Origin of the sequence: Chromobacterium indicum (assembly GCF_039708975.1) — a bacterium.
Classification (GTDB): Bacteria; Pseudomonadota; Gammaproteobacteria; order Burkholderiales; family Chromobacteriaceae; genus Chromobacterium; species Chromobacterium piscinae.
Genome location: NZ_JAYFSJ010000005.1, coordinates 1 through 55,961, shown reverse-complemented (window position 1 = coordinate 55,961; position 55,961 = coordinate 1). Strand labels below are relative to the sequence as shown.

The window sequence follows — 55,961 nt, the reverse complement described above, 5'->3', positions numbered from 1 at the left end:
GGTCAGCGCGCGGGTCCAGGCGTCGGCGAACAGCGCCTCGTCGGCCGCGCGCTGTTGGGCGGCGTAGTCGTAATCGGAAACGCTGGGATAGCGGCGGATCAGCGCGTCCACCCGCGCGGCGGCTTCGGCCAGGCGCGCTTCGGCCAAGTCGCCGCTGTGCAAGGCGGCGCGCAGCGCGTCGAAGCTGGCTTCCATCTCGTCGGCGAACTGCAGCACCAGCGCCAAATCCGCCCCGGCTTTCAGCGTTTGCACCGCGCCGGCCGGCTGGCCCCAGCGCTCGCGTATCGCTTTCATGTTCAGCGCGTCGGTGATGGCCACGCCGGGGTAGCCCAGCTCGCGCCGCAGCAGGCCGGTGAGGATGGCCGGCGACAGCGTGGCCGGCCATTCGGCGTCCAGCGCCGGAAAACGGATGTGGGCGCTCATCAGCGCCGGCGCGTGGGCGGACAGCGCCTTGAACGGCGCCAGCTCGTAGTCGCGCAGCTCGGCCTGCGGCTTGTCCACCACCGGCAGGTCGAGGTGGGAGTCGGTGTGGGTGTCGCCGTGGCCGGGGAAATGCTTGACGCAGCAGGCGACGCCCTCGGCCAGATGGCCCTCCATCCAGGCGCGGGCCAGGGCGGCGGCGCGCGCCGGATCGGCGCCGAACGAGCGCTCGCCTATCACCGGATTGGCCGGGTTGTTGTTCAGGTCCAGCACCGGAGCGAAGTTCCAGTTGACGCCCAGGCTCTTGATGCCGCGCGCCACCGCGCCGCCGACCTGGCGCGCCAGCGCCTCGTCGCCGACGGCGGCCAGCGCCATCGCCGCCGGGGCCTGCGGCAGGAAGCGGGTGCGCATCACCGCGCCGCCTTCCTGATCGAGGGCGATCAGCACCTCGTCGCCGAGCGCGCGTTTCAGGTCGGCCACCAGACGGCGGGTGGAGGCCGCGTCCGGCACGTTGCGGCGGAACAGGCAGACGGCGCGCACGCGCATTTTCCGCAGCCGCGCCGCTTCTTCATCGCTCAATGCCGGGCCTTCCACGTCCACCATCAGGCAGCGGCCGGCCAGCTGGTCCAGTGGTTCCTTGCTCAGGGTCATTTCACCGCTCCATCGAATCCGCGCAGGAAATAGCGCTGGGTGAACAGGAATACGATCAGGATGGGCAGCACGGTCAGCACCGCGCCGGCCGCCACCACCCGCGTTTTGAAGCTGAAGGCGCCGGCCAGGTACAGCACGCCGACCGACAGTGGAAACTTGTCCGGGCTGGACATCACGATGGACGGCCAGATGTACTGGTTCCACGCCGACACCGTGGTCAGGATGGTCAGCGCCGCCAGCGCCGGGCGCGCCAGCGGCAGCATGATGCGCCAGAAGATCTGCCACTCGGACGCGCCGTCGACGCGGGCGGCGTCGATCAGATCTTGCGGCACCGCCTCGAACGCCTGCTTCAAGAGGAAGATGCCCACCGCGCCGGCCAGCGTCGGCAGCACCACGCCGCTGTAGCTGTCGGTCAGCTGCAGCTTGGACACGGTGATGAAGTTGACCAGGAAGTTGACCTCGCTGGGCAGGATCATGGTGGCGAGGATGGCGCCGAACACCAGCCGGCGGCCGGGAAACTTCATGCGCGCCAGCGGGTAAGCGGCCAGCGCGCTGACCAGCAGCGTGCCGGCCACCGTCAGCGCGGCGATGGCGAAGGAGTTGCGGTAGAAGGCCAGGATGTCGATGCTGGACACCGCCTCGCGGAAATGGTCCAGCGTCGGCGCGGTGGGCAGCAGCGGCGGCGGGAAGGCGTATACCTCGCCGTCGCCGGACAGCGCCGTCACCAGCGTCCACCAGAACGGGTAGACGGTGATCAGAGCGATCGCCGACAGCGCCAGGTAATGGACGGCCCGCGCGGCCAGCCGGTCCGCCCGCGCGCGGACGGCGGGGGCGGCCAGGGTGGTGGAGTGGTTCATCGCGTCTCCTCAGCGGTCTCGTGGTTGCAGGTAGCGGAAGTTCAGCCAGGCCAACGCGATGCAGAATGCCGACATCACCAGGCTGGCGGCCAGCGCGCGGCCGAAATTGAGCGACTTGATGCCGAACTCGTAGGCGTAAAAGAGCGCGGTGTAGGTGGACTGCATCGGCCCGCCCTTGGTCAGGATCTGCACTTCCTCGAAGGCCTTCACCGCCGCCAGCACCGACATCACCGAGCACAGCAGGATGGTGGGGGCCAACAGCGGCACGGTGATGCGCCAGAAGCGCTGCCAGCGGCCGGCGCCGTCCAGCTGCGCCGCTTCGTAGACGTCGGCCGGGATCGCTTGCAGGCCGGCCAGGTACAGCACCATGTACCAGCCGATGCCGCGCCAGACGGTGATGAACATCACCGCGAACAGCGCGATGTGGTCGTCGGAGAGCCAGCCCACCGGATCATTGATCAGATGCAGCCAGCGCAGCGCGGCGTTGAGCACGCCGTCCTCGGTGTACATGAAGTTCCAGATGATGCCGATCACCGACACCGAGGTGACCACCGGCAGATAATAGGCGGCGCGGAACAGCTTGATGCCGGGCAGGTTGTTGTTGACCAGCACCGCCAGCAGCATCGCCAACAGCTGGATGAGAGGCACCACCAGCAGATACAGCGCCGAGTTCTTCAGCGCCGACAGGAACAGCTCGTCGCCGAACAGGTCGCGGAAATTGTCCAGGCCCACCCATTGCGGCGCGTCGATCAGGTTGTAGCGCGTGAAGGCGAGGAAGGAGCCGAAGCCCACCGGCCAGAACGAGAACGCGGCCAGCAGCAGCAATGCCGGCGCCAGGAACAGATAAGCCTGCAGCGTGGTCTTGCGGGGTTTGCGCATATGAAGTGCCACCGTGTCTGAAAGAGAGGCGGCCCGCCGCCGGCGAGGGCGGCGGGCGCGGACAAAGGCCGGTCTTACAGCTTGCCGTTCCAGTAGGCGGCGGCCTCGTCCAGCGCGGCTTTGGCGTCCTGGCGGCCGGTCACCGCCTTTTCCACCGCGGCGGACAGCCTGGCCGACAGCGTGTCGGCGTTCTTCACCGACAGGAACAAGGTGCGGGTCTTGTCCAGATTGGCGGCGGCGATGCCGACCGCGCGCTCGGCCGGACCGGCGTTGGCGGCCACTTTCTGGAAGTGCGGGTCTTGCGCCGCCTTGCGCGCGGTGGGCAGTGTGCCGGCCAGCTTGGCGAAGGCCAGCTGGTTGTCGGCGTTGGTCAGGTAGTTGCCGAACTTGCCGATCTCCGGCAGCAGCGCCTTGTCCACGTTGCGGGCCACGGCGAAGTTGAACATCCAGCCGCCGGCGGCGATGCCGGTGGGGCCCAGCGGCGCGGCGGCGACGCGGGTGTCGCGGTAGACCTTGGGCGCTTCGTCGCGGACGCGGGTCAACGCGGTGGGGCTGGATTCCAGCATCGCCATGCGGCCGCTGTTGTAGGCGGCCATCGCCACCTGGAAGTTGTCCTGGACGAACAGATTGTCCTTCATCAGCGCGCCGGCCTTGTAGGCTTCGGCCAGCTTCTTGACGAAGGCGACGTGGGCCGGGCTGTTGAACGCCGGCTTGCCGTCCTTGATCACATCGAGGCCGTTTTGCAGGAACAGGCCCTCGATCTTGGTCGGCCCCATCTTGGGCGCGAAGCCGGCGGCGCCGGTCTTGGCCTTGATGACCTTCGCGTACTGCAGCTCCTCATCGAAGGACTTGGGCGGCTTGTTCGGGTCCAGGCCGGCTTTCTTGAACAAGGCGGCGTTGTAGGCGATGACATCCGCGCCGTTGTAGTGCGGGAAGGCATAGGCCTTGCCGTTGAAGGTGACGTCCTTCAGCGCGCCGGCCACGTACTGATTCTTGTCGATCAGACCATCCAGCGGCTGGATCAGGCCTTCCTGCTGGTAGTCGTAGGCCCAGGGCACGTTCAGGTTGACCAGCGCCGGCGGTTTGCCGGCGCCGACGGCGGCGGTGAATTTGGCCTGGATCACATCCCAGGGATAATCGGTCCATTTCACTTCCACATTCGGATGCTGGGCGTTGTACTTGCCGACCAGCTCCTTGAAATAGCCGTCGAACTTGGGCGACAGGCTCATGGTCCACACTTCCAGCACCGGTTTGTCGGCGGCGTGGGCGAACAGGGGCGCGGCGGCGATCAGCAGCGACAGGCTCAGGGTTTTCAGTTTCATCGTGCGGTTTCTCCTTTTCGGCTTCGCTTATCGGAACCGATAGGCGAAGCGGCCGGCACTGGCATGCCGGCCACTGGTGGATCAGAAGGTCTTGCTGTAGGAGGCGATCACTTTCACGTCGTTGCGGTTGCTTTTGTCGCCGGTGAAGCCGTGGGTGCGCAGCTGCGCCGGGTAGACGCCTATGCTGGCGCCCTTGAGCGGCCCGCTTTGCACCGAGTAGGCCACGCTCAGATCCACCTCGTTGAAGTGGGTGTCGCCCAGATTGGGACGCGCGCTGTCGTATTGGTTTTTGACATTGCTGGCGTAATTGGCGGATGCGCCCATGGTCAAGCCGGGCACGCCCAGCTTGGCGAAGTCATAGCTGACGCCGATTTTGACCACTCGCATGCCATCCCAGACAAAGTCGTCGTCCTGGCCCCAGGTCTGGATGAAGTTGCGGTTGTCGGAGTTGCCCCACGGCGTCAGGCGGAAATTCAACTCGCCGGAGTCGGGCGCGTGGGTGGCGCCGTAACCGCCCATCAGCGTCCAGCCACCGGTGGCGTAGCTAAGGCTGCCGCTGGCATGCCATTCATTCTTGGGATTGGCGATGCCGGACAGCGCGGTCTGGTATTTGCCGGTGAAGTAGTAGCCGGTGGCGGTCAGCTTGTCGGCGCCCAGAGACCAGGTGTAAGACGCGGCGATCTGCGCGTTGCGGCGGTAGTCCTTGCCCTCGCCGAAACCGATGTCGACGAAGTAGTTGCTGGGCGCGTAGCGGAAGCCGATGCTATGGACGTAGTCCACTTTGCGGCCGTCATTATAGGGTGCCCGGTTCTGGTGCCACTGGTTGGTCATGTCGCGGAAACGGGTATCCCACTCATTGCGGAACTGGTCTGCCCAGCCATAGCCGACTTCGAAGTCGCCCAGCTTGTATTTTCCCTCCAGGCCGCGATAGGCATGCGATTGCAGGCCGCCGGACGTGCCCAGCGTGCCTATGCTGATCGGGGTGTAGCCTGCGCGGGCGGAAAAGCCTTGGCCATCGGCGCTCTGGCGGAATTTCAACGCGGCCTGGCTCAGCACCGCGCTGCTCTTGTCCTTGCCGCCGCCGTTTTCGTCCGGATCGCTGGTGTCGTTCAAGTCGTGGTACAGCACCTCCGACCAGCCCTGCCCTTTGGTGAGGCGGATGGCGGCATGGGCGGCGGCGTCGAAACCCAGATGGTCCCAGGCATAGCCGGATTTGAAATTCAATCCCAGGTTCAAGGCGTTGACATGGATGTCATGACGATTGCCCTTGCCGGGAGCGTCCCATTGGGCTTGCCGATCGCGCCCATAGTAGAGCGCGCTGAAGGTGGTTTCCGATTTGGTCAGCAGGTCATAGACGTCGCTTTCCGGAATGGCTTGCGCGGTGCCTTTCAGCGCGGGGCCGTCGCTGCCGGGAGGGACGGACGATTCTTCCGCCGCGAGGGCGTGGCCGGACAGCACGGCCATGATTGCCAGGAATAAGACGCGTTTCTTGTGCATGAGATTGCTCCAGGTCCGATTGCCGAATTCAGGGGTGGACGTCCTGGAGGCACGTTAGCTGGTCTTATATTGGTCTTCAATTGGTATGAGACAATTCTGGTTGAAATTGAATGTCATGGCGTTGCAATGTTGCCATGCAAGATAACAATCTTAATAAAAATCCAATTAATGATAATTATTGGCAACAAATAAAGGGTTAACTAGCAAATAATCGCAATTTAAGTCTGTTGTGTGATGAGTTTGGAATGAGTGATGATTGACTGTGAAAATAAACCAGTGAAATACCAATAATGGATGTTCTGAATAGAAACTCGATGTTCGAATTGCGGATGTTGCAACGCAGCATCCGCGCAAAGAAAGATGCCCGCGCGAAGCGGGCCAAAACGAGAGAGGAAGGTTCAAAGGGGAGGCAGGTCTCCCCGGAGGAAAGGTTTGACGGCTACTGGCCAGGCTCCTGATTCCGCATTGCGCCGATTTGTTGTAGTGCCCGCGCGGCGCGTCTTGCCTCAGACGCGCAACTGAATTCTGTTAGCCGCTCCGGGCAAGCACTCAAGCATTGCGGCGGAAACGGGCGCCTCGCGAGGCCTTGGGCAGGCTATCAGGCCTGCCAGGCGGTGGCGGTCAAGGATTGCGGCGTCTGGTCAGAGGTTGTCGGCTGGCCGCCGGCCGGCAGCTTGAAGCGGCTGATCGCCGCCTGCAGCGCGCCGGCCATCTGTTCCACCTGGCCGGCGGCCTCGGCGGTTTGCGTCGCGGCGGCGCTGGTTTCCTCCGACATCTGCGCCACTTGCTCGACATTGGCGGCGATGCTGGTGCCGGCCTGCTGCTGTTCGTTCAGCGAGATCGATATCGTCGACAAGGAGCCCTTCACCCGGTCGACATTGCCGGCGATGCCGGTGATCGCCTCGCGGGCGCTGCTGGCCTGGGCCAGCCCGGTTTCCATCTGGTCCACCGTGTGGTGGATGTTGTCGACCACGTGTTGGCTGCAGTCCAGCATCTCGCGGATGCTGCCGCTGATTTCTGTGGTGGACTGCGCGGTGCGTTCCGATAGCTTGCGCACCTCGTCGGCCACCACGGCGAAGCCGCGGCCCTGTTCGCCGGCGCGGGCGGCTTCGATCGCCGCGTTCAGCGCCAACAGATTGGTCTGTTCGGCCACGTCGCGGATCACCTGGATCACATTGGCGATATCTTGCGAGCGGCTGCCCATCAGGTCGGCCTGCTGCTGCGAGGAGCGCGCCTGCTCGGCGACGCGGCCTATCGTCTGCAGAGTTTGGTCGATGATGGTCTCGCCCTGATGGGCCAGCTCGCCGCTGGACACCGAATCCTTGGCCACGTCGGAGGCGGTGTCGTTGACTGAGCAGATGCTGACCGACAGCTGTTCCACCGACGCCGACATCGACGACGCGGCGCGGGTCTGCTCCTCGGCGCTGGTCGCAACCTGTTCCGATGCGGCGGCGAGCTCGGTCGCGCTATTGGACAGCCTGAGCGTGATGTCCTGCATATTGCGCACCAGCTGGATCAGCGCGCTCTGCATCCGCGCCATCGAGGCGACGACGCTGTGATGATCGTCCGGCTTCACCGTCAGCTTTTGGCCCAAGTCGCCTTCGGCGATGCGCTCGGCCAGCGCCACCACGTCGCGCGGTTCGCCGCCGAGTTCGGACAGCAGCCCGCGCACGATCACCCAGGCCAAGAGAAAGCCCACCACCACGCCGACGGCGATCAACGCGATGTTGGCGGCGTGGCTGAAGGCGGCGCGCTGCTGCGACTGGGCGAACTCTTCTGCCGCCACCCGCAGCTGAAGGTCCACCAGCGCGGCGATGCGCTGCGCCACCGGGTCCAGTGCCGGGTACATTTCGCGGTCCACGTAATGCTGCAGCGCGGCCGTGTCGCCGCTCTGCACGATCTGCCGCAGCTTGTCGACGCTGTGGTTGGCGTTGGCCATCGCCGCTTCGGCCTGGTCGGCCAGCCGTTTTTCCTCCGCTGTCAGATAGGTGGCGCGGTAATCGCCCCATTGCTGGCGGACATCGAGCTGCGCCTTGTTCAGATTGGCGAGGAAGCCGGCGGCATTTTGGCTCTGGTTGCGCAGCTTCTGCGCGTTGTCGACGATGCCCACCGCGTAGCCGTCGCCGACGGTTTTCAGCTGTTTCAGGCAGACCACGCGGTCGTTATAGGTGGTGGCGAAATCGCCGAGTATGCCTTCCTGGGTGTGCAGGCCGTACCAGCCGACCAGCAGCGGGATGGCCAGCAGCGCGCAAACCATGACGGACAGGCGCCGGGCGATGGTGAGGGAATTGAACATGAGGGACTCGCTGCTTTGGACGGGACTGCGCCCCGATACTCTTTGGAGTAGCAGCCGCCATGAAGGCAGGCAATCGGATACAGTATTTTAAGTAGTCGCACCTAGTACGGCCCGGCGCAATCACCGACTACCTATAAGCCCATGATTCCGTTATAATTCCGCCCCCACCCAATCACGCATCGTACCCATCGATCAGCCCGGAACCGCCATGAGCCTGCTGCCGCACCAAGTCGAACTGCTGTCGCCCGCCAAAACCGCCGAAATCGGCCGCGAAGCCATCCTGCATGGCGCCGACGCGGTATATATCGGCGGGCCGTCGTTCGGCGCGCGCCACAACGCCTGCAACAGCGTGGAGGACATCGCCGGGCTGACCGCCTTCGCCCACCGCTACCACGCCCGCATCTTCGCCACGCTCAACACCATCCTGCACGACGCCGAGCTGGAAGGCGCGCGCAAGCTGATCTGGCAGCTGTACGACGCCGGCGTGGACGCGCTGATCATCCAGGATATGGGCATCCTGCGGATGGACCTGCCGCCTATCCAGCTGCACGCGTCCACCCAGTGCGACATCCGCGACGCCGACAAGGCGCGCTTCCTGTCCGACGCCGGCTTCAGCCAGATCGTGCTGGCGCGCGAGCTGACCATTCCGCAGATCAGGAAGATCGCCGACCGGGTGGCCGATTCCGCCGCCATCGAGTACTTCATCCACGGCGCGCTGTGCGTGGCCTTCTCCGGCCAGTGCTACATCAGCCACGCCGACAACGGCCGCAGCGCCAACCGCGGCGACTGCTCGCAGGCCTGTAGGCTGCCGTACACGCTGACCGACGAAAAGGGCGGCGTGGTGGCCTTCGACAAGCATTTGCTGTCGATGAAGGACAACAACCAGAGCGCCAACCTGGAGGCGCTGCTGGACGCCGGCGTGCGGTCTTTAAAGATAGAAGGCCGCTACAAGGACGTGTCCTACGTCAAGAACATCACCGCCCATTACCGCCTGCTGCTGGACGAGATCTTCGAGCGCCGTCCGGAACTGGCGCCGGCCGCCAGCGGCACGAGCGAGGTTTTCTTCACGCCGGACCCGGACAAGACTTTCCATCGCGGCGCGACGGACTACTTCGCCACCGGCCGCAAGCAGGACATCGGCGCCTTCGATTCGCCGAAGTTCGTCGGCGTCGGCCTGGGCACGGTGCACAAGGTGGGCGACGGCTGGCTGGAAATCGCCACGACTGAACAGATGTCCAACGGCGACGGCATCAACTTCATGAAGAAGCGCGAAGTGGTGGGCATGCAGCTCAACACCGTCAAGCAGGTGGGCAAGGCCGAGGGCGGGCTGTTGGTGTGGCGCTGCGAGCCTAACGATCCGGCCGCGCTGCAAGGGTTGAAGCCCGGCGTCGACATCAGCCGCAACCGCGACCACGCCTGGGAGCTGGCGTTGCTGAAGAAATCGGCCGAGCGCCGGGTGGGCGTCTGGGCCGCGCTGTCGGAAACCGCCGACGGCCTGGAACTCAGCTACACCGACGCCGACGGCTGTACCGCCAGCGCCCGCGCCGAGCTGGCGCTGGAGCCGGCCAAGGACGCCGCCCGCGCCGAGCAGAGCCTGCGCGACGCCGCCGCCAAGCTCGGCAACACCATGTTCCAGGCGCACGACGTGGCGCTGAGTCTGTCCCAGCCGTGGTTCGTGCCGGCCTCGGTGATCAACGGCCTGCGCCGCGACGCCGTGGAAAAACTGGAAGCCGCGCGCGCCGCCGCCTGGGTCCGCCCCGAGCGCAAGGCCGCCGTCGAGCCGCCGGCAGTCTTCCCGCAGAAGGAGCTCAGCTATCTGGCCAACGTCTACAACGCGCTGGCCTGGGACTTCTACAAGCAGCACGGCGTGGAAGTGATCGAGCCGGCCTACGAGGCGCATCAGGAAGAGGGCGAGGTGTCGCTGATGATCACCAAGCACTGCCTGCGCTTCTCCTACAACCTGTGTCCGAAGCAGGCCAAGGGCGTGAAGGGCGTGATGGGCCAGGTGCGCGCCGATCCGATGATTCTGAAGTCCGGCGACGAAACCTACACGCTGAAGTTCGAATGCCGTCCTTGCGAGATGCACGTGATGGGCAAGATGAAGAAGCACATTCTCAAATCCCCGCCGCCGTCCGAGATACCAGCTTCGGCGCCGATGACCTTCTTCAGGCAGCGGCCGCAGTAAATAGCCAATCGCCGACGAGCAAGGGCAAGCCAAGATGGCTTGCCCTTATTATTTTCCGATGAATTGAATGACTTGTTTTCTTGTGATGGAGAGCGATTTCGTTCAAATTAAATGCCGTTTGAGTTGTATTGCTTGAAGTGAGTCTCGTCGGTATGAGGAGGGCAGAGTGGAAGTCAATTTGATTAAGGCGGAGCTGGCAGATGCGGAGATATTGCACCGGATGCAGGTCGAGGCATTCATGCCCTTGTTGCGGAAATACCAGGATCACGCGCTAAATCCGGCGATGGAGTCGTTGGATAGGCTGACTGAGAAAATACAACAGCCGAATTCCGCTTTCTATTTGATTCGGCGCGGCGGCCAGTCTGTCGGGGGTGTTCGCGTGGTGGACCTGGACGGTGGCTGCCAATGCCGAATCAGTCCTATTTTCATTCTTTCCGCATTCCAAAGGTTAGGCATTGCCCAGCAGGCCTTGCGCTTGCTTGAGCGATTGCATTGGCCGCAAGAGAGTTGGTGTCTGGACTCCATTTTGGAAGAAGTGGGTAATTGCCGTTTGTACGAGAAGCTGGGTTTTATCCGGGTGGGGCCAGCGAGGCGAGTGCAGCCGGGCATGCATTTGGTTTCATACCGGAAAGAGGTTGTCTCTTGCGCATAGTTTTGCTTTTCCGCGAAGCCTTTTCAGGATTGGAACCATTCCGCGACGTTAGATTGCCGATTGCCGCCGGTCAGGTTGAATAATGTTTATTCCCCGATGTTTGAGGCAATGTGGACCAGACGGAGGAAAATCAAAGGCATGACGTTGCGCTGGCGATGATGGTTCTGCAATCATGAGCCATTGAACGCAACCGGGGGCCTGGCGCATGCAAACGTATCGATTCAACGTCTACGGCCATATCGTGGTGGCGGAGCGGCATGGCTCCGGCTGGCGTGCCTTTCTGCCCGACAACGACGGCAAGCGCCGGCCCGCCGATTTCGTCATTCCGGACTGGGTGACGGAAGACGGCCTGGCCCAGTATCTGGAAGACCTGTTTCACGAGAACGCGACGCCGCGCAACGGCGATGTGAAGCAGCTGGATTGACGCTGGCGGCAGGGATCATGCCCTGCCGCCGTCTTGGCTTTTCCGCTTAATTTCTGCCCGTCATCACGCCGCCGTCCACGTCCAGCACCGTGCCGGTGATCCAGCCGGCCTTGTCCGACAACAGAAACTCGACCGCGTTGGCCACGTCGTCGGCGGTGCCGATGCGGCCCAGCGGGTGGAAGCCGTTGAAGCCGGCCAGCGTAGCCGCGATCTGGTCTTCGGCGATGAAGGATTTGTAGATGGAGGACAGCACCACCGCCGGCGCCACCGCGTTGACGCGGATGCCGTCGTCGGCCAGCTCCATCGCCATATGCTGGGTCAGCGCGTGCAGGCCGGCTTTTTGCATCGAGTACGCCGACGATGGCGTGGCCTTCACTGCCTGATGCGCCCACATCGAGCCGATGTTGACGATGGCGCCGGCGCCGTGGCGGCGCATATTGCGCGCCACCGCCTGGCTGATGAAGAAAAAGGCCTTGTTGATGTCCAGCTGGCGGTCGTAGTCCTGTTCGTTGTGTTCCAGAAAGCTCACCGGCTGGAAGTAGCCGGCGGCGTTGACCAGTTCGCCGATGGCGCGCGGCTCGGCGTCCAGCCTGGCGATGAAGGCGCGCACCTGTTCCGGTTGGTAGAGGTCCACCGCGGCGGTTTCCACCTTGCCGCCGGTGTCGGCTTCCAGTTCCGTCTTGACGGCGGCCAGGCGCAGGGTGTTTTGGGCCAGGATCAGCACCGTCCGGCCCTGGCGCAGCAGGCGGCGCGCGCTTTCCTTGCCCATGCCGCTGGAGCCGCCGACGATGATGGCGAGAGTGGGGGAATGTGTCATGCTTGCGTTCCGTGGGTAGAGGAGATGGCCGCAGCTTAAAAGCGCGGCAATTCCTTGAACAGCAGGCACAAATTGGTCAGCCACTTACTTTTTGGTACATCTCGATGAAGGCGCAGGAAAAAAAATTCTCCCGGAAATCGCCGCCGGAGCGCAGCGCGCGCATGGTGGAGAGCATCTACGGCTGCAAATGGTCGCTGACGGTCTACCAGCTGCTGGCGAGCGGCATCAATCGCCCTGGTGAAATGGTGCGCCAGGTGGAGGGTTTGAGCACCAAGGTGCTGAACGAATGCCTGCGCCGCAATATGGAGTTCGGCATCCTGGAGCGGGTGGCCTTCGACGAGTCGCCGCCCAGGGTGGAATATAGGGTCACGCCATTCGGCGGCAAGTTCGTGCGGGTGCTGGACGAGCTGGAAAAGCTGCAGCAGGAGCTGGAGCGAGAAGAGGGAGTTTGAGACGCGCCGTCCCGCCCGGCTTTGGCCACGCAGGACCACCAGAAAGGGAAAACGATGATCTATCCGATGTTCGCTTTGGTGCTGTTGACCTTTTTCGTCGGCGTCCGTCTCGGCGCCTGCCGCTTCGCCAACGCCCGCTCAGGGCGGGTGAAGGGCAGCTATTACCGGCTGATGCAGGGCGACGCGCCGCCGGACGGCGAGCTGAAGCTGGCGCGCAATTTCTCCAATCTGTTCGAGGCGCCGGTGCTGTTTTACGTGTTCGGCGCCATCGTCATCGCCAAGAATCTGGCCGGGCCCGTCCCGCTGGGACTGGCTTGGTGCTACGTGGCGGCGCGCGTCGCGCATTCCGCCATCCATCTTTCCTACAATCACCCGATACACCGTTTCCTGGCCTTCTTGGCATCCAACATCCTGCTGCTGGCGATGTGGGGCTGGCTGGCGCTTACGCTGTAAGTCTTACTGCCCGGCAATCTCGATAATCTGCGCTTCCAGCCAGTCGAGCCCGGGGTCGCCGGCGCTGGCGGCGTGGCGGATCAGCGAGACGGTGAACGGCGGCAGATCCAGCGGCGGCGGACTGGCGCGCAGGCCGTGGTTGGCCGCCCATTCGTCGGCCAGCGCTTCCGGCACGGTGGCCAGCAGGGGCAGGGCTTTCAGCAACGGCGGCAGCGAGGCGAAGCGGGAGGCGGTGTGGCTGACCAAGCGCGACAGGCCCCGCTCGGCCAGCGCCCGGTCCGCGGTGCCCTGGCGCGCGCCGCGGTAGCTGACCAGCGCGTGCTCGTGGGCGAGGTAGTCGTCCAGGCTCAGCGGCGCGGACAGCGGCAACTGCCTGGGATCGTAGACGACGGCGAAGCCCATCGAGCGCAGCGTCCTGGTCTGCTGCCAGGCGGGGCCGGGGACGAACACCGAGACGCCCAGCTCCATCCGGCCCTGCTCCAGCATCGCGCTGCCGGTGAACGGGTCGGTGGTTTCCAGCGCGACGCGCAGTTTGGGCGCCAGCGCGCGCAGCCGCGGCAGCAGCTTCGGGGCCAGCCAGATTTCCACCCAGTCGCTCATGCCCAGCGCGAATGCGCGCGTGGCGGAGGCCGGCTCGAACGCGGGTTCGGCGAACAACAGCGTTTGCAGCTGTTCCAGCAGCGGGGTCAGTTGGCTTTGCAAGGCCAGCGCGCGCGCGGTGGGCGCCATGCCCTGCGGCACCCGCACCAGCAGTTCGTCGTCGAACAGCTCGCGCAGCCGGGCCAGCGCGCCGCTGACCGCCGGCTGGCCCAGGTGCAGGCTGGCGGCGGCGCGCGACACGCTGCGCTCGCGCAGCAGCACGGCGAGCGTGACCAGCAGGTTCAGGTCCACGCCGCGGAAATCTTTTTCCCTGATACTCATCATCATTCCAATCGATTTGAATGGCATGGCCGGGCGCTTCATCATCGGGGCACTTGCACTTCAGCCCGGAAAGGAATACCCCATGCGCATCATCTCCGCACCATACCATGCCGCCGCCCGCGCCATCCGCCTGCTGCCGCTGGCCATCGCCCTGGCCGGCGCCGGCGCCGCGCCGACGCATGCCGCCGAGCTGTCCCCACCGCCGCAGGCGCGCGTCCAGGCGCCGGGATTCTACCGGATGATGCTGGGCGCTTTCGAAGTGACCGCGCTGTCCGACGGCACGGTGGCCGTTCCGCTGGACCAGTTGCTGCATAATCCGCCGGCCGACACTGCCCGCCGGCTGGCGCAGGCCCACCTGGGAACAAAGACGGAAACCTCGATCAACGCCTTCCTGATCCACACCGGCAGCCATCTGGCGCTGGTGGACACCGGAGCCGGCGACCTGTTCGGCCAGGCCGGTGGCCAGCTGTTGGACAGCATCCGCGCGGCCGGCTACCGGCCGGAGGATATCGATACGGTCTTATTGACCCACATCCACGCCGACCATTCCGGCGGCCTGACGCGGCAAGGCAAGCGGATGTTCCCCGCCGCCGACATCAGGGTGAGCCAGCGGGACGTGGATTTCTGGCTGAACCCGGCCAACGCCGCCAAGGTGGCCAAGGAAGAGCGCCACGCCTTCGCCGATTCCGAGGCGGCGCTGCGGCCGTACATCGAGGCTGGCCGGCTGAAGCCGTTCGACGGCGAGACGGAGCTGTTGCCCGGCATCCGCGCGGTGTCGGGCGCCGGCCATACCCCGGGCCATACGCTGTACCTGGTGGAGAGCGAGGGCAAGAAGCTGATGCTGTGGGGGGATCTGATCCACGCGCAGGACGTGCAGTTCGCCAAGCCCGGCGTGACCATACGCTTCGACGTGGATGCCAAGGCGGCCGCCAAGCAGCGGCTGGCGCGGATGGACGAAGCCGCGCGCGAAGGTTGGCTGGTGGGCGCCGCCCACATCCGCTTCCCGGGCCTGGGCTATGTCCGCCGCGACGGCGCCGGCTATGCCTGGCAGCCTGGGCCTTACAGCCTGTCGGGTTTGAAGCCGGCGATCGTGTCGGCGCGCTAGCCTTATTCCAGATCAATGCCGATGAAGATGGCGGGCCGCACAATCCAGACATGCGATCCTCTGTCCCCGGCACCGCCAAGAAGTTTCCCCTCCATCCCCGCCACCCCGAGCGCATCTGCTGGGGCTGCGACAAGTACTGTCCGGCCTCGGACATGGCTTGCGGCAACGGCAGCAGCCGCACCCAGCACCCGGCGGAGATTTTCGGCGACGACTGGTTCGAGCCGGATCCCAGCGCGGATGATGCCGGAGCTGGCGGGGAAGGATAGCGGGAGGACAATGAAAAACGGGACGCCAGGCGTCCCGTTTTCTTTGTAGCGGCGCGCTTAGCAGCGGCCTTTCTTCGCCTGGCCCGGAGGGCAGAAATTGCCGCGACCATGGTGATGATGACGGTGGTGGCGCTTGCGGTAGCTGCGCTCTTCGCGCGGCTCCGGCTTGCGGCCGTAGTCGTGGCCGATGGCCGCGCCGGCGCCGCCGCCCACCGCGCCGCCGATGATGGCGCCGTTGCGGCCGCCCACGGCCTCGCCGACCGCCGCGCCCGCCGCACCGCCCAACGCGCCGCCGACGATGGTGGACGTGTCTGCCTGAGCCGTCGCGGCCAATCCAGCCAAGCTCAGGGAAATGATGATAAATGCGCGCTTCATGCGGCTATCTCCGGTAAAAATTGATGGCTTGCAGCATACTGGTTTGAGAGGCGGCCAACTGTATCAGATTGTTATTGAATGTAAATTCTATGTTAATGACAGTTGTCGAATTGTTGCCGCATCGCGTTGACGCCGCGCCGCGCGCTGCCGAGAATGGGGTTTCTTACCTTTCCCGGGAGGGCTGCGATGGCCGATCTGGCTTCCTTGTGCCCCGGCGCGGCATGGCCGGACTACCAGGGCGGCGGGCTGCTCAATCTGATGCAGACGCTTAGCCTGGAGTTGGGCGGACCCGACTTGGGCCATGCGCCGCTGGCGTCCGGCGCGCTGGCCGGCATTGGCGGCCACCGCCATGTCTGCCTGATCCTGATCGACGGGCTGGGCGATGCTCAACTGCGGCGACTGGGGCCGAACAGCCGGCTGCGCGCATTGCAACGCGAGACGATCAGCAGCGTGTTTCCGCCGACCACCGCGGCGGCCGTCACCACGGTGCTGACCGGCCGCTCGCCGGCCGAGCACGGTCTGATAGGCTGGCACCAGCTGCATGGCGAGGAAATCATCGCGCCCTTGCCCCTGTACGCTCGCCATCCGGCCGACGCCGGCGGGCAGGAGTTGCGGCGCGCGGACACCCTGTACCGCGCGCGACCGCTGTTCGACCGCCTGGCGCGGCCGGCGTTCCTTTATCTGCCCGATTTCATCGCCTATTCCCCATATAGCCGCTGCCACGCCGGCGGCGCGGAGCGCGTCGCCTACCGCAGGGGAATGGCCGACGGCTTTGCCCGGCTGGCGCGGCGGCTGGCCGACCCGGCGCCGGCCTTCCACTACTTGTACCTGCCGCAGCTGGACACGCTGATGCATGAGCAGGGGCCGGATTCCGACGCGGCGCGGGCGCTGCTGGCGGAAATCGACGCCGCTTTCGCCGCGCTGCTGGGCGAGGCCGAAGGTTGCGGCGCGGCGGTGATCGCGATCGCCGATCACGGCTTCATCGCCGCGCCGGACGCGCAATGGCTGGACGTGGACGCCGACCCGGAACTGTACGGCCTGCTGGCGCGGCCGCTGTCCGGCGAGACGCGGCTGGCTTACTGCCATCTGAAGCCGGGTTGCGCCGCGCGTTTCATCGAATTGGCGCGGGAACGGCTGGGCCACGCCTGTTGGGCGGTGGAAAGCCGCGAGCTGCGGACGTCCGGCGCGTTCGGCCCGGGGCCGGCGCATCCGGACCTGGCTCGCCGCTGCGGCGATGTGGCGCTGATCGCCAAGCCCGGCTGGAATCTGCGCGACACGCTGCCGGGGGAGGAGACGCTGCGCCTCGCCGGCGTGCACGCCGGCGTCCATCCGGACGAGCAGGCGATTCCGCTGATCGTCTACCGGGCTTGAGCGTCACATTTTTACAAGCGGCGCTGGCCGGGGCCGCCGCAGAATGGACGCGGGTTTTTCTGGATATCGCCGATGCAGTCGCAACAACGCAGGCCCGATCCAGGGCTGGAGCCATGGATACACAGTTACCGCCGCTACCGCTTCGGGCCGGATGATCCCGCGGCGCTGACGCTATTGCCGGGCACTGGCGCGGAGTTGTGGCTGGGCGCGGATGGAACGGCCGGTTTGCTGTGTCCCCGCCGGCGGATGTTGCGGATCGCGCGGCCGGAGCGGCCGGTATTCGTGATCCGTTTCCACGCCGGCTCGCTGCCGCAATTCTGTTCGCTTCCCCTGTCTCAGCTGGTGGACCGCGTCACGCCGCCGACGCGCGCGTGGCCGGAGGCGCAAGGTTTGTGGATGGGAATCGAACGGGCCGATTTCGACGAGCAATGCGAGCTGGCCGGCCGTTTCCTGCGCGGACGGCTGCGGGCGGAGCCCGAGCTGGAGCGGATGCGGCGCCTGGCGCGGCGGATATTCGCCGACAGCGCCGGCTTCGAGCTGGGGGCGCACGCGGCGGAGGCGGGCGTGGACCGGTTCGGCCTGTCCCGCCGCTTCCATGCCAGCCAGGGCGTGACCGCCAAGCTGTTTCACCGCTTGTGCCGGTTTGAGAAGTTTTTCCGCGACGCGGCGTTCCAGCCGCGGCCGGCCCTGGCCGGGCTGGCCTGGGAGCATGGCTATTGCGACCAATCCCATCTGCACCGCGACGCGTTGGCCTTCGGCGGGCAGCCGCCGGCGCGTTTGCTGCGCGATCCGGCGCTGTCCCTGTTTTATTCTCCGTTGGCCGGCGTTCAGGCCAGCTTGTCGCCGGAGCGGTGGCCGAGCAAGGGGTGAGGATCGAAGCGCACCGCGCCGACCGCGGCCAGTTCGCCGACCGCGGCGGCGACGATGGCGACGCCCTGGTGGCCGAAGCCGCCGCACAGCTCGATGGCGGCGCAGCCTTGTTCAGCCAATTCGCGGGCGACTTCGCCGGCCTCGCGGTAGCTGGAGACGGCGAGGGTGATGACCTCCACTTCCGGCGTCGCGGTGACGGCGCGATGGCGTTGAGGGTCGCCGTGGGGGGCGATGAAGATGAAGGCGGCTTTCAGGGCCATGGCGGGTTCCTTTACTGTGTGTGAAAACCCGAGCTTAAGCGGCGCCTCGCCCGGCGATCTTGGAAAAACGTGCGGCGGCGGACCTGAATATTTCAATGCGATTTTGTCGATGTTATGCTGATTGGTTTTTGAGGGGCAATGAAACATAGGGTCGAGGCAGGCGTAATCGTCGAGCATGAGGGCAGGATTCTGATGGTCCGGCATTGCAAGCCGGGCGCCTACGATTTCTGGGTGGCGCAGGGCGCAGGGCGGAGGAGCGATAGGCGACGAGCCTCTGGCCGACGCCGCGCGCCGCGAGGTGAAGATGGAGTTCTATTGATATGGGCGGAGGGGCTGCCGCCTGTCTGAGTGTTTGATCTCGCAGTCGAGATTTGGCCAGATTAATTGATCGCAATGGAGAAGACGATGTTTCCCCTGATCGTGAGCTTGGAAGCGAAAACGGCAGCTGATGTTCCAGCCATCGCCGCCGCGCTGGCGCGGATGCGGCCGTTGTGCCTGGCGGAGCCCGGCTGCCTGTTGTGGGAGGCCTACCATTCCGAGGCCGATCCCAAGGTGTTCGTGCTGGTCGAGCATTGGGAAACCCGCGCGCACTGGGAGGCGCATGGCAAGCTGGGCGCGATCCAGACCATCTATCTGCCCGAGGTGCTGCCGCGAACCAGGCGCGCCGCCCATCCATCCACGCTGCTGGGCGTTTAGGCCCAGGTCTGAAAAGGTCACGCCGATGCTGGACAAGACATTCGCCGAGGAACTGGCGCGGGACTGGATAGACGCCTGGAACAGCCATGACCTGGCGCGCATCCTGGCGCATTACCGCGACGATTTTGAAATGAGCTCGCCGTACATCGCCGAGATGGCCGGCGAAGCGTCCGGCCGGCTGCAGGGCAAGCCGGCGGTGGCCGCCTACTGGGCCGAGGCGCTGCGGCGGCTGCCGGACCTGCGTTTCGAGCATCTGGCCACGCTGACCGGAGCCGATTCGCTGACCATACATTACCGCGGCGCGCGCGGCCTGGCCGCCGAGGTGCTGTGGCTGGATGATGCCGGCAGAATCTGGCGCGCGGCGGCGCACTACCAATGACCGCGCCATTGCCTGGCCGGGTATTGATCGTTGGCGGCAGCGGCGCCGGCAAGAGCGCGCTGGCGGTCCGCTTGGCCGCAGTCTCCGGCGCGCCGCTGGCGGAGCTGGACGCCTGGTTCTGGGGGCCTGGCTGGACGCGGCGGGAAACGTTCTCCGCCGAAGTGGCGGCGCTGGCGGAACAGCCGCGCTGGGTGGCGGAGGGAAGCTACTCGTCCGCGTTGCGGATGCTGATGCCGCGCGCCGAGCTGGTGGTCTGGCTGGATTATCCGCGGCCTTTGCAGGCTTGGCGCATCGCGCGGCGCAGCCTGCTGCGAATCTGGCGCCGGCAAACGCTGGCGCATGGCAACCGCGAAACCTTGCGCGGCACGCTGTTCTCAAGGGATTCCCTGCTGCTGTGGATGTGGCGCGGCCATGGCAAGCGGCGCGACGAGTTATCGGTCCTGCGCGCGGCGCGCCCGGAATCGTGGCTAGTCTTCCGCGTCCCGACGCAAGCAGCGCGCTGGCTGAGCGGGCTGCGCTGGCCGGCATGATTGAGTCCGCCCTGCTGCTGATCAGCGGCTTGCCTGGCAGCGGCAAGAGCACGCTGGCGCGCGGCGTGGCCGAGGGGCTGGGTTGGCCATGCCTGGATAAAGATGATTTCCTTGAAGCGCTGTTCGACGCGCGCGGCATGGGCGACATGGCCTGGCGCAGAGCGTTGAGTCGCGAGGCCGACTCGCATTTTCTGGAGGCGCTGCAAGCCGCGCCACGCGCCGTGGCTTGCTCCTGGTGGCGGCATCCGCAGGGAGAGGGCGACTCAGGCACGTCGCTTGTGGACTTGGCGCGGCCTGGACGCCTGGTGTTGGAGCTGCACTGCCGTTGTCCCGCCGAATTGGCTGCCGCGCGTTTCGCCCGGCGCGTCCGCCATCCCGGCCACTTGGATGCTCAACGAGATTTCACAGACTTGTCGCTGCAGTTGCGCCGCTCCGAGCATTTAGGTCCCTTGGGCCTTGGGCAATGCCTGATTCTGGATACTTCGGTCCCAGCAGATTTGACCGGAGCGTTGGCATGGACGCGTCATGCGCTTGCCGTCGGCGCTTGCTGATCCGCCGCGTCATCCGTAGAATGCGCGCTTTCCCGCAAGGGGAAAGTTTCGCGTATTCAAAGTGTTAAGGATGAGCCGTGGCCGACATCAACCGCCTGGAAACCTGGATCAAGTACAAGAACGGCCTGTGCGGCGACTGCATGGCGTCCTGTTGCACGATGCCGGTGGAAGTGAAGCTGCCGGATCTGGTGCGCATCGGCGTGGTGGACGAGTTCGAGCTGGAAGAGCCGATCAAGAACATCGCCAAGCGGCTGGAAAAGCAGCGGGTGATCCAGCATTTCAATTTCAAGAACAGCTTGTTCACGCTGGCGCAGCGCGCCAACGGCGATTGCCTGTATCTGGATGCGCAGACCCGGCGCTGCACCATTTACGAGCGCCGCCCCAATACCTGCCGCAACCATCCCAAGATTGGTCCCAAACCGGGCTTTTGCGCCTATACCCGCGACAGCCGTCCGCGTCAGAAGTAATTCATTTATCATTGCTGGTCGCCTTGCTGCCGGTGTCGCGCAGCGGGCGTGGACTGGACCGCGTTCCACGTGGAACAGCGGCATGGCATCATGCCTCCGCCATGGGCGGCGGCGGCCTATCGTTATCGAGGAGCGCGGCGATGCAGGCGATCTTTCCCTTGCTGGCCTTTCTGGTCGGGGTGGTGGTGCCGCTGCAGGCGGCGGTCAACAACCAGCTGCGCCTGTTGCTGGGCAACAGCACGCTGCTGGCGGCGCTGGTGTCGTTCGGCACCGGTTGCCTGACGCTGGCGCTGTTGTCGCTGGCGACGGGCCAGCGCTGGCAAAATCTGGCGGCTTTGGCACGCGCCGAATGGTGGATGTTGTTGGGCGGGGTATTGGGCGCTGGTTTCGTGTTCGGCACCACCTTGCTGGCGCCGCGCCTGGGCGTGGCGACCATGGTTTCGCTGATCATCGCGGGTCAGGTGTTCACTTCGTTGTGCTTCGACCGCTTTGGCTGGCTGATGATGCCCTTGCGCGAGTTGAGCGCGGCCAAGCTGACTGGCGCGGCGCTGGTGGTCGCCGGCGTGCTGCTGGTGAATTTTGGCGACCGCTGGTTCGGCCGCTGAAATGCGATCCCGCCGGTCGGGCCGGCGGGATGTCGGGTCGTTTACTGCTGGGTGGACGGCGCTTGTGGAGCCGGCGCCTGGATCGGAGCCGGGGGCGCCGGGTTCATGTCCTGCAGCGACAGCGGCACGCTGGGCGGCACGGCGGGATTGTCGAAGGGGCGGACATTGGCGTCCTGGGCGCTGGCGAAGGCGCTGGCCAGCAATAACGCCAGCGAGGTCATGAGCAGTCTGAGCATGGCGGAATCCTTTGATGTTGTTGAACGGATCGCCCTCGGTTTTCCTGTTGCGGCCCCGGAAATGTATTGGGCGTACTTTCATTATTAATGCCAATTCGACCGAAGATGTTTCCTGAAATTCTCTTTTTGTTTCAATATGTTAAATGGTTTGTTTGTTGAGTGATTTTGCCTGCATAGCATGGTTCTCAATAGGGCGGCGGCGGCAGGTAGGTGCGCCGCGCCGGGTATTGGCCCGGCAGCTGGTTGCCCTTCGCGTACATGCATTGCTGGTAGGCGATGTTGTAACGGGTTTGCGCATCGTAGCCGGCGTAAGCGCCGTTGGAGCCGCCCACCGCGGCGCCGGCCAAGAGGCCCATGCCGGCGCCGACGCCGGTGCCCTGGTGGTTGCCGCCTATCAGCGCGCCGGCCGCGGCGCCCACCACCGTGCCCAGCGCCATATTGCCGGCCAGCGTGGCGTTGGACGCGTCGGCGGCGGCCGCGCCGCTATTGTTGGCGGCGTAGGCCCGGCATTGCTGCTCTTCCTGCGCGAACACGTCGAACGGCTTGCCCGGCGCCGGCATCACCGCCACCGTCGGGCCGGTGGGCTGCGTGGCGCAGGCCGCCAGCAGCGGCGGTAACAGCAGCATCATGCAATAGCGTGCTTTCATGGCGTTTCCTTCGGCTTAGAGCCGCTAACAAAACCCCTGATCCTGCGTTACGCCTCCTTGTCGTACGACTGGTACTGCCTGCGTCGGCGTGCCTTGGCTCAGGTCCTCTGCGAGGTTTTGTTAGCGGCTATTATCTGGGCGGCTGCGCCGGCACGGTTTTCCAGCCGCCCGGACATTCGCTGACGTAGGGGTAGTACTGTTTCGCCGCCTTGCAGTAGTACCAGACCTGGGCCGGCTCCTGCGGCGCGGCGGCAACCGGCGGGGCCGGCGGAGCGAGCGGCACCGCAGGGACGACGGGCACGGCCGGGGCCACGGCGACGGCGGGCGGCGCGTACAGGCTGGGATAGGGATAGATGGGCGCGGTGTAGAAATACCAGGCGCCGCCGACCACCCACCACCAACCCATCCGGCCATGGTAATAACCGTGGTTCCAGTAGCCGCCGCGCCAGACGTTGATGCTGATGCGCGGCCCGCCGTGGTGGTAGTACGCCTCGGCGGGGGCGATGGCGGCCACGGCCAGCGCAGCGGCCAGCAGCGCGCCGCTCAAGCGGATGCAGGCTTTCATGATGGGCCTCTTTCGGTCGGTTGCCGCGCGCGGAGCGATGGACGCCGCCGCGCGTAAATCAAGTCGCGGGATCAGCCGTTGGCCGGGGCCGCGCCTTCCGGTTTCTTATGATGCTGCCGCTTGTCGCGCGGGCCGTGCAGATTGTCCATGGTCTTCTGCTGTTCCGGCGTCAGTTGCGCGTAGAAGGCCTTCAGCGCGTCCAGGCGCTGCTGCATCCGGGCTTGCTGGCGCTGCATCATGCTTTCCATCTTCTCCGGCGCGGTGGCGTTGGCGTCCATCGGCGGCTTTTCCATCTTTTCCGGCTTCATCGACGCGGTGAAGGCCTGCCAGGCGGCTTCCTGCTGCGGCTGGATCTTCAGCTTGTCATGCAACGCCTGCAGATGCTTGGCGCGCATTTCCTCGCGTTTGGCCGGGTCCATATGCCAGCCCTTGTGGGCGGAAGCCGGGGCCGGAGCATCGTCGGCGTAGGCGGCGGCGGAGCCAGCGAACAGCAAGCCGGCGACAAGCAGGGGTTTGAGCAGCTGGGTCATGACGGTTTTCCTTCGCATGGGCTGTAGGTGGCTGCAGTATTGGATGCAAATGTCTGGCGAGTTTTGCCGTGGAAATCGCTTATGTTTATGACTGTTAATCTGCAATAACTTGTTGATACTCTTGCCATCGAGAGGTGGGGGCGGCAGCCGTGGGCTACAGTGAAAGCTGCGGACAACCGGGAGATCTGCATGGCGGAAACCGACAAGGGGGGATGGTGGTCGCTGGGCCAGCACTGGGCCGACTACTGGACTGACGCCGTCCAGCGCGGCCTGCTGTTCTGCGATGTGCTGCGCGAGCGCGGCGACACCTATCTGGACCACCAGGCGTCCGGCAATCCGCCGGTGCTGGTGTTCGATTTCGACATCATCGTCGACGGCCGCGAGCTGGACGAGCCGGTCAACTACGCGCTGGCGGCGATCCGGCCGCCGGACAACTGCCCGCCGACCGATCCGGAGCTGCGCCCCTTCGTGGTGATAGACCCGCGCGCCGGCCACGGCCCCGGCATCGGCGGCTTCAAGATGGACAGCGAGATCGGCATCGCGCTGCGCCAGGGCCATCCCTGCTATTTCGTGATGTTCTTCCCGGTGCCGGTGCCCGGCCAGACCATAGAGTGCGTGTGGCGGGCGGAGAAAGCTTTCCTGCGCCGGGTGCGCGAGGCGCATCCGGGCAACGCCGGCAAGCCGTTCGTGATCGGCAACTGCCAGGGCGGCTGGGCGCTGACGATGGTGGCGGCCTCGGCGCCGGAGGATGTCGGCCCCATCCTGCTGGCCGGCTCGCCGCTGTCCTACTGGGCCGGCGTGGCCGGCAAGAATCCGATGCGCTACCAGGGCGGCATGCTGGGCGGCACCTGGCTGGCCTCGCTGACCGGCGATCTGGGCCACGGCCAGTTCGACGGCGCGCACCTGGTTTCCAATTTCGAGCAGATGGACCCGGCCAACACCTACTGGAAGAAGGGCTACCACCTGTACGCCAATGTCGACAAGGAGCGCAACCGCTTCCTGGAGTTCGAGCGCTGGTGGGGCGGCCACTACCTGCTCAACAAGGAAGAGATGGAGTGGATCAGCCAGAACCTGTTCGTCGGCAACCGGCTGAGCCGCGGCGAGGTGTATCTGGACGACGGCGAGGCGAGGATAGACCTCAGGCAGATCCGCTCGCCCATCATCGTGTTCGCGTCCTGGGGCGACAACATCACGCCGCCGCAGCAGGCGCTGTTCTGGATCGCCGACCTGTACAAGGACGTGGAGGAGATCCGCGGCAACGAGCAGACCATCGTCTATTGCCTGCACGAGCAGATCGGCCACCTCGGCATCTTCGTGTCCGCCGGCGTCGCCAACAAGGAGCACAGCGAGCTGGCCAGCGCGCTGGACCTGATCGACGTGCTGCCGCCCGGACTCTATGAGGCGGTGATCACCGACACCTACCCGGAGATGCCGGGCCTGCAGTATCTGCAAGGCCGTTACGTGATCCGCTTCGAGCCGCGCGAGGTGGAGGACATCCTGGCGCTGGGCGACGGCCGCGACGGCGAGCGCGCGTTCCAGGTGGTGAAGCGGGTGGCGGAAATCAACCAGCAGCTGTACGACAGCTTCGTGTCGCCGTGGCTGCAGGCCTGCACCACGCCGTGGACCGCGCACCTGATGCGCGAGATGCACCCGTCGCGCTTCGAGCGGCGCTGGTTCTCCAGCCGCAACCCCTTGCTGAACGGCTTGTCGGACTGGGCCGGCAAGGTAAGGGAGGCGCGCAAGCCGGTGGACGGCGACAACCCGTTCTGGCAATGGCAGCAGACCGTGTCCGACTGGACCGCCAGCATGCTGGACGGCTGGCGCGACCAGCGCGACGCGATGAAGGAAATGACCTTCCGCGCCGTTTACGACGCGCCGCTGACCGCCGCGCTGGTTGGGCTGGATCCGCGCCGGCCCTATCGGGTGCGCAAGAACGGAGGCGGCTGGGAGCGCGCTGAGATGCTGCGCCTGAAGCGGCGCGAGCTGGAGGAGCATTATTCCGAAGGCGGCGCGGTGGACGGTTTCCTGCGCCTGCTGATCTACGTCGCCATCGGCAACGGCGTGGTCGACGTGCGGCCGTTCAACGCGATACGCCGGGTGATGCAGGACACCGGCCTGGGGGAGGAGCTGACGCTGGAGGCGTTCAAGCAGGCGGTGCGGCGCCAGACCTGGCTGGTGCGCAACGACGAGAAGCGCGCGCTGGCCACCATCCAGGACCTGTTGCCCGGAGAGGCGCAACGGGCGATGGCGTTGGAGCTGGTGATGCTGCTGCTGGCGGCGGCCGGGCCGATCAGCGTGGAGAAGCAGCAGCGGCTGGGCCGGGTGGCGCTGGCGATGGGCGTGACGGCCGGCGAGGTGCCGGACGCCGGGGAGGCGGTGGTGCTGAAAAAGCCGCGCGCGACGCGCAGCCGCAAGAAGACGGCGGCCAAGTAGCTTTGCCAGCGGACGGGCGGCGGCTTACACTCGCCGCTTTTGCTTTTACAGGATGTTTTCGATGAGCGGCCAGGCCAATAACTCCACCCACGGCGTCACGCTGGAAATGATGCTGAACCAGCTGCACGCGCATTTCGGCTGGGAAGGGCTGGCGGAGCGCGTCGACATCCGCTGCTTCCGCAACGATCCCAGCATCAAGTCCAGCCTGGTCTTTCTGCGCCGCACGCCGTGGGCGCGCGCGCAGGTGGAGGCGCTGTTCGTCGAAATGAAGAGCCGGCCGGCGGATTCCCGGCCGCGCTTGTTCGGCAAGAAGGCCGGCTGACATCCGATCTCCTCTTGCCGCGTTATGTTGAACAAGGCGGCGGATGGTCCGGCGCCGGCCAAGGGGAACAATATGGAAGTCGAAATCAGCGTGGAAGCGGAGAAGAAGCGCCTGAACAGCTGGGTGGCGCTGACCGTGGTGGTGCTGTCGGTGCTGATGGGCTTGGGCAAGCTGAAGGACGACAATATCGTCCAGGCGCGCCAATTGCTGAAGGCCGACGCGGCGGACGCCTGGTCCGAATACCAGGCCAAGAAGATCAAGCTGCACCTGACCGAGGCAGGCATGCGCCAGGCGGAGCTGCTGGCGCTGGCGAACCCGGCCAGCGCGGCGGCGCTGAAGCCGCAGCAGGAGCAATTGCGGCATGAGCTGGCGCGCTACAAGGTTGAAAGCGAGGCGCTGCGCGGCAAGGCCGAAGCCAAGGAAGGCGCGATCGAGCCCTTGAACGCCCGCCACGATTTGTTCGACATCAGCGACGCCGGGCTGTCTATCGCGGTGGCCTGCGCGGCGGTGGCGGCGCTATCGGCCAACCTGTTGCCGCTGTTCGCGTCCTGGGGCTTCGGCGCGCTCGGCATCCTGTTCTGGCTGGCCGGTTTCGCCGGCTGGAACCTGCGCATCGAGTGGCTGATCGGCCTGCTGGGCTGACGGCGAAACCCTGGCGGGAAGGGGGTTGCAATCGGCATGGTTTTGGATCAGGCTGGCGCGGTTGCGGTTTGTCCCATCCTTCCCACAGGAGCATAGAGATGAAACTGTATTACTCGTCCGGAGCCTGCTCGCTGGCTTCGCACATCGTTCTGTTCGCCAGCGGCCTGCCGTTCAGCGCGGAGGCGGTCAGCCTGCGCGACGTGCCGCACACCACCGCCGGCGGCGCCGACTTCACCGCCATCAATCCCAAGGGCTACGTGCCGGCGCTGCAGCTGGACAACGGCGAGCTGCTGACCGAGGGCGTGGCCATCATGCAGTACATCGCCGACCAGGTTCCCGACAAGCAGCTGGCGCCGGCCAACGGCACGCTGCCGCGCTACCGGCTGCAGGAATGGCTGAATTTCATCTCCACCGAGGTCCACAAGAACTTCTCGCCGATCTTCTCCGGCAAAACCGACGAAATCAAGGAAGACGCTTGGGCGCGTCTGCAGCCGCGGTTCGCGCTGCTGCAGGCGCAGCTGGAGAAGACGCCTTATCTGCTGGGCGGCCAGTTCAGCGTCGCCGACGCCTATCTGTTCACCTGCCTGTCCTGGGCGCAGTATCTGCAGCGCTCGCTGGCGGCCTACCCGGCGCTGCTGGCTTTCCTGAAGCGGGTGGCCGAGCTGCCGGCGACCCAGCAGGCGCTGAAGGCTGAAGGCCTGCTCAAGTAAGCCCGCGACGCCCATGCGATGCCCGGCCCGCGCCGGGCATTTTGCTTGGCGCGCCGCTCAGACGGCCTGATCCAAATAATGCAGATAGGCGTCGGCGCTGGCGTCGATTTCGGCGTCGCTCAGATCATGTTCCGCGCCGTGCAGCGTGAAGGCCGGCAGCCAGCGGGCGCGGATGTAGCGGCAGGTGAGTTCGAATGGCCGCAGCAGCTCGTCCATTTGATAGCGGTAACGCCCGTCGGCGGCGAAGTCTTTGCCGCGGATGCCGGTGGATACCGCCACGCTGATCCGTTTGTCCGCCATCCGCCGGTCCTCCGGCCGCGGCCCCACCGCGAAGCCCTCGTCCAACACCAGGTCCTGCCATTTTTTCAGCAGCGGCGGCGAGCTGAACCAGTAGAAGGGGAACTGCAGCACGATGCGCGAGTGGGCCTCCAGCAGCGCCTGTTCGCGCGCGACATCGATGTCCTCATCCGGATAGGCGCCGTATAGCGAGTGAACGGCGTAGCGTTCGGGATGTCTTTCCAAGGCCTCGATCCAGCGGCGGTTGACGCGGGATTGGGCGAGGTCGGGATGGGCAACGATGATCAGCGTTTTCATGGCGTCTCCTTGAAGTGAGCCGCCATGCTAGAGTTTTTTCAATTGATTGATAAGTAAGCACTTTTTTGTTTCATGGGAACCTGAAGGTAATCTATGCGGGAGCTGGCGGGACTGAATTTTCCGATAGACGCGACGATGCGGCTGGTCGGCGGCAAGTGGAAATGCGCGATCCTTTGCCATCTGATGGACGGCGGCGAGCTGCGCACCGGCGAACTGCGCCGGCTGTTGGCCGGCGTGTCGCAGAAGGTGCTGACCGAGCAGCTGCGCGAGCTGGAGCGCGACGGCCTGGTTTCGCGCACCGTGCATCCCGAAGTGCCGCCGCGGGTGGAATACCGGCTGACCGAGCTGGGCGGCTCGCTGCGGCCCATCATCGACGCGATGTGCGAGTGGGGGAGCGGCTATCTGGAGCAAGCCCGGCCGGGCGTATAATGCGGACGCGATAAAAACACTCAAAAGGCCTCCCCGTGATGAAATCCGCGCCGCTTTTCGCCTCTCTCGCCGCCGTGTTCGCCGCCTCCGCCTGGGCCGCTCCGGTCCAACTGCGGGTGCTGGAAACCTCCGACGTCCACATGAACCTGCTGGCCTATGACTATTACCAGGACAAGCCGGCGGCCGATTTCGGCCTGGAGCGCACCGCCAGCCTGATCGCCGCAGCGCGCGCCGAGTCGCCCAACAGTCTGCTGATCGACAACGGCGATCTGCTGCAGGGCAGCCCGATGGGCGATCTGGTGGCCAAAATCAAGCCGCTGCAGGCCGGCGACACCCATCCGGCCTACAAAGTGCTCAATGCCTTGAAGTACGATGCCGGCAATCTGGGCAACCACGAATTCAACTACGGCCTGCCTTTCCTCGCGCAGTCGCTGAAGGGCGCGGCCTTTCCCTACGTCAACGCCAACGTGCTGGATGCCAAGACCGGGCAGCCGCTGTTCACGCCCTACACCCTGCTCAAGCGCGAGGTGAAGGACGCCGAGGGCAAGGCCCATGCGTTGACCATCGGCGTGATCGGCTTCGCTCCGCCGCAAATCCTGCAATGGGACAAGAACAATCTGCAGGGCAAGGTCACGGTGCGCGACATCCTGGAAACCGCGCGCGACTATGTGCCCAAGATGCGCGCCGCTGGCGCCGACCTGGTGATCGCGGTGCCGCATTCCGGCTTCGAGAAGGGCGAGCTGCCGCGCTTCGCCGAAAACGCGGTGTCCGGCCTGGCCGAGGTGCAGGGCATCGACGCCATCCTGTTCGGCCACGCCCATGCCGAGTTTCCGTCGGCCGCTTTCGCCGGCTATCCCGGCGTGGACCTGCAGGCCGGCACCATCCATGGCGTGCCGGCGGCGATGCCGGGCCGCTGGGGCGACCACCTGGGCGTGATCGACCTGACGCTGGAGCAGTTGGACGGCAAGTGGCGGGTGGCCGGCAAGCGGGCGACGCTCAGGCCCATTTTCGACAAGCAGGCGAAGAAGTCGCTGGCGGACATCGATCCGCGGGTGAAGGCGCTGATCGGACCCGAACACCAGGCGACGCTGGACTACGTGCGCGGCGAGGTGGCCGCCACCCGCCGGCCGATCTACAGCTACTTCGCCCAGGCGGCCGACGATCCCTCGGTGGCCATCGTCGCCGAGGCGCAGCGCTGGTATATGCAGCGGGCGCTGCAGGGCACCGAATACGAGAAGCTGCCCATCCTGTCCGCCGCCGCGCCGTTCAAGGCTGGGGGCCGCCAGGGCTGGAATTACTACACCGACATCCCGGCCGGCAAGCTGGCCATCCGCAACCTGGCCGACCTCTACATCTATCCCAACACCATCAAGGCGGTGAAGATCACCGGCGCCGACGTGCGCGAGTGGCTGGAGATGTCGGCCGGCCAGTTCAATCGCATCGACCCCAAGGGCCCGGCCGCGCAGGCGCTGATCAATCCGGAGTTCCGCTCCTATAACTTCGACAGCCTGTACGGCGTCAGCTACCAGGTCGACGTCACCCAGCCTGCGCGCTACGACGGCGACGGCAAGCTGGCGGCGCCGGACAGCCATCGCATCGTCAACCTGACCTTCAACGGCAAGCCGATCGACCCGGCGCAGCGCTTCATCGTGGTGACCAACAATTACCGCGCCAGCGGCGGCGGCAATTTCCCCGGCATCACCGCCGACAAGATCGTGGTGGACGCGCCGGATGAGAACCGCGCCGCGCTGGCGAGTTATCTCGCCAGCAAGAAGGTGATCGACCTGGGGCAGGGCCGGAACTGGCGCGTGCTGCCGGTGGCCGGCGTCGGCCTGCGGTTTACCACCGGCGCCGGTGCGATGCGCTATTTGCCGGAGCAGAAGCAGTTCAAGCTGGCGAAGGACAACGGCGACGGCTCGGTGACGCTGGAGCTGGCGGAATAAGACCGAAGGCCGGCTGCGCGCCTGGAGCCGGATTCACCGGCCGCGGCTGGCGTTCCACGTGAAACGAGAAAGTGACGATGAATCAAGACAAACTGATCGATGTCGGCGGCCTGACCGCCGCCTTGCAGCGCTTCGCCGACGAGCGGGATTGGAACCGGCATCATTCGCCGCGCAATCTGTTGCTGGCGCTGGTGGGCGAGGTGGGCGAGCTGGCGGAGATCTTCCAGTGGCTGGATGACGATGCTGCGGCGCGGTTGCGCGACGATCCGGCCAAGTTCACCCATCTGCAGGAAGAGATCGCCGACGTGCTGCTGTATCTGACGCGGCTGGCGATGGTGACCGGCGTCGATCTGGACGAGGCGGTTCGGGATAAGATGGTCAAGAACGCAATAAAATATCCGGTGGCTTGACCCTTACGCTATAGTGGCCATGGGGCATGGCCCGGCGGCAAGGAAGCGGTGGATGAGCGTGACGGAAAGGCAAGTGCAGTATCTGCGGCAACTGGTGGGCGGCGCGCGGCGCATCGCGGTATTGACCGGCGCCGGCATGAGCACCGAATCCGGCATCCCCGACTTCCGCTCCGCCGACGGCCTGTGGTCCAGGGACATGAGCCTGGCCGACGCGGTATCGGTGGACTACTTCCAGCGCGACCCCGCCGCCTTTTGGCGCGCCTTCCGCGACATCTTCCACATCAAGCTGGTGGGCGACTACCAGCCCAATGACGGCCACCGCTTCCTCGCCGCGCTGGAGGAGGACGGTAAGGAAGTCACCATCCTCACCCAGAACATCGACGGCCTGCACGGCCGGGCCGGCAGCCGCCGCGTGCTGGAATTGCACGGCACGCTGCTGACCGCCAGCTGCCCCGATTGCCGCACGCCGCATCCGCTGGATTATGTGCAGCAGCACGAGCTTCCGGCTTGCCGCCGCTGCGGCGCGGCGTTGAAGCCGGACGTGGTGCTGTACGGCGAGGCGGTGCCGATGATAGACGTGGCCTTTCAGGCGGCGCTGAACGCCGAGCTGCTGCTGGTGATGGGCTCGTCGCTGGAAGTGTCGCCGGTCAACCTGATCCCGGTGGAAGCGGCGCGGGCCGGCATTCCCTGCGCGCTGATCAACTACACGCCCACCCGCTTCGACGCCTTGTTCGACCTGTGCATCCACGCCGGCATCGGCGAAACCTGCCGCCAGCTGCGTTCCTGATCCCTTGGGCATGATGCCGGGCCCGTGCTTATCTTAAGAAAGCCGCCGCTTGCTGCGTTTCAAGGGGACGGGCAATGGATCGCATCCATTGGAACCATGGGCTGGATCCGGGCGCGGGTTTCGCCGCCTCCATTCTGCTGTGGCTAGTCCAGCCGGCCCAGGCGGTAAGTCTGGCCGGTTTGCGCGCCCTCTATGCTCAGGCTGTAGGCGCGCGCCACCTGGCGCGCCTCCACCAGCGGCACGCCGCGGAACAGCGGCCCGTATTCGGCCTCCGATTCCGCCAGCAGCAGCGGGCTGACCAGATTGATGCGCAGCCGGCGCGGCAGTTCGACCGCGGCGGCGTTGACGAAGCCCTCCAGCGCGGCGTTGGCCATGTAGACATTGCTCAGCAGCGGCACGATGGCCTGCGGCTGCCAGGCGCCGCCCACCAGCGTGAACGAGCCGCCGTCGGCCAGCTGGTCCAGCCCGCGCAGCACCACGTTGACCTGGCCCATCAGCTTGGAGTCCAGCCCGACTCGATAGCGCGCGGCGTTCATTTCGGCCAGCGGCCCGACATGGCCGTTGCGGCCGCCGGTGGCCACCGCCACTGCGTCGAGCCGGGGCAGCTGTTGATACATGTCGGCGATGCTTTGCTCGTCTTCGATGTTCACGCGCACGTCGCCGTGATGGCGGCCGGCGGCGATGATTTCGTGGCGGCCGGACAGCTCGGCGGCGATGGCGCGGCCGATATTGCCGCTGGCGCCTATCAGCAGGATTTTCATATCGTCTTCCTTGCAGCTTGTGTGGGGGAACCATCAGCTTAGGCGCGCGCGCGGCTTGGAAAAACCGGGCAAACGTGGAAATATTGGAATCAATATGGAAACAATCGAACCCTCATCCGAGCTGGCGCTGGTCTTTCTCGAAGTGGCGGAAGCCGGCAGCATCACCGCCGCCGCCGAGCGGCTGGCCACGTCCAAGTCGCAGGTCAGCAAGCAGCTGAGCCGGCTGGAGGCGCTACTGGGCGCGCAGCTGTTGTTTCGCAGCACCCGCAAACTGACGCTGACCGAGGCCGGCCATGCCTATCTCGGCTACTGCCGCCGGTTGCGGACGCTGCTGCGGGAGTCGGCCGCGGCGGTGCGCGGCCTGAGCGGCGACGCGGACGGCACGGTGAGGCTGACGGTGCCGCAGATGTTCGCCGGCGCGTTCGGCGCCGAGCTATTGTTGGCTTTTCATCAACAGTATCCGCGCATCTCGGTGGAGCTGGACGTCAGCGTGGCCGAGCGCGATCTGGAGGAGGACGGCTTCGATCTGGCCATCCGCTCCAGCCGGGAGCTGCCGCCGCAGCTGGTGGCTCGCCCGCTGTTCCAGACCCGCGACTGGGTGGTGGCGGCGCCGTCGCTGCTGGCCGAACGCGGCGCGCCGGCCGAGCCGGCCGATCTGGCGCGGCTGCCCTGCGTGGTGCACAGCCGCTACCATGGCGGCGCGCGCTGGCGTTTCGAGCGCGAGGGGCGAGCGGAAGAGGTGGAGGTGCCGCATTGGCTGCAGGTCAGCGATTACAGCCTGAACCGCAAGCTGGCCGAAGCCGGCGCCGGTTTTGCGCGGCTGCCGGATTTCGTCGCCGAAGCCGCCTTGATCGGCGGCAGGCTGGCCAGGGTGCTGGCCGGCTGGGAGACGCCGGCGCGGCCGGTCTATCTCGTCTATCCGAAGAAAACGCCGCAGCCGGCAAAATCCCGGGCGCTGATCGATTTCTGCGCCCAGTGGTTCGCCGCCAAGCCAGGCCGGGGCTGAGGGCGCCGGCCTGGCCGGGCGCTCAGCGGCGCGACAGCTCGTCCAGCCCCGCGGGCTTCAGCCGCGGCGGTCCGGACAGCGCCCGCAGGAAGGCTTGCAGCGCCTGCTTTTCCGCCTCGCCGAGGCCCAGCGGCTTGAGCAGCGGCGACGGCTTGGGCTGGGTGTACTTGTCCAGCCCGGCCGCGGCCACCTCGTTGCCGCCGTTGTTGTAGAACTCCAGCACGCCGCCGCCGTCATCGGCGAATAGCGGCATGTCGCCGTTGTGCATGTAGCCGCCGGTGTACAGCAGCTCGCGCAGGCCCGGCGTGCGGAAGGCGCCCATGTCGTCGCTGCGTCCGGTGATCGCGCCGCGGCCCCGGTCCTCGCGGTCGCGGCCGATGAAGTGCAGGCCCAGGTTGTGGAAGCGCTGGTCGGACAGCTCCGGCCCGTTGTGGCAGTTGAGGCAGCGCGCCTTGGTGCGGAACAGCTGCAGGCCCCACAGCGCCTGGTCGCTCAAGGCCTGGGCATCGCCTTTCAGGAAGCGGTCGAAGGCGCTGTCGCGGCTGATCAGCGCGCGCTCGAAAGTGGCCAGCGCTTGCGCCAGCCGTCCGCTGTCCACCGCGGCATCGCCGAAGGCGGCGGCGAACAACGGTCCGTATTCCGGCGCGGCGGCGATCTTGGCCACCGCCGCGGCCAGCGGCTGGTGCATCTCCAGCGGATTGGCGATCGGCCCCAGCGCCTGCTGTTCCAGGCTGGCGGCGCGGCCGTCCCAGAACAGGCGGGCGAAGTAGCCGCTGTTGATCACCGGCGGCGCGTTGCGGCCGCCCAGTTGGCCGACGTGGCCGGACGAGACTTCCCGCGGATCGGCCCAGCCGTGCTGCGGATCGTGGCAGCTGGCGCAGGCGATGCTGTTGTTGCGCGACAGCCGGGCATCGAAGAACAGTTTCTCGCCCACCGCCGCCTTGGCCGGGGAATAGGGGTTGTCGGCCGGGAAAGGCATTGCCGGCAGCAGACCCAGATCGCGGAAACCGTCGTGGGCGGCGGCGTCCAGCGTCGGCGCCGGCCAATCCGGTTGCGCGGCCTGGCCGGGACGGTAGCGCAGGTAGCGCTGGCGCCAGTCGGCCAGCGTGGCGGCGTCGGGCGGCGTGTCGTCGCTGTCCGGCATTGGCGGCTTGGCCGCGCGTTTGCTGATGGCCAGCAAGGCTGCGGCGCCGGTGTCGGCGTATCGGCCATCCGCGCGCAGGATGCGCGCCTTGCCGGCATTGTCCCGCACCCAGATCGCCTGCGTCGCCGCGGCGGCGGGGAAGGCCGCGCGGAATGCGGCGTCGCCCGCCAGGCGCAGCTGCAGCCAGCGGCTGCCGTCCACGGTGCTGGGCAGCGACCAGTCGCGCTGGCCGCACCAGGCCTGGCCGTTGGCTTCGCCTAGCGCGGAAGAGACTTGCCCGGGCTGGATGTCGCGCGGGCGCGCCTGCCACAGCACCACCTTGAGGAAGGCGTCCGGATGTTCGCCGTCGTCGACGCAGGCGGCGGCGTCGCCCGGCTTGGCCAGCTCGCCGGCGCGATCCACGGGGATGTAGGGCGGAATGGTTTGCGGCAGGTCTTCCGGATTGGGCGCGTCCGGCAGCGTTGGGCCGCGCACCAGCCGTATCTTGGCCGGCATGCCCAGGCTCAGGCTGACGTGCGGCAGAGTGCGGTGGGTGTCGTCGAAGGCGACCGCCAGCGAACCCCGCGCCTGGCGGCTGGTGGCGGTCCAGTAGAACGCCGGTTCGGCGTCGGGGAAGGCGTGGCGGTCGATCGCCGGCAGATTGCGCTGAGGGTCGAGCTGGCTCCAGTCGAGCAGCGTTTTCAGCTCGCGTTCGCTGGGCAGCCGCCAGTCGTCGTGGCCGCACAGCTTCTGCTGATTGACCGCGTCGACGTAGGTGACGGCCAGGCAGTCCTCCTGGCCCGGCTCGCACTGGGCCGGGCGCTCGGTTTCGCGGCTGGCGCTGGCGTAATAGCTGTGCAGGCGGCTGCGCAGCCCGGATTCCGCTTTCACTTCCCAGCTGAGCCCGGTCTGGCTGTCGTCCGCGCAGCCGGCGGCATCGCCGGACGCCAGCGGGTGGCCGTCGGCGGCGTCGCGTGCCTGGAAGCGGGCGGGGCGCTTGGGATCGAGCGCGGCCAAGCTCAACTGCAGATGGGCCTGCGCGTATTCGGCGCTGACCAGGCTGCGGCCGATGCCGAGCCGATCGATCAGGGCCTGGGCGTCGTCGATGTCGGCCAGTTTTTGCGGCTGCTGGAAGCGGGCGGCGTCGGCCGGGGCTATCTGGATGCCGTTGCCGGGGTTGTCGTCGCTGTCCAGCGTCAGCAGCAGGCGGGCGATCTTCAGCGCGGCGGGATCGCCGGCGTCTTGCGCGCCGGCCAGGCTGAGCGGGGTCAATACCGGCGAGCCGGCGGCGGCGCCGATCTCCAGCTTGCCGATGCGGAAAGCGACGGTTTCGCCGCTCAGGTATTGGAATTCGCCGGCGGCGGTGGTTTTGCCGGCGCGGGTGGGGGTTTCGTAATCCAGGCCGCTGACGGCGCTGTCGATGAAGCGGCCGGTTTGCGGCGGCGAGGCGGCGGGGCCGCCGCCGCAGCCGGCGAGCAGCAGGGCGGAGGCGAAGGTGCAGGCGAGGCGGTGCATTGTAATGAGAATTATTTGCAAAATTCTCGATTATGCCCTGCCGCGGCCTTCCGCAGCAAACCATTACATCGCCGGCGGGAATGCCCCCTGGTCTTCGCAGTTCTCCACCAGGATGTCGTCCGGACTGGTATTGGGCACGTAAACCTGGTTGACCGGCGATGGCGGGAAGTCGGGATCGGGCGCGCAGTCGGCGCTCTGGCCCGGACCCACCGCCACCTGGACGCCGGCTTTCAGCTGGCAGCGCACCACGCTGTTGAGCTGGCTCCAGGCCGGGCAGATGGCGTTGGCCGCCTGGTACTGCGCGACCGGACCCTGCGGCTGGCTGAACGACCACCAGCGGCCGAGGCGGGAGCCCGGCTTGGCGTTGTCCCACACCCGGTAGACGACGGCGCCGGCGGCGGCGTCCTGGCGATAGACGGCGCCCTCGCACAGGCCGCCCTTGCCCGGCGCGCCGACGGCCTTGGCCAGCAGTTCTGGGTTCTGCGCCGCGCTCATGCCGGCGGGCGGCGGCAGCACGCCGCCGACGCAGCCGTTGGCGGCCAGGCCCGGCTTGGCGGGCGGGGTGGTGGAGCAGGCGATCAGGATCAGGCTGAATGAAGCGACGGCGGCGCGGCGCAACAGAGCGGACATGGCGAGTCTCCAGTCGGTGGGAAAACGGTTCGCATACTGGGAAACATAGTTGATCCCAATGTCATTTGCAGTGGCGAATGGAAAAAAGGCGTCGACCTAAGTCGACGCCCAAAGCTGCGGAAACAATCGTGATCAGGCGACAGCGGCCTTGGCGGCGGGTTTGCCGTCCTGGGCCGGACCGCCTTGCAGCTCGGCCTGGCGGGTCTTGGCCTGCCGGTAGTTGGCCAGCTTGATGTGGCCGAAGCCGCGCACGCCTTCCCAGGTCTTCATCCATTCCACCGCCCGCGGCAACGCGTCCGGCGACAGCTTGGCCAGCAGCGCCGGCAGCTCCTGCTCGAACTCGGCGATCAGCTGCCGTTCCAGCTTGCGGTCGTCCTGCCAGGCGAACGGGTCCAGCGCGGTGCCGCGCAGGAAGCGCAGCTTGGCCAGCGCCTTCATCGCCGGCATCAGCCAGGCGCCGATGGCGATCTTGCGCGGCTGGCCACGGGTCAGCCAGGCCACGCCGATGTGGAAGCGCAGCTTGTAGTCGCCATCGAACTGGGCGGCCACCTCGCGCTGGAACTCGCCGTCGCTATACAGACGCGCCACTTCGTACTCGTCCTTATAGGCCAGCAGGTGGTGATAGGCGCGGGCGGCGGCCAGCGTCAGCGCGGTGCTGCCGGGCTGCGCGGCCTCCTCGGCCTGGCGCACCGTTTGCACCAGCGCTTTGTAGCGCTCGGCCAGCGCGCCGTTCTGGTAGGCGGCGAGCAGGGTGGAGCGATGGTGGACCACGGCGTCCGGCGTTTCACGTGGAACGAAAGCCACCACGGCGGTCGGGCTGACCAGCGCTTCGACGCGGGCCAGGTCCTGGGCGGCGTGGCGGCCCCAGGTGAAGGCGTCCTGGTTGAACTTGACCGCGGCGCCGTTCAAGCGCACCGCTTCCATGATCGCTTCCAGCGACACCGGCACCAGGCCCTTTTGCCAGCCGTAGCCGAGCATGAACATATTGGCGGCGATGGCGTCGCCCATCAGCGCGGTGGCCAGCTTGTTGGCGTTGACTTCGCTGAAGCGGCCGGCGCCGACCGCTTCGACGATGGCGTCCTTCATCGCCTTGGCCGGGTAGCGGATGTCCGGGTTCTTCAGGAAGCCGCTGGTCGGCGATTCGTAGTTGTTGACGATGGCGTGGCTGAAGCCGTCGCGCATCTTGGCCAGCGCTTCTTCGGCGGCGGTCACCACCAGGTCGCAGCCCAGCACCAGGTTGGCGTCGCCGGCGGCGATGCGCACCGCGTGCAGCTTGTCCTGGGAGTCGGCGATGCGCACGTGCGACCACACCGAGCCGCCCTTCTGCGCCAGGCCGGCCATGTCCAGCACCGTCACGCCCTTGTTGTCGAGGTAGGCCGCCATGCCCAGCACCTGGCCGATGGTGACCACGCCGGTGCCGCCGACGCCGGTGACCATGATGCCGAACGGCTCGTGCAGCGCCGGGATCTTCGGCATCGGCAGCGCCGGCATCTTGGCGAGGTCGGCGCTGGCGCCGGCCGGCTTCCTCAGCTTGCCGCCTTCCACGGTGACGAAGCTGGGGCAGAAGCCCTCGACACAGGAGTAGTCCTTGTTGCAGCTGGACTGGTCGATCTTGCGCTTGCGGCCCAGCGGCGTTTCCACCGGCAGCACCGACAGGCAGCCGGACTTCTTGCTGCAATCGCCGCAGCCTTCGCACACGCGCTCGTTGATGAAGGCGCGCTTGGCCGGGTCCGGGAACTCGTTGCGCTTGCGGCGGCGGCGCTTCTCGGCGGCGCAGGTCTGATCGTGGATCAGGATGGTCACGCCTTCAATGTCGCGCAGCTCGCGTTGCACGCGGTCCAGCTCGCGGCGGTGGAACACGTCGATGCCGGGGGCCAGGCCCTGGACGTTCTGGTACTTGTCCGGGTCGTCGCTGGTGATGACGATGCGCTTGACGCCCTCGGCCGCCAGCTGGCGGGTCATCATCGGCACGTCCAGGTAGCCGTCGACGTGCTGGCCGCCGGTCATCGCCACCGCGTCGTTGTACAGGATCTTGTAGGTGATGTTCACTTTTCCGGCCACCGCGGCGCGGATGGCCAGGATGCCGGAGTGGAAGTAGGTGCCGTCGCCCAGGTTGGTGAAGATGTGCTTGGTGGTGGTGAACGGCGCCTGGCCCAGCCAGGTGATGCCCTCGCCGCCCATCTGGGTGAAGGTCTTGGTGGTTTCCGGGCTGATCCAGTGCGCCATGTAGTGGCAGCCGATGCCGGCCACCGCGCGGCTGCCTTCCGGCAGCTTGGTCGAGGTGTTGTGCGGGCAGCCGGAGCAGTAGTGCGGCACGCGGGCGATGGATTCGCGCGGCTGCACCAGCTGCGCCTCTTTATCGTCGTAGAACTTCAGCCGGTCGTGGATCACCGGGCTGTCGAAGATCAGCGCCAGCCGGTTGGCGATGGCGCGGGCGATCATCGCCGGAGTCAGCTCGCCGGCGGCCGGCAGCAGCCAGTCGCCGTGCGGCAGCGCCCATTCGCCTTTCTCGGCGAACTTGCCCACCACGCGAGGGCGCATGTCGTCGCGCCAGTTGTACAGCTGTTCCTTCAGCTGGTATTCGATGATCTGGCGCTTCTCTTCCACCACCAGGATTTCTTCCAGGCCCTGGGCGAACTGGCGCACGCCTTCCGGCTCCAGCGGCCACACCATGCCTACCTTGAAGATGCGCAGGCCGATGTCGGCGGCCTGGGCTTCGCTGATGCCCAGGTCGTCCAGCGCCTGCATCACGTCCAGATAGCTCTTGCCGCAGGTGATGATGCCCAGGCGCGGCTTGGGCGAATCCAGCGTGATGCGGTTGAGCTTGTTTTCGCGCGCGTAGGCCAGCGCCGCGTACAGGCGGTGGTGCAGCACGCGCTTTTCCTGCGCCAGCGGGGTGTCGGGCCAGCGGATGTTCAGGCCGTCCTCGGGCAGCGGGAAATCCTTGGGAATCTTGAATTCCAGCCGTTCCGGCGTGATGTCGACGATGGCCGAGCTCTCGACAGTGTCGGTGATCGCCTTGATCGACACCCAGCAGCCGGAATAGCGGCTCATCGCCCAGCCGTGCAGGCCCAGGTCCAGCACTTCCTGCACGCCGGACGGGCTCAAGACCGGGATCATGCTGGCGGCCAGGATGTGGTCGGACTGGTGCGGGAAGGTGGACGACTTGGCGGCGTGGTCGTCGCCGCAGACCAAGAGCACGCCGCCGTGCTTGGCGGTGCCGGCCGCGTTGCCGTGCTTGAGCACGTCGCCGGAGCGGTCGACGCCCGGACCCTTGCCGTACCACAGAGAATAGACGCCGTCGTATTTGGCGCCTTCGAAGATATTGACCTGCTGAGTGCCCCATACCGCGGTGGCGGCGAGATCTTCATTAAGGCCGGGGTGGAACACCACGTTGTGGGCGTCCAGATGCTTCTTGGCCTTGATCATGGTCTGGTCGACATTGCCCAGCGGCGATCCCCGATAGCCGGTCACGTAGCCGGCGGTGTTGAGGCCGGCGGCGCGGTCGAGTTCCTGTTGCAGCATGGGCAGGCGCACCAGCGCCTGGATGCCTGTCATCAGAACCTGGCCGGTGGGGGCGGTGTATTTTTCTTCCAGGTCTGCGTGGCGGATTGACATGGTTTCTCCTCCTGTCGTGCTCGCTTGTGGCGATCAGCCCGCGGCTGCCTTGTGGGCGGCTGGTTCCGGGCGCTTGCTGTGCTGGCGGGCGCCGGGGACACTTTATTTTTATACCTTGTGCCCTGGGTATGCGCGGCTGTCGCAGCTTAGAGTGTTAACCCTAATGTCGCCGACTATAGTTTACGTTTACGTCAACGTCAAAGGGATCGCGACAAGGCATCTCCGGGTGCGGTTTATGTGCCAGTGCAGCAAAATATTGCTTGTTAAGTGTTTGTAAACCGACTGTATAGGTAATGATGATTTTTCCGACGGAACAAAGCGGGTAAGCTGGATGTTGGAATATTCCGTGTCGCAGAGAATCGCATGTCTTCCTCTTCTTCCGCCGGCGATAGCCGCGGCGTGCTGTACACCGTCGGCGCCTTCATCTGCTGGGGCCTGTTTCCGCTGTACTGGAAGCCGCTGCACGAAGTGCCGGCTTTGCAAATTCTGTGCCACCGCATCGTGTGGTCGGCCTTGTTCGTCGCGCTGGTGCTGACCGCGCTCAGGCAATGGGGCGACGTGCGCGCCGCGTTCCGCCAGCCGCGCCAGCTGGGCGTCTTCGCGCTGTCGTCGACGGTGCTGTCGCTGAACTGGCTGATCTATATCTGGGCGGTGAACGCCGGCCACGTGGTGGAAGGCAGCCTGGGCTACTTCATCAACCCGCTGGTCAACGTGCTGCTGGGGCGGCTGGTGTTGTCCGAGCGCCTGAGCCGGCCGCAGAAACTGGCGGTGGGGCTGGCGGCGGCGGGCGTGGCCTGGCTGACCTTCAGCGCCGGCTCACTGCCGTGGATCGCCTTGTCGCTGGCCGCCACCTTCGGTTTTTATGGCCTGCTGCGCAAGATGGCGCCGCTGCCGTCGCTGCCCGGCCTGGCGGTGGAAACCTTCCTGATGTCGCCGCTGGCGCTGGCGGCGCTGCTGTGGTTCGAATGGAGCGGGCAGGGCGCTTTCGGCCATGTCGACGCGCTGCGCAACGGTTTGCTGATCGGCGCCGGGGTGGTGACGGCGGTGCCGCTGTTGATGTTCGCCGCCGGCGCGCGCCGGCTGAAGCTGGCCACCGTGGGGCTGATCCAGTACATCGGCCCCAGCATCCAGCTGGCGCTGGGCGTGATGCTGTATGGCGAGCCTTTCGGTCCCGACCGCGCGCTGGGCTTCGCGCTGATCTGGGGCGCGCTGGCGTTGTATTCGGCGGTGGGCGCGCGCGAGCTGTGGCGCGGCAGGCGCCGGCAGCCGGCTTGAGCCGCCTGGTCCATCAAAGCAAAACGGCCATCCCGAAGGATGGCCGTTTTTTCATGCGCGGCGCGCCGTTTCAGTGCGCGGGCTGGGTCAGCTTGAGCAGCAACTGGAAGCGGTCTTCGACGCCGAACTTCTGGAAGATGGCGGTGAGGTGGGCCTTGACCGTGCGTTCGGTGATGTCCAGCTCGCGGGCGATCTCCTTGTTGGAGCGTCCCTGCTTGAGGATGGCGATCACCTCGGCCTCGCGGCTGGATACCCGATCGCGCCAGCCGGCCTGCTCGGGCGGCGGCACCAGCGCGCCGAAGCGCTGGCACAGCTGCAGCAAGAGGCTGCGGCCCAGCCAGGTGCCGCCGGCGGCGACGCTGGCGGCGATCTGGCGCAGCTCGTCGGCGCCGGCGTAGGCGTGGGCGTAGCCGGCCACGCCCAGTTGCAGCCAGTGCATGCCTTCGGCGTCGTTGGGCGAGGAGCTGAGCGCCACCACCCGGTAGTGGCGGCACAGCGTCGGCCAGTCGGCGTCGCGCTGGCCGGCGTCCAGGCTGGCCAGGTCCAGCCACAAGACGGCGTCCCGCTCCTGCGGCGGCGGCAGGCGCGCGCAGCGGCGCGCCTCTCCCAGCGCGTCCTGCCAGTAGCCGGCCAGCACCGAGCTGGCGGAGAACAGCAGGTGGACCATGTCAGCGCTCCCGCAACGCTTCGGCCTTGGCGCGCAGCACCGGCTTCAGCAGATAGGACAGAATGCTCTTTTTGCCGGTCATGATGTCCACCTGGGCCACCATGCCGGGGAAGATGGGCAGCTTTTCCTTGCCCAGCAGCGAGCCTTGGGTCTTCACCTTGACGATGTAGAAGGCGTTGCCCTTCTCGTCGGTGATGGTGTCGGCGCCGATCTCGGCCACGCTGCCCTCCATGCCGCCGTAGATGGTGAAGTCGTAGGCGGTGAAGCGCACCACGGCGCGCTGGCCGGGATGGAGGAAGGCGATGTCGCGCGGGGTGATCCGGGTTTCCAGCAGCAGCGAGTCGTCCATCGGCACGATCTCGATGATGTCCTTGCCCGGTTGCACCACGCCGCCGATGGTGTTGATGAACAGCCGCTTGATCTCGCCGCGCACCGGGGAGCGGATCTCGGACAGCTTCACCTTGTCGGCCAGCGCCACGCTGCCGGCGGACAAGCTGCTGGCCTTGGCCATGGTGTCCGACAGCTCGGCGCTGGCGGTGTTGCGCATCGCCAGCTCCACTTCCTGGATCTTACGCTGCGCCTCGCCGATCGCGGCCTGGATCTTGGGCATCTGCGCGGCGGCTTGGTCGCGTTCGCCGCGGAAGCGGGCGACGTCGCGCTCCAGGCGCAGCAGGTCGACGTCGGACACCGCACCGGACTCCTTCAGCGGCCGGGTGACGGTGAGTTCCTTCATCGTCAGATCGTAGCTGGACAGGGCCTGGGCATAACGGGCGCGCACCTCGTTCAGCTCCTGGCTGCGCTGCGCCAGCTGCTGGCGGGCGATGCCGACGCTGGCGTTCAGCTCCATCTGCTTGGAGTTGTACAGGTCCATTTCCTGCTTGGCGATCTCCGGCGCCAGCTCCAGCACCTTGGGCGGCAGCGAGAACGGCGTGCCGCTGGCCAGCGCCTTCAGCCGCGCGGTCTTGGCCTGCAAGGCCAGGTACTGCGCCTGGTTTTCCTCCAGCGAGGAGACGAAGCGGGTGTTGTCCACCTTGAGCAGCAGTTGGCCCTTCTGCACCACCTGGCCCTCCTTGACCAGGATCTGCGACACCACGCCGCCGTCCAGGCTCTGCAGGTGCTGGTTCTGGCTGGACGGAATCACCTTGCCCTCGCCGCGCGACACTTCGTCCACCTTGGCGAAGGCCGCCCACAGGAAAGCGACGATGAACACGCCGAGCATGCTCCAGACGAAGATGCGGGGCCGGCCCGGGCTCTGCTGCAGGATCGCCCAGTCGGCGTCGGCGGCGAAGTCGTTGCGGTCGGCCAGGTCTCGGGCGGAGGCCCAGTCCATCAGTTTGTCCCAGTACGGGCCGGTGCGTTCCTGACCGCGCTCCACCCAGCCGTTCAGGCGTTGTTTCCAGTTCATTTCCATCTCAAACGCCCGCCTTTCCGATCTTGCCCTGTTGCAGCGCCTCGATCACTTGTTGCTTGGGACCGTCGGCGACGATGGCGCCGTGGTCGACCACGATCAGCCGGTCCACCAGGTCCAGCAGCGCGTTGTGATGGGTGACCAGCAGCATGGTCTTGCCGGACGACACCCGGGCCAGCGTCTGGCGGATCTGGCTTTCGCTGCTGTGGTCCATATTGCTGGTCGGCTCGTCCAAGAGCAGGATGGGCGGCGAGTTCAGCAGCGCGCGGGCGATGGTCACCGCCTTGCGCTGGCCGCCGGACAGCGATTCGCCGCGTTCGCTGATCAGCATGTCGAAGCCTTGCGGATGGCTGTTGACGAACTCGGTCAGCCCGGCCTGCTCGGCGGCGGCGGCGATGCTGGCGTCGAAGGCGTGCGGCGAGCCCATGGAGATGTTCTGCCGCATGGTGCCGTAGAACAGCACCGGATCCTGCGGCACGTGGCCGATCTGGCGGCGCAGCTCGGCCGGGTCGATCTGCTTGATGTCCATGCCGTCGATATGGATCGCGCCGCCGGTCGGCTGGTACAGGCCGAGGATCATCTTCTGGATGGTGGTCTTGCCGGAGCCGACGCGGCCGATGATGGCCACGCGCTCGCCGGCGCGGATCTTGAACGACACCTCGCGCAGCGCCACCATCGGGTTGTTCGGGTAGTTGAACGATACGTTGCGGAACTCGATCTCGCCCTTGAAGCTGGTGCGGTGGAAGAAGGCGGCGTCCTTCTCGCGCTCCACCGGCATCTTCATGAAGCCGTCCAGCGAGGCCAGCGAGGTCTTGGCGTTGTGGTACTGGGTCAGCAGGCTGACCACCTGGCTCAGCGGCGCCATCGCGCGGCTGGACAGCATCACCGCGGCGATCACCCCGCCCATGGACACGTTGCCGGCCATGATCTCGTACACGCCCAGCACCAGCATGGCGATGGACAGCAACTGCTGGATGAAGCCGGCGAAGTTCATGGTGGAGGCGGCCAGGATCTTCAGCCGCGAGCCGACCTGGGCCAGGAACAGCGTGGCCTGCTCCCACTTGCCCTGCAGCACGCCCTCGGCGGCCAGCACCTTGACGGTTTCCAGCCCGGACAGGCTTTCCACCAGGTAGGCGTTGCGCTGCGAGCTGGCGCGCAACGTGGTCTCGGTCAGCGCCTGCATCCGCTCCTGCACCAGCAGGGCGAAAGTCAGCATGATGAAGATGGCGATCACCATCGGCGCCGCCATCAGCGGCGAGATCCACAGAATGGCCACCAGGAAGATCAGCACGAAGGGCACATCGATCAGCGCGGTGATCGACGCCGAGGCGATGAAGTCGCGCACGGTTTCGAAGGCGCGCAGGTTGGCGGCGAACGCGCCGACCGAGGCCGGCCGCGCCTCCATCCGGATGCCCAGCACCCGCTCCATGATCAGCGCCGACAGCGCGACGTCGACCCGCTTGCTGGCCAGGTCTATCAAATAGCCGCGGGTCAGCTTGAGCAGGAAGTCGAACACCAGCACCAGCGCGGCGCCTATCGCCAGCACCCACAGCGTTTCCAGCGCCATGTTCGGCACCACGCGGTCGTAAACCGCCATCGACACGATGGGCATCGCCAGCGCGAAGACGTTGATCAGGAAGGCGGCCATCAGCGCGTCGCGGTATAGCGACTTGCTGCCGTAGATGGTGCGCCAGAACCAGTGGCGCGCGCGGATCTCGGCCAGCTCCGGCGCGCGCTTCTCGTACTGGAAGCGCGGCTTCACCAGGATGGCGATGCCTTCGAAGCTGTGGTCCAGGTCTTCCAGCGGAATCTCGACGACGGCGTCCGGCAGCTCGGACATGCTGAGGAAGGCGACGCCGTCGCGGATCTCGCGCAGGATGCCGGCGGTGTTGTTCTCCAGCAGCAGCACGGCGGGCAGCAGCTGCTGGCGCAGGCTGGACAGCGGCTGGCGCACCACGCGGGTGGACAGGCCGATGCGGCGCGCCGAGCGCGCGAACATCGACGGCGACAGCCGGTTGTCCACCAGCGGAATGCCGGCCACCAGCGATTCGCGGGTGGCGGTGATGCCGTAGCCGCGGGCCAGCGAGAACAGGCAGTCGAGCAGGGGGTCGAGATGGGTCGCTTGCTCGCTCAGCGGCTGCGCGGTTTCAGGATTGGATATTTCGGAAGCCATGCTTCCACTCCCATGGATATTGTCGGCAATCGTGCCGGGTCTGACTATTTACGTGCCGTCAAAGGGACGCGCGGCCGAGCGCGAACGGTGATCAGCTTCCATTCCGCGCGCGGGCCGGCGCTCCGATGCCGGCGATCGCCGCCACAATGGCCAAAAGACCCGCAAAGCGGGTCTTGCCTGGTTGCGGCGGCCAGGTTTTAGCGTTTGGCTTTGCCAGCTTTCTTCGCCGTCGCGGCGTCAGGCGTGTCCGCCATCGTGGTGGACACGTAAGGATGGACGGGGATGCCGGCGGCGCTGAACGGCTGCGGCGGCGTGTAGGCGGTGTTGCAGGCGTCGCGCTGCGAGTCGTCGCTGTCGGATTCGAAGCTTTGCTCTTCGATCGGCTTCAGCTGCAGAGTGGGCAGCAGCAGGCCGGACGCGGCCAGCACGCGGGCCTGGGCCAGCTTGTTGTCGTAGTCGGCGTTGGCCAGCGCGCGCTTGGAGTCGTACAGCTCGTTCTCGCTGTCCAGCACGTCCAGCAGGGTGCGCTGGCCGATGTCGAACTGCTTCAGGTAGGCGTCGCGGGCCTTTTCGGTGGACAGCGCGTGCTGGCGCAGATAACCCATCTGTTCGCTCAGTTTGTGGGCGTCGTTGCTGGCGATGCGCACAGTCTGCTGCAGGTCGCGGCAGGCTTTGTCGCGCAGATCCAGCGCCGAATTGTAGCGTTCGGCCGCCACGCCCAGGCGGGCCTTGTCGGCGCCGCCGCGGAACAGGTTGATGTTGAACACCAGCGCCACCGACTGCTTGTCGTGGGTGCCGTAGACGCTGTTCAGGTTGTCGGTTTTCTCGGCGTGGGCGCGCAGGTCCAGCGTCGGCGAGAAGGCGCCGCGCTTGACCTTGAGATCGCTCTGGGCGGCGCGCACGCCTTCCTGCGCGGCCAAATAGGCGGGGCTGCTGCGCACCGCGGAGACCAGCAGGTCCTTGTCGCGCGGCAGCTTGTCCTGCATCGCCGGCGCCGGCGCCAGGTCGGTCGGCGGCTCCTCGCCGATCAGGCGCGCGTAGCGGGCGGACACGTCGTGCAGATTGGAAGACTCGTTGATCATATTGGTTTCGGACAGCGCCAGCCGGCCGGCCGCCTGTTCCAGGTCGACGCGGCGGCCGACGCCGGCCTTCACCTTTTGTTCTATCTGATCGTAGATGCCCTTGTGCACGCCATAGCTTTCCTTGGCGTAATCCAGCAGCTGGCGGTAGCGCAGCACGTCCAGATAGGTGCGGGTGGCTTCCAGGCCCAGCTGTTCGGAGGCGTCGACGAATTCGTAGTACTTGCCGCGTTTGCCGAACTCCAGCTGCTTGACCGTGTTCATGGTCTGGAAGCCCTGGAACAGGTTCTGGCTGAGGTCGGCGGACCAGCCCTTGCGGTTGAAGTCGCTGGTGATTTGCGGGCCGTAATTGACCAGCGGCTCCTTGTTGTCTTCGCGGGCCTGGGTGTAGGAGACATCCACGGTCGGCAGGTAGCCGGAGCGGCCGATGCCGACTTCTTCCGCCGACGAGCGGAATTCATGGAAGCGGAAGCGGACCTCCGGGTTGTTGGCGATGGTTTTTTCCACGACTTGACGCAGGTCGGTGGCCTGCGCCGATGCGGCCGCTAAACTCATCAACGCGGCCAAAGTCAGGCGAACGCTACATTTTTTTAAGCGTTTCATGGTTAATCGTCTCCGGGTGCAAGGGGCTGATATTATTAAATATTTCAATAAATAGATTAAACAAATTTTCTTTAAATGGCAAGTGAATATTCCGCGCCAAGCGAATATCATTCGTCAATCTGCTACAGTTGCGATCATTGATCGGCATGGAATGACCATGAAGCTTGCCTCGCTCGTTTCAGGACGGCGCTTGCGGCGCTGCCTGATGTCCGTCGCGCTGTTGCTGGCGGGCCTGTGCGTCACCGCCGCCAGCCTGCCGACCGAGCGTTCGGCCGCCCGCTACGGCCCGCGCGCGGTCGCGCTGTTCCGCGAATGGAACCAGCTGCTGGGCAAGCTGCAGGGCGCGGACGAGCGGCAGAAGCTGGCCGAGGTTAACCAATTTTTCAACCGGCGCATCCTGTACCGCGAGGACATAGACAACTGGGGCGTTCAGGATTATTGGGCGACGCCGCTGGAGATGTTCGGCAAGGGGGCGGGCGACTGCGAGGACTTCAGCATCGGCAAGTACATCTCGCTGCTGGTGCTCGGCGTCTCGCCGGACAAGCTGCGCATCACCTACGTCAAGGCCCGGATAGGCGGGCCGGACAGCACGATCAGCCAGGCTCACATGGTGCTGGCCTATTATCCCACGCCCAGCGCCGAGCCGCAGATTCTGGACAGCCTGGTGACCTCGATCGAGCCGGCTTCGCAGCGGACCGACCTTCTGCCGGTGTTCAGTTTCAACGCCCAGGGCCTGTGGGTGGGCAACCGCAGCAGCAATGTCTCCAAGCTGACCCGATGGCGCCAGGTGATGGACAAGATGAAAAACGAGGGCTTCACTTTTTGAGATGGGCGACGCGATGAAAAACCTTTCCTTGATCCAGCGGTTGTGGCTGTTGCTGCTGTTGTTGGTGTTCACGTCGTTGTCGGGCGCGCTGCTGGCCAATCTGTACAACGCGCGCAGTTATTTGGAACAGCAGCTGACTGGCCAAAATGCCAATGCCGCCAACTCGCTGGCGTTGATGATCACCCAGAACAAGGCGGACAAGGCGATGGCCGAAACCTTGATCAACGCGACTTTCGACCAGGGATATTTTCATCACATCCGCTGGCAGGGAGCCGACGGCAAGGTTGTGGTCGACCGCGTCAACCAGGCGGTTTTCCCGGCGGCGCCGGACTGGTTCCGGGCCTTGCTGCCGCTGTCCCCGCAGCCGGGCAACGCGCTGGTTACCGCCGGGTGGCTGCAGGCCGGAGAGGTACGCGTAGAGGCCGCGCTGGGCTACGCCTACGAGTCGTTGTGGATGGGCGCGCTGCAGACCATGTTGTGGCTTCTGGGAGCGGGTTTGCTGGCCGGCTTGCTGGGTTCCATCGATATTTTCAAGCTGCGGCGCGATTTGCAGCGGGTGGTCACCCAGGCGCGGGCGATCAGCGAGCGTCGTTTCCAGCGCATGACCGAGCCCAAGGTGCCGGAGCTGGCGCGGGTGGTGAGCGCGATGAACCACATGGTGGAGAGGCTGCAGTCCCATCTGGGCGAGCAGTCGGAAGAGGTGGAGCAATTGCGGCGCGAGCGCCATACCGATCCGGTGACCGGCCTGCCCAACCGCGAGGCGCTGGAGCAGGCGGTGTCCAGCACGCTGGCCGAGGAGGAGGATGTCCGCGGCTGCCTGCTGCTGCTGAGGCTGGCCGGGCTGGCTGAGCTGAACCAGCGGCTGGGAGGCGAGCGCGCCGACGCCTTGCTGGTCCGCCTGGCGGCGGACCTGGAGGATCTGGCTTCGCGGCGCAAGGGCTGGATGGCGGCCCGGCTGCGCGGCGCCGATTTCGCCGTGTTCTGCCCGGAGCTGGAGATCGACGGCGGCCGGCAACTGGCGGAGACGCTATGCGAGCAGCTGGCTTTGTACCGGCAGATGGGTTTGAGCGACCGGGACGGCATCGGCCACATCGGCGTGTGCGGCATTGTCGAGGGCGATGGCTTGGCCAGCCTGCTGGCGCGCGCCAGCCAGGCGCTGGCCGAGGCCGAGGCGGCGGGCGACAACCAGTGGCGGGTCGATGATGGCGGCGGCCCGGAAGTGGGCAGCGAATGGGATTGGCGCGAACTGATCGAAGCCAGCTGCCGCGAGCATAGCCTGAGGCTGCGCTGGTTCCCGGTGCGGGATGCCGCGCGCGGCATCCTGTGGCAGGAGGGCATGCTGTTCCGGCCCGCGATGGGCGGCCTGCCGGCGATCAACGCGATGCGGCTGGTGTCGCATAGCCTGCGCCTGGGCTTGAGCCACCTGGCCGACCTGGAGGCGCTGCGGCTGGCCTTGGCCGACGCGCCGGGATCCGCGCTGGCGGTGAACCTGTCGCCGGCCTCGCTGGCGGCCAAAGGCTTCCAGTGGCAGGCGATGGAAATGCTGGGCGGCAGCCGGGCGACGGTATCCTTCGAATTCGACGAGGCGGGGCTGGACGAGCATTGGGATGCCTTCCTGGCTTTCGGCGAGGCGGTGAAGGGCGTCGGCCACCGGCTGGCGGTGGAGATCCGCGGCCATAGGCTGGAGCTGGTCGCCCGGCTGAACCAGGCTGGCATCGACTATCTGGTGCTGGACGGCGCGTTGACGCGCGGCATCCACCAGGATGAGGGCCGGCAGGTGCTGGTCAAGGGCGTGCAGCGGATGACGTCGCTGATGGGCGCCAGGCTGATCGCCAAGGGAGTGGTCAGCGAAGCCGACGCGAAACGGCTGCTGGAACTGCGCGTCGACGGCCTGACCGGTCCCGCCGTGGCGTGACGCCGTTTTTCCGGCTGGGGTGACACGAAGCGTTCGCCGCCGTTCCGCGGCGGACAGCCGCCGCCAGCCGGGTCGCTTTCATGCCGGAAATCCCCGCCGGCGCGACATTCCCGTTTCTTTCTCCCTTCTTTCATTTCATCGCTCAGCAGCAAGGGGACGCCAGCGCCGCGCTGCGCCGACGCGGACATGGATGGCTTTTTTCCGCCATGCCGCGGTGGACGCAAAAAAGCCCCCCGCTCGGGCGGGGGGCTGCCGACATCGGGCTGCGCGCCTCAATCGGTATGCAGCTGGCCGTGGTTCAGCAGGTTTTTCAGCACCTGTGCGTCGCTGAGCGTCGCGCCTTGGGTCAGATCGACGTTCTGTAGCACGATTTGCTGGGTGACCGGCGTGCCCTGGCCCTGGTGATGGACGTCTATCACCGTGTTGGCGCCTTCCTTGTGGAAGTTCAGGTAACCCTCCAGGCTGGCCGCGTTGTGGCTTTCGCCCTGCAGCAGGTCCTTCAGGTCGAGCACGTCTTTCTCGCCATGCTGGCCGAAGTCGGTGATCACGTCCCGCGCCGGCTTGGCCGCGGTGCCTTGATCGCCCAGCGACCACTTGAAGGTGTCGACGCCGGCGCCGCCGGTCAGGATGTCGTTGCCGGCGCCGCCGCGGATCAGCTCGCTGGCGTCGGTGCCCGTCAGCCGGTTGTCGCCGGCATCGCCCTGGAGCAGGCGCTGGTTCGGGTCCAGCGTCGACAGGTCGATGTGCAGCCTGGCGTTGGACAGGTCGCCGTCGGCATCCCGCACCGTGTAGGTGAAGGTGTCGGTCTGGCCGTTGCCCAACAGCTTGCTATCGCCGGTGAAGGTGTAGTTGTAGCTGCCGTCCGCGTGCATCAGCAGGTCGCCGAACTGGCCGTGCAGGATGGCCTCCACGCCGCCGTTGCCGGCCTGGCCGCCGCTGGCGCAAGCCACCACCTTCAGGCCGCCGTCGGCGCCGGCGGCGTCGTTCTGCAGCACGTCGCCGCCGGTGGCCGGATGGTGGAAGTCGCTGCCCTCGACGATGCGCGCCATGATGCCGAAGGTTGAGTTGGCGTTTTCGGCAGTGTGGATTTCGTTGCCGATATGGCCCTTGCCATCGTCGAATCCCAGGATCTGCAGGATGTACTGCCGGCCGTTGTACTCGAAGGTCTGGCTGGCGTTGTCGATGGTGACGATGTCCTTGCTGGCTTCGTAGTCGCGGCTGTTCGGTGTTTCCTGGTGGTTCAGGTGGACGAGGAACTGCTGCGGCTGGACGCCCAGCATGAACGACAGGCCCAGCGTGGCGTTGCTGATGCCGGAGTTGCCGCTGATCTCGTAGTTCAGGTGGGTGAGGTCGCCCAGCTTGAAGGTTTGGTTCAGCGGCAGCGTGTTGTTCAGCAGGGTGTCGTTGTCGCGGAAGCTGTAGCCGGATTGCTGGCCGTAGGTGTCGCCCCAGCGCAGCTGGTTCTGGCCGTTGTCGTTGCCGCCCTGGTTGAAGGTGCTGACGCGGTGGCCGCCGTCCCAGTCCACCCAGTCGCCGACGATGCCGTTGCTGCTGATCTTCAGATCGCCGCTGAGCACTGCCAGGCTGGCGCGGTCGTCGGCCGCCAGCGGCGCGTCATTGACGATGGCCACGTTCAGCTTGTCGCTGGCGCTGCTGCCGTCGCGGTCGCGTACTTCCACGTTGAGGCTGTCGATTAAGCGCTCGCCCGCGCTGGCGCCGGCGTGGCCCAGCGTGTACTGGTAGCCGAGCTTGCCGCTGGCGGCGTCGAAGGAGGTGACCTTCAGCGCGCCGTAGGCGGTGCTGAGCGTATTGCCGGTGAGCCTGCCGTCGGCGCCGACCACTTCCACGCCGCCGATGCGGATGCTGGCCACGCCGTCCGGCGCGTTCACCACGAAGCTGCCTTGCTGGGTCAGCTGGGCGGCGTCCGGCGCGGTGCCTGCGGCCAGATGGCTTTCCAGCACGATGGCGTCGCTGCCGCCATCCAGCGCGTGCAGTCCGGACAGGGTGACTGGATGGTCTACCGCCTGGATGGAAACGCTCAGGTTCTGGCTGCTGCTGGCCTGGCTGTGGTTGGACTGCTCGGTGGCCGTGGCGGTGACGGTCAGGTTCAGCTGGCCATGGTAGCCGGCCGGACCCTTCAATTGCAGGCTGTCCAGGCTCCAGTTGCTGACATCCAGCCGGCCGGAGCCGTCCACCATCGCCTGATGGCCGGACGCGTCTTTCAGCACCGCGCCGCTGGGCAGGCCGGACAGGGAGACGTTCAGCGTTTCCGAGCCGTCGCGGTCGACCAGCGAGGCGCTGATGCTGCTCAGCTTGATGAAGTTGCCTTCATAGCCGACGTTGTCCATCGCCTTGAAGCTGAGGTTGTCGAGGATGGCGCCGTTGGCATCGCCGTCCTTGGCCTCGAACAGCAGCCGGTATTTGCCGTCCTGGGCGATCGGCAGCGCAACCTGCTGGTCGCGCAGCCAGCCGGTGCTGGTCGGGTTGAAGTCGTACAGCACGGTGGCCTTGCCGGTGGGGTTGCCGCTGGCGTCGAGCGCGATCAGCTTGACCTGCAACTGCGAGCTGTTGACGTAATTCAGGCGAGCGGAGATGTCGAAGCCCAGCTGGTAGAAGCGGCCGGCTTCGCACTGGATGTCGGTGTACAGCGTGCGGTCGCCGGGGCCGTTTTCGATTTCCAGCACCTTGTTGGTCGAGCTGCCGCCGGTATAGGTGCGCTCGGTGCCCACTTCGATCAGGCCGCGGCCGTTGTCGGTGTTCCACACGCCTATGGTATTGGCGCCGCCGATCTTGTTGACCGCCACGTCCTGCCGCCATTCGCGGCCGTTCAGATTGACGTCCTCGAAGTTGAGCGAGGCCAGCGACGAGTAGCCGCCCAGCGACAGCTGCGGCGCGTCGGCCACGGCTTCGACGTGGATGGAGGCCTTGGCCGGGCTGGCGTCCACCGCGCCCTGGTTGTCCTTGGCCGCGTAGCCGAAGCCGGTGTCGCCGCTCCAGTGGCCCGCCGGCTTGAAGTAGACGGCGCCGCCCACGGTGTCGCCGGCCTTGACGACCTGGGTGCCGGCGGCGTCGCTGTACAGCGTGCCGTTGGTCGGCAGGTCCTTGATCACGAAGCCGGAGACGCTGCCGTCGCCGTCCTTGCCGGACAGCGCGACGCTGATCAGCGGCTGGTCTTCCTGGCCGGATGCCGACACGTCGAAGGTTTCCGGCGCCATATTGGCCGCGTTGGCGCCGGCATGGCCGGTCGCGGTGTCGCCGTTGCCGGTTTCACGTGAAACAGCGTCGACGCCGATGGACAGCGCGCCCTTGACGTTGCCGGGTACTTCCAGCTGCAGGCCGGACAGCTTCACGTCCAGCGCCTTGGCATCCCAGTGGCCGGCTTGGGCTATGGTCAGCGAGCCGTCCTTGCCTATGGTGCCGATCAGGTTGTGCTGGCTGTCGAACAGCTGCGAGCCGGCGTACTTGGCGTCCAGGCGGACGACGATGCTGTCCAGCACTTCGCTGCCGTCGCGGTCCACCAGCGAGGCGCTGATGTCGATCGGATAGCGGGTGAGGTCCGGCCCTTCCTTGGCCCAGTCCTTGCCGTTCCAGTAGTAGGTGCCGTCCTTGAACTGCAGCCGTTCGATGTCGTACAGGCTGTCGTGCCCCTCGCCGGCGTACGGGTTGGCCGCGGTCACTTGCTTGTCGGTCACTTCGAAGAACACGCTGCCGCCGGCGCCGATGACCGGGCGGGTGACGGTGTAGTCCTTGAAGTTGCCGGCATAGACCGCGGTGTCGACGCCGTCGCCGCCGTACAGGCTGTCGTCGCCCTTGCCGCCGATCAGGATGTCGTTGCCCTTGCCGGCGTACAGCGTGTCGTTGACTTCGTTCGGCTTGCCGCTCAGCTGGCCCAGGTTGCCGTCGTCGCCGATCAGCACGTTGTCGGCCTTGCTGGTGTCCAGGTAGATGGCGTCGTTGCCGCCCATGCCGCGCACGGCGAAGCCGGTGTCGGTCTTGCCGCGCAGGTCGGCGTAGGCGTTGTTGCCGTCATCCAGCGTGATGGCGTTCTTGCCGTATTCGGCCGCGGTTTTTTCCCACGATTCGAAGTTGCGGCCGCCGACATACGGGCTGCCCGGCTGGTAGCTGCCCTGGCCGATCTGCACGCCGACCACCGGCGCGTCGGCGACCGGGGTCATGGTCAGCGTCAGCGTCGAGCTGCTGCCGGTGTTGGTGGTGTAGCCGATCTGCGGCAGCTCGCCGGCGTAGTGCGCGGCCGGGGCGAAGCTGTAGCTGCCGTCGGCGTTGACATGCAGCAGGCCCTTGCCGTCCAGCGCCACGTCCACGCCCTGTTTGCCCAGCTGGTAGGTCTGGCCCGCCACGGTGACGCTTTGCACGCTGAGCTTGCTGTCCACATCGTAATCGTTGGCCAGCAGTCCGTGGGCGGCGTCGACCGCCAGCGGCTTGTCTTCGACGACGTTGCCGCTGTCCGGCTTCAGCACCGACGGATCGTCCACCGGCGTGATGCCGACGTGGATGGTGATGGTGTCGGTGGCGCCGGCCTTGTCGGTGACCGTCACCTTGAAGCTGTCGCTGCCGTTGTAGTCCTGGTTCGGGGTGTAGGTCCAGCTGCCGTCCTTGCCCAGCACCACGGTGCCGTGCTGCGGGTTGCCGCTGGCGGCGTAGCTCAGCTGGTCGTTGGCGTCCACGTCCTGCGCGTGCAACTGGCCGCTGACCGGGGTGTCCTCGGCGGTGGTGACCTGGATGCCGCCGTCCTTGGCGAAGCCGTGCGTCTGGTCGCCGACGAAGACCGGCGCGTCGTTGGCGCCGTGGACGTCGACGCTGATCTTGTGCTCGGTGCCGTCCTTGGCGTAGACGGTGAACTCCTCGGTGCGCGTTTCGCCCTGGCCCAGGTGCTGAACCTTGTCGTTGTCGACCTTGTACTGCCAGTGGCCGTCCTTGTCTATCGTCAGCGTGCCGTAATTGCCGGCATGGCTGTCGACGCGGCCGGTGTCGAACGCCGCGCGGCCCTTGTCCGGGGTGGCGATGTCGAGCTTGCCGTTATGCGTCAGCGCGCCATCGGCGCCGACGGCGAGGTCCTCGGTGACGGCGCCGGTGCTTTCGCCGCTGATCTTGGCGAAATTGTCGGTGCCGTAGACGGTGATGTTGACGTTGTGCGAGGTGCCGTCCAGCGATTGGACCGGGAAGGTGTAGTTGATCTTGTCCTGGCTGGTCAGCTCCTGGGCCGTGTCGTTCAGGGTGAACGTCCACTGGCCGGTGCCGCTGTCGAAATGGAAGGTGCCGTATTTCACCAGCACGTCGGCTTGCGGGCGGAAGCCAGCCTCGCCGGCATCGACATCCCTGACCAGCAGGGTGCCGGTGGCCGACGGGAAGGTGCCTTCCACCAGGGTGGCGCCGTCGGTGCCGCCAAACACGGCCGGATCGTTGACGCCTTTGATGGTCACGGTGATGTCATGCGAGGTGCCGTCCTTGGAGTAGACGGTGAACACCTCGGTGCGGGTGATGTCCTGGCCCAGGTATTGGACCTTGGCGTCGTCGACGCTGTAATGCCAGTTGCCGTTGGCGTCGATGGTCAGCTTGCCGAGGTTGGTCGTCTTGTTGTCGACGCGGCTGGTATCGAACACCGATTGACCCTGATCGACATCGGACACGTTCAGCTTGCCGCTGTAATCCAGGGTATTGGTCGAGGAGACGTTCTGATCCTCGGTCACGCTGCCGGTGTCGTTGCCGGAGAAGGTGGCGGCGTCGTTGGTGCCCAGCACCTGGATGGACACCACCGCGCTGCCGGTGCCGTCCTTGGAGAGGACGGTGAATTG

General features: G+C 66.2%; 51 protein-coding genes (1 of these 51 running past the window's edge). 27 read left to right on the top strand and 24 right to left on the bottom strand.

The genetic code is table 11. From position 1 onward, the window contains the following. From nagZ to VA599_RS08215, 6 genes are all read right to left on the bottom strand, one after another. Positions 1-1,071, bottom strand: partial view of a beta-N-acetylhexosaminidase gene (gene nagZ, locus VA599_RS08240; RefSeq protein ID WP_346788229.1) — the 5' portion only. Its footprint begins 447 nt before the window's first position; the window shows 1,071 of its 1,518 coding nt (coding positions 1-1,071); its start codon is at positions 1,069-1,071; the stop codon falls past the left edge of the window. Continuing rightward, a complete protein-coding gene (locus VA599_RS08235; protein WP_346788228.1) occupies positions 1,068-1,928 on the bottom strand; it encodes a carbohydrate ABC transporter permease in 861 nt (286 codons plus the stop codon). Before VA599_RS08235 ends, nagZ begins: the two co-directional genes overlap by 4 nt. Positions 1,929-1,937: 9 nt before the next feature. Further along, on the bottom strand, positions 1,938-2,807 hold the full coding sequence (locus VA599_RS08230; RefSeq protein WP_021477230.1) for a carbohydrate ABC transporter permease: 870 nt from the start codon (positions 2,805-2,807) through the stop codon (positions 1,938-1,940). 74 nt (positions 2,808-2,881) lie between these two features. Beyond that, the gene (locus VA599_RS08225) at positions 2,882-4,129 is read right to left on the bottom strand and encodes an ABC transporter substrate-binding protein (RefSeq protein WP_346788227.1); all 1,248 of its coding nucleotides are present in this window, start codon (positions 4,127-4,129) and stop codon (positions 2,882-2,884) included. Positions 4,130-4,210: 81 nt separating this feature from the next. Next, positions 4,211-5,626, bottom strand: a complete 1,416-nt coding sequence (locus tag VA599_RS08220; protein ID WP_346788226.1) for an OprD family outer membrane porin — start codon at positions 5,624-5,626, stop codon at positions 4,211-4,213. Between the two features lie 598 nt (positions 5,627-6,224). Continuing rightward, positions 6,225-7,922 carry a methyl-accepting chemotaxis protein gene (locus VA599_RS08215; protein ID WP_346788225.1) on the bottom strand — a complete coding sequence of 566 codons (1,698 nt, stop codon included), beginning with the start codon at positions 7,920-7,922 and terminating at the stop codon, positions 6,225-6,227. Positions 7,923-8,130: 208 nt separating this feature from the next. Between VA599_RS08215 and VA599_RS08210 the strand changes: the two genes are divergently transcribed. From VA599_RS08210 to VA599_RS08200, 3 genes are all read left to right on the top strand, one after another. Beyond that, complete coding sequence (locus tag VA599_RS08210; RefSeq protein ID WP_346788224.1) at positions 8,131-10,107, top strand: peptidase U32 family protein; 1,977 nt, start codon at positions 8,131-8,133, stop codon at positions 10,105-10,107. Positions 10,108-10,273: 166 nt separating this feature from the next. Beyond that, positions 10,274-10,759 carry a GNAT family N-acetyltransferase gene (locus VA599_RS08205; RefSeq protein ID WP_346788223.1) on the top strand — a complete coding sequence of 162 codons (486 nt, stop codon included), beginning with the start codon at positions 10,274-10,276 and terminating at the stop codon, positions 10,757-10,759. Between the two features lie 205 nt (positions 10,760-10,964). After that, positions 10,965-11,183 carry a DUF7661 family protein gene (locus tag VA599_RS08200; RefSeq protein WP_021477225.1) on the top strand — a complete coding sequence of 73 codons (219 nt, stop codon included), beginning with the start codon at positions 10,965-10,967 and terminating at the stop codon, positions 11,181-11,183. A gap of 46 nt (positions 11,184-11,229) precedes the next feature. On the opposite strand, the gene VA599_RS08195 is transcribed toward VA599_RS08200, so the two are convergent. Beyond that, complete coding sequence (locus tag VA599_RS08195) at positions 11,230-12,000, bottom strand: SDR family NAD(P)-dependent oxidoreductase (protein WP_346788222.1); 771 nt, start codon at positions 11,998-12,000, stop codon at positions 11,230-11,232. 104 nt (positions 12,001-12,104) lie between these two features. Here VA599_RS08195 and VA599_RS08190 point away from each other — a divergent pair, with 104 nt between their 5' ends. Next, on the top strand, positions 12,105-12,452 hold the full coding sequence (locus tag VA599_RS08190; RefSeq protein WP_221667319.1) for a winged helix-turn-helix transcriptional regulator: 348 nt from the start codon (positions 12,105-12,107) through the stop codon (positions 12,450-12,452). Positions 12,453-12,506: 54 nt separating this feature from the next. Further along, a complete protein-coding gene (locus VA599_RS08185) occupies positions 12,507-12,905 on the top strand; it encodes an MAPEG family protein (RefSeq protein WP_021477222.1) in 399 nt (132 codons plus the stop codon). A gap of 3 nt (positions 12,906-12,908) precedes the next feature. Here the strand turns inward: VA599_RS08185 and VA599_RS08180 are convergent, their stop codons facing one another. Next, complete coding sequence (locus tag VA599_RS08180; protein WP_346788221.1) at positions 12,909-13,826, bottom strand: LysR substrate-binding domain-containing protein; 918 nt, start codon at positions 13,824-13,826, stop codon at positions 12,909-12,911. Between the two features lie 82 nt (positions 13,827-13,908). Between VA599_RS08180 and VA599_RS08175 the strand changes: the two genes are divergently transcribed. Then, a complete protein-coding gene (locus VA599_RS08175; RefSeq protein ID WP_346788220.1) occupies positions 13,909-14,931 on the top strand; it encodes an MBL fold metallo-hydrolase in 1,023 nt (340 codons plus the stop codon). 50 nt (positions 14,932-14,981) lie between these two features. After that, entirely contained in the window at positions 14,982-15,197 is a 216-nt protein-coding gene (locus VA599_RS08170) for a DUF3079 domain-containing protein (RefSeq protein ID WP_021477219.1), read from the top strand. Between the two features lie 57 nt (positions 15,198-15,254). On the opposite strand, the gene VA599_RS08165 is transcribed toward VA599_RS08170, so the two are convergent. Next, the gene (locus VA599_RS08165; RefSeq protein WP_346788219.1) at positions 15,255-15,572 is read right to left on the bottom strand and encodes a YMGG-like glycine zipper-containing protein; all 318 of its coding nucleotides are present in this window, start codon (positions 15,570-15,572) and stop codon (positions 15,255-15,257) included. A 186-nt stretch (positions 15,573-15,758) separates the two neighbouring features. On the opposite strand from VA599_RS08165, the gene VA599_RS08160 reads away from it, so the two are divergent. Further along, positions 15,759-16,943 (top strand): alkaline phosphatase family protein, encoded by a 1,185-nt coding sequence (locus VA599_RS08160; protein WP_346788218.1) that lies wholly within the window; start codon positions 15,759-15,761, stop codon positions 16,941-16,943. Positions 16,944-17,015: 72 nt separating this feature from the next. Beyond that, on the top strand, positions 17,016-17,813 hold the full coding sequence (locus VA599_RS08155) for a hypothetical protein (protein ID WP_346788217.1): 798 nt from the start codon (positions 17,016-17,018) through the stop codon (positions 17,811-17,813). Here VA599_RS08155 and VA599_RS08150 read toward each other — a convergent pair. Continuing rightward, positions 17,771-18,073 (bottom strand): DUF6506 family protein, encoded by a 303-nt coding sequence (locus tag VA599_RS08150; RefSeq protein WP_221666247.1) that lies wholly within the window; start codon positions 18,071-18,073, stop codon positions 17,771-17,773. The two genes, VA599_RS08155 and VA599_RS08150, sit on opposite strands and share 43 nt — an antisense overlap. A 405-nt stretch (positions 18,074-18,478) precedes the next feature. Here VA599_RS08150 and VA599_RS08145 point away from each other — a divergent pair, with 405 nt between their 5' ends. The 6 genes from VA599_RS08145 (at position 18,479) to VA599_RS08120 (ending at position 21,301) form a co-directional block, all read left to right on the top strand. Continuing rightward, positions 18,479-18,769, top strand: a complete 291-nt coding sequence (locus VA599_RS08145; protein WP_346788216.1) for a putative quinol monooxygenase — start codon at positions 18,479-18,481, stop codon at positions 18,767-18,769. A 25-nt stretch (positions 18,770-18,794) separates the two neighbouring features. Further along, entirely contained in the window at positions 18,795-19,148 is a 354-nt protein-coding gene (locus tag VA599_RS08140; protein WP_346788215.1) for a nuclear transport factor 2 family protein, read from the top strand. Further along, complete coding sequence (locus VA599_RS08135) at positions 19,145-19,678, top strand: P-loop NTPase family protein (protein WP_346788214.1); 534 nt, start codon at positions 19,145-19,147, stop codon at positions 19,676-19,678. Before VA599_RS08140 ends, VA599_RS08135 begins: the two co-directional genes overlap by 4 nt. Then, entirely contained in the window at positions 19,612-20,229 is a 618-nt protein-coding gene (locus VA599_RS08130; RefSeq protein ID WP_346788213.1) for a P-loop nucleotide/nucleoside kinase family protein, read from the top strand. Before VA599_RS08135 ends, VA599_RS08130 begins: the two co-directional genes overlap by 67 nt. A 77-nt stretch (positions 20,230-20,306) precedes the next feature. Beyond that, entirely contained in the window at positions 20,307-20,696 is a 390-nt protein-coding gene (locus VA599_RS08125) for a YkgJ family cysteine cluster protein (RefSeq protein WP_046158500.1), read from the top strand. 140 nt (positions 20,697-20,836) lie between these two features. Then, a complete protein-coding gene (locus tag VA599_RS08120) occupies positions 20,837-21,301 on the top strand; it encodes a DMT family transporter (protein ID WP_346788212.1) in 465 nt (154 codons plus the stop codon). A 41-nt stretch (positions 21,302-21,342) separates the two neighbouring features. Here the strand turns inward: VA599_RS08120 and VA599_RS08115 are convergent, their stop codons facing one another. From VA599_RS08115 to VA599_RS08100, 4 genes are all read right to left on the bottom strand, one after another. Beyond that, the gene (locus tag VA599_RS08115; RefSeq protein WP_346788211.1) at positions 21,343-21,537 is read right to left on the bottom strand and encodes a hypothetical protein; all 195 of its coding nucleotides are present in this window, start codon (positions 21,535-21,537) and stop codon (positions 21,343-21,345) included. 185 nt (positions 21,538-21,722) lie between these two features. Beyond that, complete coding sequence (locus VA599_RS08110; protein WP_346788210.1) at positions 21,723-22,184, bottom strand: glycine zipper family protein; 462 nt, start codon at positions 22,182-22,184, stop codon at positions 21,723-21,725. 130 nt (positions 22,185-22,314) lie between these two features. Continuing rightward, positions 22,315-22,749, bottom strand: a complete 435-nt coding sequence (locus VA599_RS08105) for a hypothetical protein (protein ID WP_346788209.1) — start codon at positions 22,747-22,749, stop codon at positions 22,315-22,317. Positions 22,750-22,820: 71 nt separating this feature from the next. Further along, entirely contained in the window at positions 22,821-23,279 is a 459-nt protein-coding gene (locus tag VA599_RS08100) for a Spy/CpxP family protein refolding chaperone (RefSeq protein WP_346788208.1), read from the bottom strand. Between the two features lie 189 nt (positions 23,280-23,468). Between VA599_RS08100 and VA599_RS08095 the strand changes: the two genes are divergently transcribed. The 4 genes from VA599_RS08095 (at position 23,469) to gstA (ending at position 27,386) form a co-directional block, all read left to right on the top strand. After that, complete coding sequence (locus VA599_RS08095; RefSeq protein ID WP_346788207.1) at positions 23,469-25,712, top strand: DUF3141 domain-containing protein; 2,244 nt, start codon at positions 23,469-23,471, stop codon at positions 25,710-25,712. 61 nt (positions 25,713-25,773) lie between these two features. Further along, complete coding sequence (locus tag VA599_RS08090) at positions 25,774-26,034, top strand: VF530 family protein (RefSeq protein ID WP_021478112.1); 261 nt, start codon at positions 25,774-25,776, stop codon at positions 26,032-26,034. Between the two features lie 72 nt (positions 26,035-26,106). Then, positions 26,107-26,676, top strand: coding sequence for a DUF4337 domain-containing protein (locus VA599_RS08085; protein WP_031296692.1), 570 nt, complete (start codon positions 26,107-26,109; stop codon positions 26,674-26,676). 98 nt (positions 26,677-26,774) lie between these two features. After that, entirely contained in the window at positions 26,775-27,386 is a 612-nt protein-coding gene (gene gstA / locus VA599_RS08080; RefSeq protein WP_104945722.1) for a glutathione transferase GstA, read from the top strand. 57 nt (positions 27,387-27,443) lie between these two features. Here the strand turns inward: gstA and VA599_RS08075 are convergent, their stop codons facing one another. Next, positions 27,444-27,980, bottom strand: coding sequence for an NAD(P)H-dependent oxidoreductase (locus VA599_RS08075; protein WP_346788206.1), 537 nt, complete (start codon positions 27,978-27,980; stop codon positions 27,444-27,446). Positions 27,981-28,073: 93 nt separating this feature from the next. Between VA599_RS08075 and VA599_RS08070 the strand changes: the two genes are divergently transcribed. From VA599_RS08070 to VA599_RS08055, 4 genes are all read left to right on the top strand, one after another. Further along, on the top strand, positions 28,074-28,409 hold the full coding sequence (locus VA599_RS08070; protein WP_346788205.1) for a winged helix-turn-helix transcriptional regulator: 336 nt from the start codon (positions 28,074-28,076) through the stop codon (positions 28,407-28,409). Positions 28,410-28,447: 38 nt separating this feature from the next. Beyond that, entirely contained in the window at positions 28,448-30,352 is a 1,905-nt protein-coding gene (locus VA599_RS08065; RefSeq protein ID WP_346788204.1) for a bifunctional 2',3'-cyclic-nucleotide 2'-phosphodiesterase/3'-nucleotidase, read from the top strand. Positions 30,353-30,429: 77 nt separating this feature from the next. Further along, positions 30,430-30,762, top strand: a complete 333-nt coding sequence (locus tag VA599_RS08060) for a nucleotide pyrophosphohydrolase (protein WP_021478116.1) — start codon at positions 30,430-30,432, stop codon at positions 30,760-30,762. A 52-nt stretch (positions 30,763-30,814) separates the two neighbouring features. Beyond that, positions 30,815-31,549, top strand: a complete 735-nt coding sequence (locus VA599_RS08055) for an NAD-dependent protein deacylase (RefSeq protein ID WP_021478117.1) — start codon at positions 30,815-30,817, stop codon at positions 31,547-31,549. A 143-nt stretch (positions 31,550-31,692) separates the two neighbouring features. Here VA599_RS08055 and VA599_RS08050 read toward each other — a convergent pair whose 3' ends face one another. Further along, complete coding sequence (locus tag VA599_RS08050; RefSeq protein ID WP_346788203.1) at positions 31,693-32,310, bottom strand: short chain dehydrogenase; 618 nt, start codon at positions 32,308-32,310, stop codon at positions 31,693-31,695. A gap of 94 nt (positions 32,311-32,404) precedes the next feature. Between VA599_RS08050 and VA599_RS08045 the strand changes: the two genes are divergently transcribed. After that, positions 32,405-33,316, top strand: coding sequence for a LysR family transcriptional regulator (locus tag VA599_RS08045; RefSeq protein ID WP_231467700.1), 912 nt, complete (start codon positions 32,405-32,407; stop codon positions 33,314-33,316). Between the two features lie 22 nt (positions 33,317-33,338). Here VA599_RS08045 and VA599_RS08040 read toward each other — a convergent pair whose 3' ends face one another. The 3 genes from VA599_RS08040 to VA599_RS08030 all read right to left on the bottom strand — a co-directional run bounded on the left by VA599_RS08040 (position 33,339) and on the right by VA599_RS08030 (position 40,202). Then, positions 33,339-35,954: a cytochrome c peroxidase gene (locus tag VA599_RS08040; protein WP_346788202.1), complete on the bottom strand. Its 2,616-nt coding sequence runs from the start codon at positions 35,952-35,954 to the stop codon at positions 33,339-33,341. Between the two features lie 63 nt (positions 35,955-36,017). After that, the gene (locus tag VA599_RS08035; protein WP_104945715.1) at positions 36,018-36,584 is read right to left on the bottom strand and encodes a hypothetical protein; all 567 of its coding nucleotides are present in this window, start codon (positions 36,582-36,584) and stop codon (positions 36,018-36,020) included. Between the two features lie 132 nt (positions 36,585-36,716). After that, positions 36,717-40,202 (bottom strand): indolepyruvate ferredoxin oxidoreductase family protein, encoded by a 3,486-nt coding sequence (locus VA599_RS08030; RefSeq protein ID WP_104945714.1) that lies wholly within the window; start codon positions 40,200-40,202, stop codon positions 36,717-36,719. A 363-nt stretch (positions 40,203-40,565) separates the two neighbouring features. Between VA599_RS08030 and rarD the strand changes: the two genes are divergently transcribed. Continuing rightward, positions 40,566-41,477, top strand: coding sequence for an EamA family transporter RarD (gene rarD, locus VA599_RS08025; RefSeq protein ID WP_346788201.1), 912 nt, complete (start codon positions 40,566-40,568; stop codon positions 41,475-41,477). 70 nt (positions 41,478-41,547) lie between these two features. Here rarD and VA599_RS08020 read toward each other — a convergent pair whose 3' ends face one another. The 4 genes from VA599_RS08020 to VA599_RS08005 form a co-directional block, all read right to left on the bottom strand. Beyond that, a complete protein-coding gene (locus tag VA599_RS08020) occupies positions 41,548-42,144 on the bottom strand; it encodes a helix-turn-helix transcriptional regulator (protein ID WP_346788200.1) in 597 nt (198 codons plus the stop codon). 1 nt (position 42,145) lies between these two features. After that, positions 42,146-43,549, bottom strand: coding sequence for an HlyD family type I secretion periplasmic adaptor subunit (locus VA599_RS08015; RefSeq protein WP_429838577.1), 1,404 nt, complete (start codon positions 43,547-43,549; stop codon positions 42,146-42,148). Positions 43,550-43,556: 7 nt separating this feature from the next. Continuing rightward, positions 43,557-45,725 (bottom strand): type I secretion system permease/ATPase, encoded by a 2,169-nt coding sequence (locus tag VA599_RS08010; RefSeq protein ID WP_021478643.1) that lies wholly within the window; start codon positions 45,723-45,725, stop codon positions 43,557-43,559. A 197-nt stretch (positions 45,726-45,922) separates the two neighbouring features. Beyond that, positions 45,923-47,359, bottom strand: coding sequence for a TolC family outer membrane protein (locus tag VA599_RS08005; RefSeq protein ID WP_104948014.1), 1,437 nt, complete (start codon positions 47,357-47,359; stop codon positions 45,923-45,925). A 205-nt stretch (positions 47,360-47,564) separates the two neighbouring features. On the opposite strand from VA599_RS08005, the gene VA599_RS08000 reads away from it, so the two are divergent. Together VA599_RS08000 and VA599_RS07995 are read left to right on the top strand one after the other, a co-directional pair. After that, the gene (locus VA599_RS08000; protein ID WP_031296862.1) at positions 47,565-48,233 is read left to right on the top strand and encodes a transglutaminase-like cysteine peptidase; all 669 of its coding nucleotides are present in this window, start codon (positions 47,565-47,567) and stop codon (positions 48,231-48,233) included. Positions 48,234-48,246: 13 nt separating this feature from the next. Beyond that, positions 48,247-50,148, top strand: coding sequence for a bifunctional diguanylate cyclase/phosphodiesterase (locus tag VA599_RS07995; RefSeq protein WP_346788198.1), 1,902 nt, complete (start codon positions 48,247-48,249; stop codon positions 50,146-50,148). 272 nt (positions 50,149-50,420) lie between these two features. Here the strand turns inward: VA599_RS07995 and VA599_RS07990 are convergent. Continuing rightward, positions 50,421-55,961, bottom strand: a 5,541-nt coding sequence (locus VA599_RS07990; RefSeq protein ID WP_346788197.1) for a VCBS domain-containing protein, incomplete at its 5' end; no start/stop codon positions are given.

Bases quoted from the DNA above. Each gene is read 5' to 3' on its own strand.
- VA599_RS08235 (WP_346788228.1), bottom strand. From the start codon at position 1,928: ATGAACCACTCCACCACCCTGGCCGCCCCCGCCGTCCGCGCGCGGGCG.
- VA599_RS08230 (WP_021477230.1), bottom strand. From the start codon at position 2,807: ATGCGCAAACCCCGCAAGACCACGCTGCAGGCTTATCTGTTCCTGGCG.
- VA599_RS08225 (WP_346788227.1), bottom strand. From the start codon at position 4,129: ATGAAACTGAAAACCCTGAGCCTGTCGCTGCTGATCGCCGCCGCGCCC.
- VA599_RS08220 (WP_346788226.1), bottom strand. From the start codon at position 5,626: ATGCACAAGAAACGCGTCTTATTCCTGGCAATCATGGCCGTGCTGTCC.
- VA599_RS08215 (WP_346788225.1), bottom strand. From the start codon at position 7,922: ATGTTCAATTCCCTCACCATCGCCCGGCGCCTGTCCGTCATGGTTTGC.
- VA599_RS08210 (WP_346788224.1), top strand. From the start codon at position 8,131: ATGAGCCTGCTGCCGCACCAAGTCGAACTGCTGTCGCCCGCCAAAACC.
- VA599_RS08200 (WP_021477225.1), top strand. From the start codon at position 10,965: ATGCAAACGTATCGATTCAACGTCTACGGCCATATCGTGGTGGCGGAG.
- VA599_RS08195 (WP_346788222.1), bottom strand. From the start codon at position 12,000: ATGACACATTCCCCCACTCTCGCCATCATCGTCGGCGGCTCCAGCGGC.
- VA599_RS08190 (WP_221667319.1), top strand. From the start codon at position 12,105: ATGAAGGCGCAGGAAAAAAAATTCTCCCGGAAATCGCCGCCGGAGCGC.
- VA599_RS08185 (WP_021477222.1), top strand. From the start codon at position 12,507: ATGATCTATCCGATGTTCGCTTTGGTGCTGTTGACCTTTTTCGTCGGC.
- VA599_RS08180 (WP_346788221.1), bottom strand. From the start codon at position 13,826: ATGAGTATCAGGGAAAAAGATTTCCGCGGCGTGGACCTGAACCTGCTG.
- VA599_RS08175 (WP_346788220.1), top strand. From the start codon at position 13,909: ATGCGCATCATCTCCGCACCATACCATGCCGCCGCCCGCGCCATCCGC.
- VA599_RS08170 (WP_021477219.1), top strand. From the start codon at position 14,982: ATGCGATCCTCTGTCCCCGGCACCGCCAAGAAGTTTCCCCTCCATCCC.
- VA599_RS08165 (WP_346788219.1), bottom strand. From the start codon at position 15,572: ATGAAGCGCGCATTTATCATCATTTCCCTGAGCTTGGCTGGATTGGCC.
- VA599_RS08160 (WP_346788218.1), top strand. From the start codon at position 15,759: ATGGCCGATCTGGCTTCCTTGTGCCCCGGCGCGGCATGGCCGGACTAC.
- VA599_RS08155 (WP_346788217.1), top strand. From the start codon at position 17,016: ATGCAGTCGCAACAACGCAGGCCCGATCCAGGGCTGGAGCCATGGATA.
- VA599_RS08150 (WP_221666247.1), bottom strand. From the start codon at position 18,073: ATGGCCCTGAAAGCCGCCTTCATCTTCATCGCCCCCCACGGCGACCCT.
- VA599_RS08145 (WP_346788216.1), top strand. From the start codon at position 18,479: ATGTTTCCCCTGATCGTGAGCTTGGAAGCGAAAACGGCAGCTGATGTT.
- VA599_RS08140 (WP_346788215.1), top strand. From the start codon at position 18,795: ATGCTGGACAAGACATTCGCCGAGGAACTGGCGCGGGACTGGATAGAC.
- VA599_RS08135 (WP_346788214.1), top strand. From the start codon at position 19,145: ATGACCGCGCCATTGCCTGGCCGGGTATTGATCGTTGGCGGCAGCGGC.
- VA599_RS08120 (WP_346788212.1), top strand. From the start codon at position 20,837: ATGCAGGCGATCTTTCCCTTGCTGGCCTTTCTGGTCGGGGTGGTGGTG.
- VA599_RS08115 (WP_346788211.1), bottom strand. From the start codon at position 21,537: ATGCTCAGACTGCTCATGACCTCGCTGGCGTTATTGCTGGCCAGCGCC.
- VA599_RS08110 (WP_346788210.1), bottom strand. From the start codon at position 22,184: ATGAAAGCACGCTATTGCATGATGCTGCTGTTACCGCCGCTGCTGGCG.
- VA599_RS08105 (WP_346788209.1), bottom strand. From the start codon at position 22,749: ATGAAAGCCTGCATCCGCTTGAGCGGCGCGCTGCTGGCCGCTGCGCTG.
- VA599_RS08100 (WP_346788208.1), bottom strand. From the start codon at position 23,279: ATGACCCAGCTGCTCAAACCCCTGCTTGTCGCCGGCTTGCTGTTCGCT.
- VA599_RS08095 (WP_346788207.1), top strand. From the start codon at position 23,469: ATGGCGGAAACCGACAAGGGGGGATGGTGGTCGCTGGGCCAGCACTGG.
- VA599_RS08090 (WP_021478112.1), top strand. From the start codon at position 25,774: ATGAGCGGCCAGGCCAATAACTCCACCCACGGCGTCACGCTGGAAATG.
- VA599_RS08085 (WP_031296692.1), top strand. From the start codon at position 26,107: ATGGAAGTCGAAATCAGCGTGGAAGCGGAGAAGAAGCGCCTGAACAGC.
- gstA (WP_104945722.1), top strand. From the start codon at position 26,775: ATGAAACTGTATTACTCGTCCGGAGCCTGCTCGCTGGCTTCGCACATC.
- VA599_RS08075 (WP_346788206.1), bottom strand. From the start codon at position 27,980: ATGAAAACGCTGATCATCGTTGCCCATCCCGACCTCGCCCAATCCCGC.
- VA599_RS08070 (WP_346788205.1), top strand. From the start codon at position 28,074: ATGCGGGAGCTGGCGGGACTGAATTTTCCGATAGACGCGACGATGCGG.
- VA599_RS08065 (WP_346788204.1), top strand. From the start codon at position 28,448: ATGAAATCCGCGCCGCTTTTCGCCTCTCTCGCCGCCGTGTTCGCCGCC.
- VA599_RS08060 (WP_021478116.1), top strand. From the start codon at position 30,430: ATGAATCAAGACAAACTGATCGATGTCGGCGGCCTGACCGCCGCCTTG.
- VA599_RS08055 (WP_021478117.1), top strand. From the start codon at position 30,815: ATGAGCGTGACGGAAAGGCAAGTGCAGTATCTGCGGCAACTGGTGGGC.
- VA599_RS08050 (WP_346788203.1), bottom strand. From the start codon at position 32,310: ATGAAAATCCTGCTGATAGGCGCCAGCGGCAATATCGGCCGCGCCATC.
- VA599_RS08045 (WP_231467700.1), top strand. From the start codon at position 32,405: ATGGAAACAATCGAACCCTCATCCGAGCTGGCGCTGGTCTTTCTCGAA.
- VA599_RS08040 (WP_346788202.1), bottom strand. From the start codon at position 35,954: ATGCACCGCCTCGCCTGCACCTTCGCCTCCGCCCTGCTGCTCGCCGGC.
- VA599_RS08035 (WP_104945715.1), bottom strand. From the start codon at position 36,584: ATGTCCGCTCTGTTGCGCCGCGCCGCCGTCGCTTCATTCAGCCTGATC.
- VA599_RS08030 (WP_104945714.1), bottom strand. From the start codon at position 40,202: ATGTCAATCCGCCACGCAGACCTGGAAGAAAAATACACCGCCCCCACC.
- rarD (WP_346788201.1), top strand. From the start codon at position 40,566: ATGTCTTCCTCTTCTTCCGCCGGCGATAGCCGCGGCGTGCTGTACACC.
- VA599_RS08020 (WP_346788200.1), bottom strand. From the start codon at position 42,144: ATGGTCCACCTGCTGTTCTCCGCCAGCTCGGTGCTGGCCGGCTACTGG.
- VA599_RS08015 (WP_429838577.1), bottom strand. From the start codon at position 43,549: ATGAACTGGAAACAACGCCTGAACGGCTGGGTGGAGCGCGGTCAGGAA.
- VA599_RS08010 (WP_021478643.1), bottom strand. From the start codon at position 45,725: ATGGCTTCCGAAATATCCAATCCTGAAACCGCGCAGCCGCTGAGCGAG.
- VA599_RS08005 (WP_104948014.1), bottom strand. From the start codon at position 47,359: ATGAGTTTAGCGGCCGCATCGGCGCAGGCCACCGACCTGCGTCAAGTC.
- VA599_RS08000 (WP_031296862.1), top strand. From the start codon at position 47,565: ATGAAGCTTGCCTCGCTCGTTTCAGGACGGCGCTTGCGGCGCTGCCTG.
- VA599_RS07995 (WP_346788198.1), top strand. From the start codon at position 48,247: ATGAAAAACCTTTCCTTGATCCAGCGGTTGTGGCTGTTGCTGCTGTTG.